Origin of the sequence: Bifidobacterium scaligerum (genome assembly GCF_002802865.1) — a bacterium.
GTDB classification, from domain to species: Bacteria; Actinomycetota; Actinomycetes; order Actinomycetales; family Bifidobacteriaceae; genus Bifidobacterium; species Bifidobacterium scaligerum.
On sequence record NZ_PGLQ01000001.1, the window covers coordinates 57,672 to 115,342 of the forward strand.

The following is a 57,671-nucleotide window of genomic DNA, read 5'->3' on the forward strand; positions in this document are numbered from 1 at the left end:
TGTATGACAGCGGTGCACTGTCCAAGGAAGCTCTGAACGCGAACTGGAACGGTGAGACCGACGCCTTCAAGCAGGGCAAGGTTATGGCCATGGCCGGCAGCCTCTACTCCGTGAACGATTTCAAGGAGAACGCTCCCGAGGTCTACAAGAACCTCATCGTGACCAAGCGTCTGGCCAACTCTTCCGCCAACATCTTCATGGAAATGCTGGTTGTCAACTCCCAGACCAAGAACAAGGCCCTGGCCATTGACTTCGCCAAGTATGTCACCAACAAGGAGAATCAGGTCAAGTTCGATAAGCTTGCGAACATCTTCCCGTCCACCAAGGACTCCATGGATGATCCGTTCTTCAAGCCTGAAGGCGATGATCTGGAATCTCAGGCCATGAGGATTTCCGCCGAGCAGATTGAGACCGGCACCCTGTGGGTTCCGCCGGAATTCTCTGAGGCTCAGGACACCACCAACCTGCGTGAACAGGTTGCTCAGGCCATTCAGGGCAAGCAGTCCGTTAAGGATGCCCTTGATTCGGCTGTGAAGTTCTCCGATGAGAGGTTGCAGCAGTAATCATGGTTGCCAGCTCGACGTCTGCGACGCGAGCGACTTCTCGGGCGGGCGAAAAGCCCGCCCGAGTTTCCTCGAAAAAGACGAAGCATTTGAATGAGGTCGACAAGTCGCGTCGAATCCCCGAAAATGGTGTACTTGCCCCGTGGCTGTTCGTGCTCCCAGCGCTTATCGTCATCGTGGTATTCTTCATCATTCCGTTCATCAACACGCTGAAGCTGTCCTTTACGGACGCCACCATGCTCAAGCCCGGTTCGTTCGTTGGCTTCGACCAATACATCAAGATGTTTGGCGATCCTCGACTGAAGACCGCGTTGCTCAATTCATCACTGTACGTGGTGTGCGTAGTGCCTTGCATGGTTATCTTCCCGTTGATCCTTTCCGCTCTGGTCTCCGGAAACGGCAGGGTACTTGCATTCTTCCGAGTGTCCTTCTATATGCCGGTTGTCATGTCGTCCGTTATCGTCGGTCTGATTTGGACTAACCTGCTTGATAGCCGTGGCCTGGTGAATTCGATATTCAAGGCGATGAAGTGGATCACCGAACCAATTCCCTTCCTCACCGATCGTTGGCTGTTGCTCTTCAGCGCCATGTTGGTTACGATCTGGACCGGTCTTGGTTATTACATGGTGATTTACCTGTCTGCTCTGGCCAATATCGATCCCTCGCTGTATGAGGCGTCCGAGCTGGACGGGTGCGGTCCGATTCGTCAGTTCCTGCACGTCACTGTGCCTGGCTGCCGCTCGACGATGATGCTTATCATGCTTTTGTCTTCCATTGCAGCGTTCCGAGTCTTCAACGAAATCTATGTGTTGACCGGTGGTACGGGCGGCACAGGTGGTGAAGACCTCACCATGTCCATGCTCATCAAGCGTGAAGGTACCGGTCTGCAGGCGCGAACCGGTTACGCGGGAGCCATCAGTATGCTGATGTTCGTTATCCTCGGCACACTGATCGTCATTGAGAACATTGTTCAGCGCAAGGCGGATCGTAATGCATAACCAACGAGGAAAAGCAGCACGCATCATCCAGTATGTCTTGCTGGTATTCATGTTCGTCATTCTTATCGGACCGATGATTTGGCAGTTGATGCTGGCGGTCAAGGGCCCGGGGGATAACATCTATTCAGTTCCGCCCTATCTGTTCCCGAAAGATTTCACTTTCGCTAACTTCACTAAGGCCCTCAATGCCATTCCGATTCTGACCTACACGCGTAATTCCGCCATCGTGGCCATTATTTCCGTGTGCGGCAACGTAATCGGTTCGACGCTCGCCGGCTATGCGCTGGCTCGACTGAAGTTCAAGGGAAAGGGATTCGTCACTGCTTTGGTGTTCGCCTGCATGATGATTCCTGTGGAGACGGTGATCATCTCCCAGTTCCTTGTGATTCGTGGCATGCACTTGCAGAACACGCTGCTTGCGGCAGCTCTGCCGGGGCTTATTCAGCCCATCAACGTCATGCTCATGACCAACGCCTTCCGTGGCGTGCCCTATGAGCTCGAAGAGGCCGCGAAGGTAGACGGTGCCAATGTCTGGCAGCGGTTCCTCCAGATCTGCGTCCCTCAGGTGATTGGCACGGCGACCGTTGTGGCGATCTTCTCCTTCGTGGGCGCATGGAACGACTTCCTCTGGCCGTTGATCGTGCTTGCCGATGATTCCACGTTCACGTTGACCGTCGGTATGAACCGTCTTCGCGGCACGTTCTTCTCCGATCCTAGACTTATCGCGGCCGGCACGGTTCTGGCTCTCATTCCAATCATCATCTTCTTCTTGGTCTTCCAGCGGTACTTCTTCCGCGGCGTTGAACAAGGTGGCGTCAAGGGCTGATCGCTCGCGAAAGGACAATACTATGAAATTCGGCGTTGACTATACGCCTTCGCATGGCTGGTTCCATTCGTGGCTGAATCCTGATTGGTCGAGCATCGACAACGATCTCAAGCAGATCGCCGATCTCGGTATGGATCATGTGCGTATCTTCCCGATCTGGCCGTATCTGCAGCCGAACCGCACCTGGATCAATATGAAGGGTGTCGACGATGTACGCCGCGTGGTGCACATGGCCGGTGAACACGGACTGGATGCTTATGTGGACGTGTTCCAAGGGCACCTGTCCAGCTTTGATTTCCTTCCTTCTTGGCTGGTTACCTGGCATAAGGGCAACATGTTCACCGATCCGGATGCTGTGACCTCCGAGCGTGAGCTGATCACGGTAATGGCCGATGAGCTCTCCAAGGAGGATGCTTTCAAGGGGCTCACACTGGGCAATGAGGTCAATCAGCTTTCTGATCGCCCTCATCCGACCAAGATGACGGCTACCAGCGAGCAGATCGACGCATGGCTGGACACGTTGCTGCCAGCCGCCAAGCGCGGTGATGCTCTTTCGCTTTACAGCGTCAACGACGGCACTTGGTTCATCGATGGTCATCCGTTTACGCCGGTGCAGTCCGCCACCAAGGGCGATCTGACCACTATCCACTCGTGGGTGTTCAACGGCATCGGTCAGGGCTATGGCGATAAAAGCGAAGAATGCTATTCATATGCGCTGTATCTGGCCGAGTTGGCGAAGGCGTTCGGTCCGGCGGACCGCCCGGTATGGCTGCAAGAGGTGGGCGCACCCGAGAACGTGCTCGCTACCGAAGATACGCCGGAATTCTGCCGTCGTGCCGTGACCAAGGCACTTGACTGCCCGAATCTGTGGGGCATCACGTGGTGGTGCTCGCATGATGTGCCGTCTACGCTGGCGGACTTCCCTCAGCTGGAATACTCGCTCGGCTTGTTCGACGAGCACGGCAATCTGAAGCCTATCGGTCGCGAATTCGGCGAACTAGCCAAGCAGTATCGCGATATGAAGCCTGCAGACGCCAAGTCCGTGGCAGTGGTCGTTGACGTGGACGACACCGGCAACCCGGTTCACCGTGGTTCGCTGGGCCCGGGAGGCTCGCTGTGCGATTTGTGGATGAAACTCGAAGTCGCCGGCAGACGCCCGACCATCGTCACCTCCGCCGTCGCCTCCGATGCGGACGAACTGCGCCGCCGTGGTATCGATGAGATCCACCGAGACACGGCTCCGTATCAGGCACGGTTCTATTCGGCGGTCTCTGACCCAGCATTCGAATCCGTCGACTGATTGAATCACCGGTTGCGGGACTTATTGCAGGCCCCGCAACCGGTTTTATCATTGGTAATTCATTTTTCTTCCCTTTCACCTCATTATCGGGGAAATCAGCACTACAGCGAGGTAGAACAATATGGCCAGCAGCCAACAGAGCATTGAACGCATCATCGCACAGATGAGTTTCACCGAAAAGGTCGGACAGCTCAATCAGCGGCTGCTCGGCTGGAAGACAGTGACCCGAGATCCGGCCGGCCGTCTTATTGCCACTGATGAACTTAAACGTGAAATCGATCGTTGGGGTGGTCTCGGGCTCCTGTATGGACTGCTGCGCGCCGACCCCTGGTCGGGCCAGCATTGGGGTAATGGCATTCGTCCTGAAGAGCGAGCGGAAGCGGTGAACCTAATCCAGCAGACCGTGCTGGAACGAGGCAGCCATGGCATCGGTGTGCTGCTCAGTGAAGAGGCTCCGCATGGCCATCAGGCGCTGGGCGGTACCGTGTTGCCGACGAATCTTGCACTTGGCGCGACTTTTGACCCGCAAGCCGTGCGGGAAGCCGAAGCGGCTGTCGCTGCGGAATTGGCAGCCAGCGGCATCCATATCGCATTGGTTTCCGGACTGGACATCGCCCGCGACCCACGATGGGGACGTTGCGAGGAATGTTTTGGCGAAGACCCGCTAATGGCATCTCGACTGTGCGAGGCCATCGTATTGGGCATGCAAGGCGACAATCGCTCCAAGGTCGGCAACGGGGGAGTGGCCGTGGTGCTCAAGCATCTCGCCGCACAGGGCGAGGCGGTCGGAGGGCGCAACGGCCAATCCGCGGTACTCGGCGAGCATGATTTGCATGAGATTCATCTGGCACCAGTTGCGGCCGGTGCCAGAGCCGGAGCTTGGGGCTTCATGGCCGCCTACAACGACATCGATTCGGTGCCTTGCTGTGCCAACCCGTGGCTGCTCAAAGACTATCTGAGAAAAACTCTTGGCTTTGATGGCATTGTGATGGCCGATGGTGTGGCCGTGGACCGTCTCGAAGGCATGACCGGCTCTATTCCAGCCGCTGGCCGTGCCGCGCTGCTCGCAGGCGTTGACGTATCGCTATGGGATGAGGGCTTCACGCATCTTGCGGAATATGCCGATGACGAAGCTGTGGCCAACGCGGTCGATGCGTCGTTGCGTCGTGTGCTCGAACTCAAATCGCGATTCGGTCTATTGCCGGAAGACGGCAAAAATCTTGCCGATATACCAGTGCCGCAGACCGGACAGATCGAATACGCATTGCAGGAGGGACGTGAACACGCCCGCAGCATCGCGCGTGAAACCGTGACATTGCTGAACGATAACCGCGAGACTGTGACGGCTGCGGCTCCGCTCGACGGTGTCACCGGCGATGTGGTCGTCGCCGGGCCTTTCGCGGATGACTTCGACTGCTTCGTGGGCGATTACACCGCACCGGTGCGTCCGGAGGAACGTTCGAGCATCTATCGAGAACTACATGATCGGCTTGGAGCGCAACGGGTGCATCTTGCCGCCTCGCCCTCGGACTTGGCACCGGAAATCTGGAATAAGGCGGCAATGGTGGTATTCGTCTGCGGCGGCACCAGCGAGCGCAGCTACGATAGCGAGTTCGACAACAACGGTGCGGCAAAGGCCGTGGCCGAATATGGCGCAACCTGTGGTGAAGGCGTTGATCTGGCCGATATCAGTCTGCCGTGGCGTCAGGATACGATGCTTGACGAGATTCGCGCGCTAACCGATGCGCCGATCATATCCGTGGCGGTATGCGGACGTGCACATGTGCTGACTCATGTCAAGGCGTTGTCCGTCATGACGATCTGGGCCGGCTATGCCGGTCAGTTCGGGCCGCAGGTGGTTGCCGACGCCCTTGTGGCGGGCGCGACGATGCCTGGCCGACTGCCGGTCACGTTGCCCGCATTCGCCGGAGCTGTTCCGGTTCGCTATAACGACCGGCAAAGCGCCGCTCACGTCTATAAGGACGCCGTCGAACCGGTATTGTGCGCTTTTGGTTACGGCAAGGGCGCGCTGGACGGTGTGACGGTCACTGATGTTCGAGCTTGGGTGCAGCACGATGCGGCTATGGTTGTTGCGGATATTCAAGCCGGTGAGCGTAAGGCGCAGGGTGCATTGAACCTGTTTGCGCATTGCACCGGTGGACATCGTATTCCGCGACTGTCGATGCTGGTCGATTCCACGTATCTCGATTTGATGCCGAACGAACGTTGCGAAGCATGCTTCACCGTACCTGTGGAGCATCTGGCCGATTTCGGTGACGGTGAGGTGCGTGTGAGCTTCTCCATGTTGGATCAGACTGACTGCGCCGCCGTGACCGTACGACGCTGAATGGAAGGAACTGAAACAGTTTAGTTGCCCTTCGGTATACTGACGATATACGGTATCTGAATTCGGCGACTTGAACAGCAGCCCTGATCTGCTGACCATGCCAGTGGAATACAGCGAGCGTGCAGCCGTAATAATAGTGGTGCGACAGGTTGGTCAGGCTGGCCCCTATCAAAGAACAGGAGTGGACGATGAAGTCTTCGAAGGAGCCCTCCGCTCAAACCCCCGGTGCAGGGTCCACGCGCGTCAGCTTGAAAGATATCGCCGATGAACTGGGTATATCGCAGACCGCCGTATCGTTCGCCATCAACGATCGACCTGGTGTTTCGGCCGAAACCAAGCGACGGGTCAAGGAGGCGGCCGCCAAACTTGGCTGGACACCGGTCTATGCTGCTCAGGCATTGGGCTCCTCGAAGACCATGACCGTAGGCTTCGCGCCGGCCCGATTCAAACAGGGTTTGAACGAGGAAGCGTTCATGCTGCATTTCATGGCCGGCGTGCAGGCTTCGCTGAGCCGTAAAGGCTACGGTCTGCTGTACCGGCCGTGCTCTTCCGCCAGAGAAGAGGCTGCGGTGTATCGTGATTGGTCTGCGCGCAAGCGTGTGGACGGCGTGATCTTGGTCGATTTGCGTACGGACGATCCCCGTCCCGAACTGCTGACGTCGATGGGTATGCCTGCGGTACTTGCCGGCGGCCCTGACCCGAACAATCTGATACCTTCGCTGTCCATCGACGATTCCAAAACGATGGACACGATTCTCGACCATTTGCGTTCCATGGGGCATCGCCGCATCGCCTATCTTTCCGGCGATCCCACGCTGGACTATTCTCGCGGCCGTGAGGCGGCCTTCCGTGAATTCGCAGTCAAGAACAATCTTGAATCCATCTACGTGGAGTATACGGATTTCGATGCGGAACGAGCCAGCGAACAGACCTTGACCCTGCTGCAGTCACCGACGCCGCCCACGGCATTTATCTACGAAAGCGAGACGTTGGCGGCGGCGAGCCTGCACTCCATCACCGAATGGTACGTGCTGGACAACTATGAGCGGACCGTCCAAGGCGTAGGTGAATTATCGGGGCTGCGTTACCCATTCAACCTGCCGGCGATCGTGAGCTTCGAGGACAGCTTCGTCTGCGAAGCCGCCTATCCTGCGATCACTTCGGTGCATCGTGACGCCAGCGAGTACGGTGCCAAAGTCGCCAAACTGTTGCTCAAGATGTTCGCGGGAGACAAGGTTTCCGGCAATCGCAAGATTCTCACGCCGAGCCTGGTGATACGCGACAGTACCTCGCGGAGCATCAACTGATGCACTGACGACACTTACGACACTTACGACACTTACGACACTTACGGCAAGAGCCGTGGCTCCAGCGATGGACAGGAGTCACGGCCCTTATCTTATGTGCGAACAGAGGCGTTCCGTACGGATCACGCAGCGTTCTTGACGGCAGTCGCGACGGAAACGGCCGGATCGAGGAACGGGATCAGCGTGGACTGGAAGGCGTGGTACAGGTCAGACTTGCCTGGCCATACCGTGCCGATCACCTTGTTGTCCTTGTCGAGCTGGTGGAACCAGGATCCGCCCTCATGGTCGATGAGATGCTCATCCACATATTCGGCGAAAGTGGCGTACCAGTTGGCGTACTCCTCCTTGCCGGTGGCCGCATACAGCGTTGCCGAAGTGTTCAGGCCCTCGGCAAGCGTCCAGTGCATGCGGTCAGTGACCACCGGCTTGCCGGACCAGTCGGTGGTGTAGGCCAAGCCCACGGTGCCATCGGCGTTCCAGCCATCGGCCACGGCGCGGGCGAACAGCAGCTCGGCGGCCTCGATGTAAGGCTCCGCGCCCTCAGCGTTGGCGAAGGAGCTCAGCGCCCACTGGGTGATCAAACGAGCCCATTCGATGCCGTGGCCGGGGGTGGCGCCGTACGGCTTGAACTGATCGTCCTTCTTGTCGGCGTTGAATTCGAGGTTGATGGACCAGTCGGAGTTGAAGTGCTCAGGGATGCGCCACTCGTTGTTCTTCGCCCAGCCGATGACATGATCGATGATGCGGCCGGCACGTACGCGGTAGGTGTTGTCTCCGGTGGCATCCGCAACGGCGAGGAAGGCCTCGGTGGTGTGCATGTTGGCGTTGAGGCCGCGATATGGATCCAGTTTGGTGAATTCGGTATTCCACGTGTCGACGGCAAGACCAGTCTCGTCATCCCAGAAACGCTCGTTGAAGGTCTTCAGAGCTTCATCCAGCAGCTCACTGGCACCGGGACGTCCAGCCAACAGCGCGGAGGATGCCGCGAGAATCACGAAGGCGTGGGTGTAGCAGATCTTGTCCGGGGCGGGGGAGCCGTCCTCGTTGACCTGCGGATACCAACCGCCATGCTCGTCATCGTGCAGGATGCCGGTCAGTCCTTTGAGCGCCTTGTCGACCAGCTCGCCGGCACCGGGGTAGCCAAGCAGCGCTCCGATGGAATACACGTGAGCCATACGGCAGGTGATCCAAGTCTGCACGCCCTGAGACGGGTCCAGCGAACCGTCACCGTTCAACCAGCCGGAGCCGCCGTTCGGGGCGGGGAATCCGGTGCCGAACTTCAACAGCTCATAGGTTTCGGAAGCCATGAAAATGCGGTTGGCTTCGGTGCCGAGAGAATACTTGGGATTGGTCATTGGTTGGATTCCTTCCTTCCTTGGGAGAGATACGTCGTGCGTGTAATTCGTTGCAGGAACGTGACCGCACGCACTCCATCCGTGGTCTAGTATTCCACGGCTTGGGTATTTTTCAAGCACGGAAAATGAGGCTGTGACGCATTGCACATCCGCTGTTCATCCGTGGATGGAAAGGTCATCAGCGTTTCACGCGAATGTCGAAATAGTCCATGACCAGCTCGCAGAACATCATGTTCGACCAGCTGAACCATTCTCGTGTGTATTTGGTCGGATCGTCCACATCGATGCCTTCGTGCATGAGATGCGTGCCGGCGTCCGTGGCTACGAGACGGTCAAGGGTTTCGGCTTCGAATTCCTTGCTTGCGCTGGTCATCGCCTCGATCGACAGTGCGATCGGCCAGACGTAACGTGGCGGCGTGTGCGGAGAGCCGATGCCCTTGAGGTATTTGCCCTCGTAATAGTACGGGTTCTCGTCGCTGAGTATCGTGCGGCGCGTGGCGAGATAAATCGGGTCGTCCGTGGCGCAGTAGCCCAAGTAAGGTGCGGCCATCAAGTCAGGGACGTTGCTGTCCGTCATGATGTTGTAGTTGCCAAGGCCGTCGGTCTCGAAGGCGTAGATCGTTTCGCCGGCACGATTCGTGGTCTTGCCGTAGGTTTCGATGCCGTTTTTCACCGAGGCGCGCAGGGCTGCGGCGCGCTCTGCGATTGCGGGGTCGTTAAGAAGGTCCGCTCCGAAGATGCGTTCGAGGTACTCCATCACCACGACGACGAACATGTTCGCCGGCACCAGATAGTGATAGGTGCAGGCGTCATCGCTGGGGCGGAATCCGGACCAGGTCATGCCGGTGACGGCGACGGGCGAACCCTTGCCATCATTGTCCAACGTTTCGGTGGGCAGGTCGGTCTGACGGATGAAGAAGTACGGTGACTTTGAGTGATCCTGTTCGGTTTCGAACACGTCGAGGATCTTGCGCACGCCGGAGACGAACTCATCGTCGAACTGATCGGTGCGTCCGGTGTTGGCGTAGAGCAGCCAGGCGAGCTGAATCGGGTAGCACAGGGAATCCACCTCATATTTGCGCTCCCACAGCCACGGGCTGGAGAAGTTGGACTGATCGTGCGGGTCCCAGGTATTGCCGTTGGGCTCCTCGTTGAAGGCGTTCGCATACGGGTCGATATTGATGTAACGGAACTGTTGGCGTACCAGTCCGCAGATCATGTCCGCCAACTCGGGATCGTGTTGCGCCAGCACCAGATACGGACGGACCTGCGCGGTCGAATCGCGCAGCCACATGGCGGGGATGTCGCCGGTGAGCAGGAACGTCGTGCCGTCGTCGTGGCGGCGGACGGTGGTGGTTAGCGTGTTGGCGAAGCAGGCATTGAAATTCTCGGCCCAACGGGCGTGCTCGGTGCCGCACAGTTCGGTGATGTGCTGCATGAAGTCCGAAACCGACTTCGGGACTGGGGCTGTGCTCATAACAGTCAACTTCTTTGTTTTTCTTTGGTTGGTGTGAAGGTGAGATCAGGGATACATCTCAGGGACGGCACCATTCTAAACCGGTTTAGTTGACCGACACGCCACAGGCGCAATGCTTAAGCTGGTCCAGGGTGAAGCAGTGCGTGGTGCAGGTAAATAGCTCAGTGACAATAAGCGGACGATGACGGTGGGAGTGGACGTGAACAATAGGGCATAACAACAGGGCATGGGCTCTCCGCACGCAATACGTATGGCGGAGAGCCCATGCCCTGTTGTTATGCCGATTCGGTTTGCTTCCTCGGCGTTGGTCGTCGAGTTGGTTGTCATGCGGCCGCATCCATGGATTTGGCCGCATGACCGGTGACTCAGTTGGCGATTTCGCCCTTCTCGGACATTTCCTTGAGCTGAGCCGGGGTGTACTTATCGCGCTTGAATTCGCTGATGAAGTAGAGACCCACAATCAGCAGCTCGATGGCCGGCAGAATGAAGGAGAACTGCATCGAGGTAGCGTCGGAGAGCGCGCCCTGAGCCATCGGCAGGATGGCGCCGCCGACCAGAGCCATCACGATGATGGCGCCGGCGGTCTCGGTGTGACGACGATCCTCGACGGTCTTCAAGGTACGCGAGTAGATCGTCGGCCAGCCCGGTCCGAGGAACAGGGAGACCAGTACGGCCAGCCAGACGGAAGCCATGCCCGGCACAAACGCCGTGCCGATAAGCACCACGCAGCCGACGACCATGTACACCGCCAGCACACGGGTCTCACGGAACTTCGAAAGCAGGTAGCTGGCGGAGATACGTCCCACGAAGAAGACGATGTAGCTCATGATCATGTAGTTGGCCGAGTCGCGGTCGGTGACCTTGATGCCGGTCTGGTCGGCGACGTTGAGCACCAGACGCATGGTGAACGACCAGATGCCGGTCTGCGCGCCGATGTAGATGAACTGGACCGCGATGCCCTGCCAGAAGCGGCCGTTGTGTGCCAGATAGGTCATGGTCTCGCCGAGCTTGGCCTTGGCCACATCGCCTTCCTTGGTCTGCGGGCGGCACTTCGGGAACCTGACGACCGCAAACAGCGCGATGAAGATAAGCATGACGATCATAACCACGATGTACGGCTGCAGTGTGCGGCCGAGCTGCTCGGAGGCGAGGTCAAGAGCGGCCTGCGGATTGGTCTTGCGCAGCTCCTCCATCTGGGTGTGCAGGTTGGAATCCTGGAATACGAAGAACTTGCCGAGCAGCACGCCGGTGATCAGACCAAGTGCGTTCATGGTCTGCGCCACATTCAGTCGCAGCGTGCTCAGACGCTTCGGGCCAAGCAGGGTGGCGTAGGTGTCGGCCGAGGTCTCCAAGAAGCTCAGGCCGATGGCCTCAACGAAGATGGCGAACAGGAAGACCTCGTACGTGATCAGACGCGAGGCCGGGAAGAAGATGAAGCAGCCGAGCGCGAAGAACGCGAGGCCGGTCATGATGCCCGCCTTGTAGCTCGTCTTCTTGATGAACAGTGAAGCGGGGATGGCGATGATGAAGTAGCCGGCGTAGAACGCGGACTGCACCAGAGCGGTCTGCATATCGGTCAGCTCAAACACCGGCTTGAACTGAGTGATCAGTACGTCGTTGAGGCTTTGAGCGATCGCCCAGAATGCGAACAGGATCGAAGTCATCGCGAACTGCAGAACGGGCGTACGGTCAAGGTAGCCGTCGGAGCTCTCTACCCACGCCTCTTTCTTGGATGTGGTCTTGTCCATGATTGTGTATCCCTTTTTCTCCATATGGACTTGAACGGTTGAATATGACTGAAACTGTTGATCTATGGGCGCCATGGTGTCGGCATATGCGTGGCACCTGCCGACACCATGGCACGCCGAACTACATGATCTGGCAGAACTCGATGACCTCGTGGTTGGGGCCGAGCACGTTGAAGTAACGGATGCCGTGCTCCCAGAAGGTGTCAATGTGCTGGATGGAGCCTTCCACGAAGTTCAGGCCGAGCTTCTGCGCTTCGGCGAACGAGGCTTCGATGTCGGTGGAGTCGAGCGCGAAGTGGTTGATCGCGCCGTTTTCCATCGGGGTGGGGTCCATGGTCCACACCTCAAGCGTCAGATTGTTCAGGCGCAGGAAGGTGCAACGATCTTCCCCGTTCGGGTAGATGCCGAGGCACTCGAAGCCGAGCTTCTCGTAGTAGGCGATAGTGCCCTCAAGATCGGTGGTGGGGATGCCGACATGCTGAACTCCGGTGACGGTATCGCGGATGGACATGATAACTCCTTTGTATATGCCGCAAATATGGCGGTATGTGTGCTGGTGCAATAACAAGGTGACTGCAATGTGCGGGAAAGCCGATGGATGCTATGCGTCTGTTGCGTGGAATCCATAAGGCTTTCGTATGCGACAATCGCAGTCGTCGCCTCCACGTGGCGTGCGCATCATTGCTGTGTGCCGTGCGGGGGAGGCGGACAGGGGAAGGGCTATGCGGGTACAGACGATGTTGGCTGTACCCGCATGAATGGCCCCATCAGTGTTGGGTTTGCTGGCTGCGGGTGTAACGGATTACTTGCCGGCTTCGGCCAGATAATCAGGCATCGTGGCCGGGTACTCGGGCCACGCGCCGGCCTGGGTGCACACGAAAGCAGCGGTGTTGACGGCCTTGCGGTGCGCTTCAGACAGCGAATCGCCCAGCAGGATGCGTGCGGTGAACGTGCCGGAGAAGGAATCGCCAGCGCCGACGGTGTCGTTCACGGTGACGTGAGGAGTGTCCACCGTGGAGGACTCGCCCTTGCGGGAGATGATGGTGGAGTAGGCGGAGCCGGCGGTCAGGATCACGTAGTCCAGGTTGAACTCCTCGATGAACCAACGGGAGGCGTCTTCGCCGGAGGTGCCGCGGATGTCGAACATGTCGCGCAGCAGAAGCAGCTCTTCGTCGTTGATCTTGAAGACGGTGGCGTAGCCGAGCAGCTCTTCGATGAGCTCCTTGGAGTAGTGGTCGCCGCGCAGGTTGATGTCGAAGAACTTCATGGCGCCGGGCTTGGCGTGCTTGAGCAGTTCGGTGATGGTGGCGTGGGTCTCGGGGGAGCGCAGAGCCAGGGTGCCGTAGCAGATGGCGTCGGCCTTGGAGACGACGTCGATGAGCTGACGGGTGTACAGGATGTGATCCCAAGCCACGTTCTTGACGATGGTGTACTCCGGGATACCGTTCTTCAGCGCCACTTCGACGGTGGAGGTCGGCCATGCGTTGCGCTGGATGACGGTGTTGATGCCAGCCTCGTTGGCCTTGGCGATCAGCTCATCACCGAGCTCGTCTTCACCGACCGCGCTGATTGCCCAGCCTTCGGTACCGTTCTTCATTGCATGGTAGGCGAAGTTAACGGGAGCGCCGCCGGCGCGCTTTCCGCTAGGCAGCATATCCCACAGCAGTTCGCCAAGGCTCAGGACGATCGGGGTGGTCATGGTTGGTTCCTTTCCTTTGATTCCTTGTTTGTTGGTTTTCGAGTGGAAATCTTTCAGTGGGGGGTGTTGCGTTCAGGACACGTCGAAGAACACGGAAGGGTGTTCCAGGAATTGGGTGACCGCAACGGCCGCCGCGCCGGAAACTGCCGCATCAGCGGATAGCGCGGACAGGGTGATGGATGTGGATTCGTTGATTTCGGGGATGGCTCGCTCGGCCACCGTGGCGCGCACCTCTTCGAGCAGCATCGGTCCGGCTTCGGACACGATGTCGCCGATGATGATGTGCTTGGGATTAAAGCCGTTGAAAATCGTTACGCAGCCGTAGCCTACATATCGTGCGATGGTGCGCACCATCGCACAGGCGCGGGCGTCGCCTTCGTTCGCCTTGGCGAACAGTGCGCGGGCGGCGTCGGTGTGCGTCATCTCGGCGGCGTCGGGAACGATTTTGCCGTCGCCGATCAGCATGGTGTGGATGGAAGGCGTAGAGCAGTAACGCTCCAGACATCCGTAGTTGCCGCAGTCGCAGGGTCTGCCGTTGACGTCGATGGAGATGTGCCCTATCTCGGTGGCGGCACCGAGGGCACCGTTGATGAGGAATCCATTGTCGATGACGCCGAGGCCGACGCCTTCGCCGACCAGATAATAGGCGAGATTGCCGTCTTCATGTACGTCAGGATCGAACAGGAAGTGGGCGAGAGCTCCGGCACGCGCGTCTTGTTCGATGAACACCGGAACGCGGAAAGCGTGGGCGAATTCATCGATGAAGTTGATTTTGCGCCAGCCCTGCATGCTGGAAACCACGGCAGTGCGGCCGACATGGCGCAGATACGGGCCGGGAACCGCCATGCCGATGGCCACGATGGCGGGATCGTCGGTGAGCAGACCATTGACTCGCTGGTGGATGATGGCGATGGTGTCGTTGATGGTGTTGTCGTAGACAGTCGGCAGATTTTCGAAGCTCAGGGCATTGCCGCACAGATCGAATACGCCGATCTGCACCAGCGAGCGGGCGAATTTGATGCCGATGATATGGAATCGAGCGGTATCGAGCTTCAAGCCGATTGAGCGACGGTTCTTCGAGCCTTCGAGATCCCCTGCCTCTTCGATCATACCGGCTTCGATAAGTCGTGCGGTGATCTTGGTGATTGCGGCCGGAGTGAGCTCCAGCGCTTTGGCGATTTGTGCCCGCGAGCTGATGCCGTAGTGGTAGAGGTGCTTGATGATACGTGAGCGGTTGGATTCGGAGACGCTGGCTTGGGATGTAGCATGATTGGCTTCGTCTGCCATATGTCCTCCTTGCCTTGCGTCGTTGCGATTAACGTCCGCTCGCCTTCGAATCTGAACTTGATTAAGATATTAACTACGTTAATTGATTCACGCAATCAACTTAGTATCGGCGTGTCGCGAGGCAGACGGGTGTGCCGGGGTGTGTGAGGTGCTACTTGGCGAGGTGATGGAGCGCGACGGCGATGGCCTGACCTTGGATCGTGATATCCGGGCCGCATTCGCATCGGCGTATCGTCGTGTGTTTGTGGAAGGCCGAGGCCGTGGCGTCGTCCATATACTGTTGTGCTGCATCGATGAATACCGGATTGACAATGTCCGGTTGACCGTACACGCAGACATCCGCTAGATCCAGCAGCCCCACTGGCATGGCAAGGGCTTGGGCGAGACGGTGCCCGGCTTGGATGAGGATGCGATGCTGTTCGTCGCGCGTGGCGGATTCCATCTGTTTGCGCAACACCGCTCCAGAGATCAGGGTTTCCAGACATCCCCGCTTGCCACAGGGGCATTGCGGCCCGTGAAGGTCGATGGAAATGTGCCCGATTTCTCCGGCGGCATGCAGTTCGCCGATAATAGGGGCGTCATTGAGCAATACCGCCGAGCCGATGCCCCGTCCAATGCGTACGAAGAGCATGTTGGTGCCGCCTTTGCCGAAGAATCGTTCGGTAAGCATGCCTGCGGTGGCGTCGTTGCCTGCGATGACGTCGATGCCGAAATGTGTTTCGATGGGTGTGCGCAGGTCGACATCGGTCCAGCCGCGCATTGTCGCGGACAGTACCACGCCATTGCTGATCACGCCGGGGGAGGCGATGCCGATGCCGATGATCGGTCCGTCGGCCATGGTCAATGTCTCTTCGATAAGCGTGATGATGTCGGCTATGGAAACGATGGCATTCGGTTCCAGGGCAATTTCCGTATGTCGTAACGGTTGGCCTAGCAGGTTGGTTACTGCACCGTGAAGCAGGAACTCCTGCGTCAGATCGATGCTGATGATGCGCAGCCGATCGGTGTCGACGCTCAGCAGGGTGCCTCTTTTGCCTTTGCCTGTACTGGGTGCCTGACCGGTTTCGCGCAACAACCCTTCTTCCAGCATCTGGCTGACGACTTCGGATACTGCTACGCGGCTCAGTCCGGTGCGCCGTCCCAACTCGGCGCGGGAGTATTGATTGGTGGGGAAGAGCAGTGAGAAGATCAGCTGCCTATTGCGTCTGCGTACATCTGCGGGAGATGCCTTGCCGCTATGCCCGTCGGATGTTGGGTTGAGGGCAAACTGCGGCATGATTCCTCCCGGTCGCTGCGCCACGTATGCAGTGAATCGACTGTGGCTGATGCGGGCGTGGCGTTCGTCTACGGTATGCGCAGACAAGTGAATAGTACTAACAAGACATAGTCTACCGATGGAAAACATAGAGAAACACCGTGGAAACTCGCGAAATTTTTAATTGTAAGTATCATTAACAATTAACGGGTCGAAGATGGCTCCGTACCACGTTCAACAGATTGCGTTGCAGATAAGAAGGAAAAACCGATGTCGGAAATCATCATTGTGAAGAATCAGTCCGAAGCGGGCGAAATCTACGGCCGCTGCGTGGCGGACCTTATCAAGGCCAAGCCGAACGCGGTGCTGGGCCTCGCTACGGGTTCCAGCCCATTGGCAGCCTATCAGGCCCTCGCCAAAATCGTGCATGAGGAGCACATCGACGTCTCCCAAGTGCGCGGCTTCGCGCTGGACGAGTACCTGGGCCTGCCGCTGACCCACCCGGAGTCCTACCACTCCACCATCCACCGCACGGTCGTCGAGCCCCTCGGCCTCGACCCGGCCAAGGTCCACGTGCCCGGCGACGTGCTGAACGGCGCGCCTCTTGAGGACGGCGACAAGATCGCCGCTGCCGGCCCGGCCTACGACGCGGCGATCGAGGCCGCGGGCGGCATCGACGTGCAGATCCTCGGCATCGGCACCGACGGCCACATCGGCTTCAACGAGCCCGGCTCCTCGCTCGCATCCGGCACGCGCGTCAAGACCCTGGCCGAGCAGACCCGCATCGACAACGCGCGTTTCTTCGACAATGACATCAATCAGGTGCCCACCCACTGCATCACGCAGGGCATCGGCACGGTCCTGAAGGCCCGCCACCTCGTGCTGCTCGCATTCGGTGCAGGCAAGGCCGAGGCCATCGAGGAGACCGTCGAGGGCGGCGTCTCCGCGTTCTGCCCGGCCTCCGCGCTGCAGCTGCACCCGCACGCCACGATCATCATCGACGAGGAGGCCGCCAGCCGTCTGCGTCACAAGGATTACTACCGTTACGCCTTTGCCCACAAGCCGGCTTGGCAGGGCATCTGATCGGACGATCCGTTTATCGTGGCGATAATCAGCCGTTGCCTCGGCGTGCTTGTTTTCTATGGGAATCAGCGGTCGGGGCGGCGGCTGTTGTCGCGCATGGGTAGCTTTTACCAAAGCTTGCAGGCAAAGGAGCATAAACATGGCGGACAGAAGTGAAATCGTCGCCCAGGTGACGGCGGCGTTGGAGGGTGAAGCCAAGCCGGTCGCGATCCGTGGCGCGCGCAAGGTGGACGCCCGCGGCGAGCAGTCGGGCTACTGGGTGGTTTCGGACGCGCGTGGCGTGATCGTGGCCACGGGCGCCGCGGCCACGGACGGCACCGGCGAGGAGGCGTTCGAGCACGCCTGCCGCACGGTCGGCATCGACCCGGCCGCTCCATCGGGTTCGGACGGTGCGGTTATTGACGCGGCCGGCCGCATCCTTACCCCCGGCTACGTGGACATCCATTCGCACGGCGCATGGGAGAAGTCGTTCGACGATGGCCCCGACGGTATCGACACGGCTCGCGCCGGCCACGCGGTCCACGGCACCACCCGCCAGGTCCTCTCGCTCATCACCAACCCGATGGACGTGATCTGCCGCAACATCCGCACCGTGCGCGAGAAGATGGCCACCCACCCCGACATCCTCGGCTGCCACCTCGAAGGCCCGTTCCTCGCCCTGAAGCGCAAGGGCGCGCACGACCCGAACTGCCTCAAGGACCCGGTGCCCGAACTCGTGGGAACCATGCTCGACGCCTCGGGCGCCGACCCCGCGGCCGGCAAGCTCGGCTGCATCCGCCAGATCACCATCGCCCCCGAACTGGAGCACGGCATCGGCGCCATCCGCCAGTTCGCTGCCGCCGGCGTGGTGCCCGCGGTCGGCCACTGCGACGCCGACTACGCCATCGCCCAGGCCGGTTTCGACGCGGGTGCCGGCATCATGACCCACATGTTCAACGCGATGAACGGCCTGCACCACCGCGAACCCGGCCCCATCCCGGCCGCCGTCGAGGACCCGCGCGTCACCATCGAGCTGATTAATGACGGCTTCCACGTGCAGAACCCGATGGTCAAGCTCGGCTTCGGACTGGCGCCCCACCGCATCGCGTTCGTCACCGACGCGATGGCCGCCACCGACTGCCCCGACGGCGCGTACAAGCTCGGCGAACTCGACGTGAACGTCATCGACGGCCACGCCCGACTCGTGTCCAACGGTGCCATCGCCGGCTCCACGCTCACCCTGGAGGTCGCGGTCCAGCGCGCGGTCAACGAACTCGGCTTCAGCCCCGTCTCCGCCGTCGAGGCCGCCACCCTCACCCCGGTCCGCGCCTTCGGATTCGACAAGGCCAACCCCGTCACCGGAGCTCCGCTTGGTTTGATCGCTCCCGGGTTTGCCGGTGATTTCAACTTGCTTGATGCGGCAAGCTGGAAGGTTGAATGCGTTTGGTGCGCCGGTCGCCGATTGCGGTAGCGTGTGCCCTATGCCATGGAGTAGCTAACATGATGGCGTATGCCGGTCGTATCGCCCCGGTATGACCAGAACGATTGAGGGAGTCACGGTTGGATGCCGTGGCTCCCTCAATCAGATTGTTTGGCGAACGAGGCAATCTGAAATGTCAGTACTGTTTGCCGTCGAAACGGAAGAACGCGTGCGCGTCTCCGTGTTGCTTATTCGTGATGTACCTTTGGAACAGCTGCAAGCGTTCCACTGTACTTTCGGCTAAAGGCTGAGGAAGATTATCTACATCAAACCAGCCGACGTTGAGGCTCTCCTCATCTCCGACAAATGGCTTGTCGTTGCCGCCGGGCTTCACCTTGCACAGGAACGAATGATCCATGTACATGGTGTTGTCGCCATTGGCATAGGTGGTGACCTTATCGGACGATGTCACGGCCACCAGATCGGTGACGATGGCGTCCACGCCGGTCTCCTCTTTGATTTCGCGTACGACGGTATCCGCAGGCTGCTCGCCGGGTTCGTTGATGCCGTAAACCATGGCCCATTCGCCGGTGTCCGAGCGGCGGCCGAGCAACAACTGGCCTTGGTCGTTCAGCACGCAGCCAGTTACGCCGTTAAGCCATAGGAGATCATGGCCGATTTTTTTACGTAGTTCGAGTACGAATTCCGGTGTTGGCATGATTATCTTTCTTCCGGCCATGATCCTTCGCGGCTGCTTGTGGTGCAGCCGCTCACTTCGCCTGCAAACAGTCCACTGGACTGTTTGCTTAACGGCTCAGCATGGCCGATTTTCTTACGTAGTTTGAGTACGAATTCCGGTGTTGGCATGCTTGATGACCTTTCTCTATATGAAAATGCTCCCCTTGCTGAGGGGAGCTGGAATTCGAGTTACTTAGCGGCGGCGGCGCGGTCGGCCATCCAAGCCTCAACGTCGTCGATTTCCTTCGGAATACCAGCGGAAATCCACTCAGGACCATTTTCGGTCATAAGCACGTCGTCCTCGATGCGGATGCCGATGCCGCGGTACTCCGGCGGAATGAGGAGATCATCCTCGCGGAAGTACAGGCCAGGCTCGATGGTGAAGATCATGCCCGGACGAATCGGGGCACCCTGATAGGCCTCGAAACGAGCCTGCGCGCAGTCATGCACATCAAGGCCCAGATGATGGGCCACGCCACAGGCCAGCCAACGACGGTGCTGCTGGCCTTCGGGGGAGAGAGATTCCTCAACGCTGACCGGCAGCAGACCCCAATCGTGTAGACGCTCGGCAATCACGCGCATGCAAGCATGGTGGATGTCGGAGTAGGTGGCGCCTGGCTTGGCAGCCTCGAATCCGGCCTGCTGGGAATCCAACACAGCCTGATACAGACGCTTCTGCAGATCGGTGAACTTGCCATTGGTCGGGAAGGTGCGTGTGATGTCGGCCGTGTAGAGGGAATCGACCTCTACACCGGCATCCACCAGCAGCATGTCGCCGGTTTTCACCACACCGGTGTTACGCATCCAATGCAGAATAGGAGCGTGAGGGCCGGAAGCCACAATAGAGTCGTAGCCCACTGCATTGCCCAGTTCGCGGGAGACCGCGTTGAACGCGCCCTCAAGAATACGTTCGGAACGCGGCTTATCTAGCGCGGACGGCAGCGAGGACAGCAGACGGTCGAAACCATGCTTGGTGGCGTCCACGGCCTTGCGCATCTCGCTCACCTCGTAGGAGTCCTTAACCATGCGCGCTTCAGACGTGAACTCGTGCAGCTTATCGTCCGAGGCGGCGTTCTTGTCTGGATCGGCAGCGCCATTGGCCTGGCGAATCGACTCGACCAAAGCGGTGATCTGCGGGTCGGTTTCACGCATCACACGGACGCGAACGGCACCGGCCTCCGCGCCGACGTCCTTGCTCAGCGCATCGGCGAGTTGAGCGATATCGTGGGTTTCGATGCCGGTCATGGCAGTCATTTCCTTCAAGCCGGCACGCGGTCCTACCCAGTATTCGCCATAATGCGGGTTCATGAAGAAGTCCGTGGTGGAATTATCGGCTCGCGGGGCTACGAACAGTTCCGGAGTGTGGGTCTGGCCGGCCTTGGCCTCTTCGGAATCCGGATCCACCGGGTTCAGCACCAGTACCGCACCGGCCTCGTAATCCACGCCCAGACCGGTGTAGTAGGCGAAGGCGGTATCCGGGCGGAACATGTAATCGCAATCGTTGTTGCGAACTTTCGGCTGCCCTGCCGGAATCACCAGACGCTCGCCGGGGAAGGCCTTGCCAAGCGCGGCAAGACGTGCAGGCGTGAACTTGGAGGATTCCAACGGCTCGATATCCGGCTCATCATCGGCCCAGCCGGATTTCATGAAGTCCTTGAACGCCTCGGAACGAGGACGCAATGAGCGGTTGTTTACGCGGTCGCTCATTGCCTGATCAGCGCCAGGAGCTGACTTACGCTCTTCGGCCTCGTATTCCTTGTCCTTCTCGGTGACTACCTCACCCATCAATACTCCTTTGAAAGAGCCTCATGTTACCGCTCCCATAGTAGTCGTCCGTCAACCTTCCCTCGTAATTGAGAAAGCCAAGGTACCGGTTTTTCAACTCGAACTCTTGTCTTGACGAGTTCCAGTAAGATGCCGCCGAGGAAATGCCGGTAATGTATAGGAGCTATGACATGCCTGTCGACGTGTCGGCTCTCTGAGGTATTCCGGCCTTCAACAGTTTCAAGTGCAGAGGAACTCGATCAATCACTTCGGGATAAGTAACGTGGAGTATCTCAGTAGCTCCGGCACGCCGTAACCCGTCATCACGTTCGCGTTCCTTGACAATCATTTCCTGGATGCTGCGATTACCGGTCATGGACGGATCTATGTATTTTTGTGTTCCGTCATATTCCGCGACTACGACACGTCCGTTGTTCAGCCGCCAGACAAAATCCACCCGGTATTCCGAACTGGTTTTTGGATCCTTGACGGAAACCTGAATGCGCGGCATGACGAATTGATCCTCATATATGGTTCCGCGCATCAAGGATTCACCTCCGTTCTCGCTACGAGGATTCGCTTGCTGCAACAGGTGAAAGACCGGGACGATGTTATGGTGCGATTTGCCGTAGGCTTCTATGATTTCTTCGACGGTGACCCCTCGTGCGAGAGCTGAATCAAAGAAAGGCAACGCGAAACGGAAATCATACTCATGGGCACATTCGATAAGTGCATGAGCAGGCGAAACCAATAGCAACCCAGTGGCGGAATCCCGTCTCGTATGTGCAAAGGCCTTTGGCATATATACACGCTTAAGCCCCTGGTGGAGCCGTTGCGTACCGTGATGCCGCGTCGCAATGGAGACCGATCCGTTATGCAAGCACCACTGATGCTCAAAACCATATGCAGTTGCGGCCGTCAGACCGCTGAATATCCAATCCGGATGTGCATGTGCCAATCCTTTGGCGATGTGCAGCGTTTGCTCGGGCGGCGTGAGCTGGTTCCAATACGATGAGTCGGAATAGAGGCTTGGGGAGCCTCGATAGGTATTGACAAGTTCCCCTGTTTGTGCGCGACGTTGCAGTGCCGATTGCTCTGAGGGAATACGTGAATATGCGCATCGGCGTTCGGTTTGTGCCTCTTGGAGCAGCTGCATTATGGCTTTGTGTGTTCTCATATCGGTAACGGTATCTGCTGATGCAGTAGAGCACGAGCCATTCCCGCTTATGTGGTTCTAGCTTCATAATCAGCTTGTTCTTGGTGCATACAACGTTGGAATGTAGCGAATTGCGGCATTGCGTGGCGAATGTGGATAACTCAGCTTGATGATGCCCTAAAGAAGGTTGATCGGGGGAGTAATCGCGGTGTAATCGCAGAGTAATCGAACATATGTATGCGCGCTGGAGACGATGCTTGCCATTATGTGGCATGATGCCTTCACTGCCGTGCTGATAGGAGGGGAGTGTGCCACGTTTTGGCATGACAGCCGCGGTATAAGCGTTTCGAGTGGGGTATTCGGGCCATTGCCTGGCACGGTGACGTCGCTACACGGTGCTTTGGCGGGCCTAGCATGCCAAAGGCTGGCTGTGAGACGTCAGAATCGCTGCCTATAGACGGTATTCTGCCAAAAGCTATTATGCTGACGTCACTTTGCCGGGGCGTTGATTGGCTCTCATCGGCTCTCATTGAATCCTATTGACTGATCGGCCCGATTGGATAAGCCAGCGCAATATGATAAGCCGTCGCAATCGGCATGATGGTCTGGTTATTGGTTCAATCGATTGGCATACAGGCTGATCTGCCAGTGCATTTATTGAGAAGGGGTAAGGCGGTAAGGACCGCTTTACCCGATGCGAGCGATGAAAGAAGAGGAAAGACTATGCCCTAAGCCGATAAACCACCCCGACGGCTAAGATGAGTGAAGTTTGTCTATAGGCATTCCACACGGCGTAATAGCCGGACCATGGGAATGGGCCCCGGCGACCGGTGAAGGGAGCGACTGTCGGAAGCTGACGCGAGTCGCACGAACGTGGCGGCAAGATCGACGGCAAATCAGGCGGCATAGGCAGAAGGCATCAGACAGAAGGCTAAGAGGAGGAACAGGCGACATGTCATTCGAGCATCCGAACAGGAACAATGAAACGATCCGAGACGTTGAGCTGGATATCATGAGCCGTCCGCCGGAGCATAACACCACCAATCTTGATCTGGATCGTATGAATCTGATGCTTGACCTGTTGGGACATCCTGAGCAGTCGTTCCGCGTCATCCACATCACCGGCACCAACGGCAAGGGGTCTACCGCCCGCATGGCCGAGGCCATTTGCCGTGCCTATGGCATGCGTACCGGCCTGTACACCTCGCCGCATCTGGAGAAGGTCAACGAGCGTATCTGCATCGACGGTCAGCAGCTCTCTGATGATGATTTCATTGATATCTGGGACCAGACCAAGGACCTTGTGGCACTTGTAGATGCCAAAATGGAAGAACAGGGCAAACCGAAGATGAGCTTCTTCGAGGTCCTGACCGCCATGGCCATCTGGAAGTTCGCCGATGCCCCGGTGGACGTGGCCATCGTAGAAGTCGGCATGGGCGGCGCATGGGACGCTACGAATGTACTCAACGCGGACGCCGCCATCATTGGCCCGGTGGACATGGACCACATGCAGTGGCTTGGGAATACGGTCGAAAAGATCGCGGGCGAGAAGGTCGGCATTATCAAACCCGGTTGCACCGCCGTAATCGGTCCCCAACCTCATGAAGAGGCAGTAATGCCGATTATCGAAGAGGCAGCCGCACGCAACCATGCCACGCTGGTACGTGACGGATACGAGATGACCGTAACCGACCGTATGGCCGCAGTCGGCGGACAGGTCGCTACGCTTACCACGCCAAACGGCACTTATGAGGGCGTACCCATCGCCAAGTTCGGTGAACATCAGGCCCATAACGCGCTCGCCGCGCTCGCCGCCGCCGAAGTGGTCATTCCGGTCAACGGTCCTCTGGATGGCGATCTGGTGGCCGAAGCATTGAGCTCGGTCAAGATTCCAGGTCGTATTGAGCAGATTCGCACCTCGCCCACCATCATCCTGGATGGCGGCCATAACGTGAATGCCGCCGAAGCCCTGCGCAAGGCCATTGAGGAGACCTACGATTTCAAGCAGCTGGTAGGCGTGGTCGCCATGATGCGTGACAAGCAGGTCGAAGAATACCTCGGTGTGTTGGAGCCGATTCTGAGCTCCGTGGTGGTGACCGAAAACTCGTGGCGTGATCGTGTGATGCCAGCCGACGAGCTGGAGAAGATCGCTGTGGAGGTATTCGGCCGCGACCGCGTGGTCAAGGAGGCGAACCTGCCGGATGCCATCCAGACCGCCGTGAACATGGTAGATGCCGAGGATGAGCTAGGTGTGGGATACGGTCATGGCGTGCTCATCTGCGGCAGCTTCGTGACCGCTGGAGATGCCCGCACAATGCTTGAAGAGCATGCCAGCCCAACTATGCAGCAGGCGATGGCGATTCATCAGCCGGTGGTCGATCCCGATGATGAACAGGCTCGGCAAGATGCCGATGACCAGGAGGCGGCCGACAATCTCGACGATCAGGTAAGTCCCGATGATTTCGATGTGTTCGACGTACTCGGCCTTGGGCATGCGTCCACGCAGCGGCATGGCGGTGATGGGACCCAGGCGACCGAATCCGATAATCAATAGCGCGAAGGTTTCGCGTCATCAGCCGGTAGCCATCATCAGGTAACGGAACAGTCCGCCATGTACCTTAAGGAACTCACCTTACGCGGATTCAAATCTTTTGCATCCGCAACCACGCTGCGCTTCGAGCCCGGTATTACCGCAGTCGTAGGGCCCAATGGTTCGGGAAAGTCGAACATCGTTGATGCTCTGACTTGGGTGATGGGTGAGCAGGGCGCGAAAAATCTGCGTGGCACGTCCATGGAGGATGTGATCTTTGCCGGCACATCCTCCAGGCCGCCGCTTGGTCGCGCTCAGGTGAGCTTGACAATCGACAACTCGGACCACACGCTGGATATCGATTACTCCGAGGTGACCATTTCGCGCACCATTTTTCGCAATGGTGGCTCGGAATATGCGATCAATGGTTCAGCTTGTCGCCTGCTCGATATTCAGGAGCTATTGTCGGATACCGGTCTCGGCCAGCAGATGCACGTCATTGTGGGGCAGGGACGGCTCGATGCGATTTTGAAGGCCGATCCCACCGGACATAGGGCTTTCATCGAAGAGGCGGCCGGCATTCTCAAACATCGCAAACGCAAGGAACGTGCGCTGCGCAAGCTGGCCAATACTGAAGCAAACCTGAATCGGCTGGATGACCTGCTGCACGAGTTGCATCGACAGTTGGGGCCATTGGGACGCCAGGCACGCATCTCCCGCAGAGCGGATGCGATTCAGGTTTCCGTGCGCGATGCTCAGGCGCGCCTATATGCCGACGATGCGCAGCAGTCGATGACTCGTCGTGCAACCGTACGCGAAGAGCTTGGACAGGTACGATCCACACTTGCCAATGCGCAGCAACAACTGGCTCGGCTCAAGGTTCGTATTGAACAGGTCGAGGCGATGGGATCTGAGGCCAGCCCCGCTGTAGCGCAAATTAACCAGCAATGGCATGATCTCGCCCAAATGCAGGAGCGATTGCAATCATTGGCGCAACTCGCCGAAGAGCGCAGCACCTCGATCGCCGGCCAGATCACGACGAATTTCGGCGAGGATCCGGATCTGCTTTCCGCCCGCGCAGCCGAACTGGAGGTCCAGGCCGAGCAGCACAACGGAGTCGTGTCTGACATGCGTCTTGCGTTTGACAAGGCCATTGAGGAACGCGCAGGCAACGAGAAGCAACTTGCCGCCATACGCCAGACGTTGACCGAACTGCGCCGAACGGTTCAGCAGCGAGATCAGCAGATCACGCGATTGCGTGAGCTCATCGCCCGAGAGGAATCGGCCGTAGAGCTGGCGGAGAACAGATTGCAGGACCATGCCGGACAGCGTGAAACGCTGATGCATCAGCGTGATGAGGCGCGCGAACAACTGATGTCGCTGCAAGCCGAAGCCTCGGCGCACGGCGATGACGATAGCACCGCGCTCGATGCGGCCCGTGCTCGACTTGCCGAATGCCGAGATGCACTGGGTGAGCTCACGAACCGTCAGCGTGACATGCAAGCCCGCATCATCTCCCTCAAGGCCAAAGCCGATGCATTGCAAGAGACGCTTGGCAGTCGCAATGCGTCCGGCGCTTTGGAACATGACGACGCCGTGGGTAGTCTGGGCCGACTCACCGATTTCATCCATGTGACTGAAGGATGGGAGGAAGCCGTCTCCCATGCACTCGATCAGTTCTCCGGCGCGATGGTGGTGCCTGGAACCGACAATATGATGCATGCGATGGCTCGCGCGCGCGAGGATAGGCTTGGCAAAGCCGCGGTGATCGCGATGAACGGCGCTGGTGATATGGCCGGCAACATGTCGGGCAATGCGGCAGACAATGCATCCGATGACGGTTTCCGCCCGCTATCAGACCTGATTGGGCCCAATCCCGACGCGCCCGATGCCGCACAGGCCATGGCGGTCGTGCGCGCGGTACGTCGGCTGCTGACCGGTATCGCGGCGGTTGATACGGCGGAGCATGCTCAGCGCGTAGTGAGCTCAGGACAGGCTGTGCGCGCAGTGACGCGACACGGAGAGATATTCGCCTATGGTGTAGCGGCTATGGGCGGCTCTTCCATGGCGCAGTCGGACCTGCTGCTCGCCTCACGACGGGACAAGGCGCTGGCGCAGATCAAGGAACTTGATGCCGCGCTCGCCGCATTGGATGCGCAGGTGGTGCCGGCTATGGCCGAATGTGACGACGCCGCACGCCTTGTGGATCATGAGTCGGCTCAGCGTACTGAAGCTCGTCTCAAAGCGCAGCAGATGAAACGTGAACTGGCTGCGGCAGACGCTCGTATCACCGCCATCACCAAGCAGCTCAAGCAGCTGGACGCATCCGAAACTGCTGTTGAAGATGACCGGGACGCGCACCGGATGAGACTGGCTGATCTTCGTGAGGCGTTACAGGGCGCGCAGCAATCAACCGCGGACCATGCTGACTTCGATACGCTTGCTGAACGGGAACACGCGCTGGAACAGGCATTGAGTCAAGCCCGAGAGCATGAGATGACGGCAAAGATCGCTTGGAATGACGCCAGCCGTAAAGCGGAATCATTGATTCGTCAGGCCGGATTGCTTCGAGACAACGCCAAGGAGGCGACCGAGAGGCGGGCGCGTCTTGAAGCGGCGAACGAACGTCGCCGTGCTGATGCGGCACGCCTTCGAGCTGTGGCTTGTGATGCGCGCGAGGTAGCCGCCATGGTTGCGCGTTCCTTGAGCGATGTGACGGCCGAACGTGACCGTTTGCAGGCGGAAGTATCGGAACATAACGAGGAATTGAAAACCTTGCGTGCCGAGCGGGATGTCCTCGAACCGAAAGTCTCCGATCTTGTCGCACGGGAACATGTTCTGGACGTCAATCGTGAACGTCTGGCTTCCGAAGCCGGGCAGCTCACCCAAAAAGTTGCCGATGAACTCGGCTTGGGACTGGAGGAACTGATACGTGACTATGGTCCCAATCAGCCGGTTCCGGTACTGGACGAGAACGGTAATCCCATACCTTTGAATGACGATAATTCAGACGACGATAATCCGCACGGTGATGAATCGGACAGTGGCGCGATCACAGACGTGGGCGTAGCAGGTCCTACGGAATCTGCAGATTCCAACATAGGACCTGACTTGCGACGCCAATATCAAACCGTGCCTTACGTTCGCGACGAACAACGCAAACGTTTGGACAAGGCGCGTCGTGATCTGGCGGCGCTAGGCAAAATCAATCCGCTGGCCACCGAGGAATATGAGGCGTTGGAGGAACGCAACAAATACCTCAACGATCAGCGCAACGATGTCGTCAAATCACGTGACGATCTGATGCAGCTGATCAAAGATCTGGATGCCACGATGGTGTCGGTGTTCCAATCGGCATTTGACGATACCGCCCAAGCCTTTGAACAGGTGTTCGCCACGTTGTTCCCCGGCGGCACCGGTCGTCTGCGGTTGGAGAATCCGGACGACCTGCTGACCACAGGCGTGCTGGTGGAGGCCAGTCCTGCGGGCAAGCGTGTCAAACAATTGAGCCTGTTGTCTGGTGGAGAGCGTTCATTGACCGCGTTGGCTCTGCTGTTTGCGATTTTCACCGCGCGGCCCAGCCCGTTCTATGTGATGGACGAGGTTGAAGCGGCGTTGGATGATGTGAACCTGACGCGACTGATCAACGCGCTTAATGAGTTGCGTGAGCATGCCCAGCTCATCATCATCACCCATCAGCAGCGCACGATGTCCATTGCCGACGCGCTATACGGTGTGACGATGCGAGCCGATGGCGTGACCGCAGTCATCAGTCAGAAACTGCGGGAATAATATCGTCGCGAGTCGTAGGTCACGAGTTGCGACTTGCGACTCGCAGATGAGCAGCATAACGAGCGATACAGTAAGGAAAACAAAAAAGGAATCGGCCGAAAACGACCGATTCCTCAAACGGCTTATGACCTTGCGTAAGACAAGCAGAGTGGCACAAGCCAGAGCAGGGAGGACTACTTTCGCAGCGACTTGCGCACGCTTTGCGCGGTTTGCAGCGCCCAGTAGAAGAGCTTCTTGATCGGCACATCGCGGGCCGGCGCCACCGGGGTGATCTCCTCGGTGAACTTGGTCTTGAACTCGTTCAGGCCCTTCAGGGATGGAGCGAAATCGGAGCCGATGCCCATGAGATCGTAGTCAGCGATGCCCTGAGCCCCCAGAATGCAGCACTCCGAGTAAAGCAGTTTGTCCGTGACGTGAAGACGCATCACCTCATTGCGCATGCCGGCGTAATAGCGCACGGCACGCGTGCCGTTTACGGTGACAATCGACCACGCCACCACACGGCCCTCGATACGGGCGGCGAACACGCGGCAATGATCGGCACCCAACGCGCGAATCATATCGGAATAGTCGCTCATCGGTGCCGGACGGAACCCGTCACGTTCGCCGGTCTCGACCATCACGTCGTAATACTCGGTGAAATCAGCCAACGCCTGCTCGGTTTCATCCGACACCTCGGCCGGGCACTCACGCAACGATTTGCGCACATCGCGACGACCACGGCGCTTCATACGGCTCAGAATCGCATCGTCGCCGCCGGTCACGTCGATGACCACGGTGAAATCGTACGGCACGGTAGAAAGCACCTTCTGCGTGCCGCCGGTGTACCACGTGTCGATGCGCAGGAATGCCACCTTGTTGTCGGTTTTCCTGACCATGGCCACGATGGCGTCGATGACCTCGCGCTCTTCAGCCTCGCCGGGCTTGACAGCCCATGCCGGGCCGTGCATCGAACGCAGGTAGTGATAGCCATGCGTCTCGAAGTCGATGAACGAGATCACAGCGATGACCTGACCGTCACGCTTGATGAGATAGTCGCCCCACGGTGTGCGTCCCTCGATATCCGCTTGGAACGCCGACCACACCTTGGTCTGCTCGATTGGCAGAGCGATGGCTGCCCTCGCCGCCTCAGCCTCTAGGGTCTGTCCGTCAACCTTCTCCAACGTAATCATTGATAGTATGCCTTTTCCTTTTCCTTCGTACTTACCTGATTACTCGAATCGTCGTTATTGCACTGTCTGAATTACACTGTCCGCATCCGACCGTCACAGGCCAAACATACGTTCGACGATGCGATCATCACCTTCGAATGGCACATGCTTGTTATGCTCCTTGATCCAACGTTCATCACCCTTGCCGATGATCAGCAGGATGTTGAAGCGGTCGGCGTGGGCGCGTGCATCGTAAATGCCGTTCGTAATGGCGGTCGGACGGTCGGAAATCACCGTGGAGGACACGTGCTTGTTCGTAATATAGCCTTGCATCTCCATGCAGATGTCGATGAACGGTTCACTGTCCGTATCCTCGGCAGTAAAGATGAAATTGTTGATGCGATCCTGCGCGGCCTCGACGATCTCCTTGCGGCGGTCGTACGCCTTGTTGCCGGCCGAACCGGTGATCAACGTGATATGCGGACGCTCGGCTCCCCAACGCTCATATACGAAATCGAGCAGCGCGGTCACGGACGCGAAGTTGTGGGCGTAGTCCACGATCGCCAGCGTATTGGACTGCGGGTCGCGGAACTGTTCCATACGGCCGGCGATCCGCACCGGCTCAATGGCACGCAACGACTCGGTCTGGTCCAGACTCACACCTGCCGCGTGAGCGATGGCGATGGCCGCCGCGGCGTTGAGATAGTTGAAATCACCGTCGATGGACAAGTGGAAGTCTCCCAGAGCAACGCCGTTCGCGGCAATGCGGAATGTGGAATGCGTGGCGTCGGCAGGATGAGCGGTGACTGTTGCCGCGGTGCCTTGGTCGCTGGCATCGTGCAAGGCGAATGTGGTGACCGGAATGCCGGCAAGCTCGGCATCCTGACGAATCAGATCCGCGTGCATGCTGTCCGCGCCCAACACCAGAGACTTCGCGTTGGCCACAATCTGGCGCTTGCAGTACAGGTAGTCCTCGAACGTGGGGTGTTCGATGGGGCTGATGTGGTCGGGGGAGATATTGAGGAAAGCCGCCACATCGAAGGTGAGCCCGTAGACGCGATCCACCTTGTACGCCTGGGAGGAGACCTCCATGACCAGATACTTCATACCGTTATCTGCGGCTTCGCGCATCATGCGGAAGGCGTCCATCGATTCGGGTGTGGTCAGATCGGATTCCACATAGGTGTGGCCGTCGAGACAGTTGTCCACGGACGAGAACAACGCGGCTTTGCCGTCGGATACGGCGTTGAGCAGCGTCTGCGTGAAGTAGGTGGTGGTGGTTTTGCCCTTGGTGCCGGTGATGCCGATTACCGTCAATTCGTCCTGCGGGCGGCCATAGAACGCCGCAGACAGCAGGCTCATCGCCTTGCGGGAGTCGTTGACAATCAAACCGGGGGCGTCGGTCACTGCGGAGTAGTCGGTTTCGGCCATGTACGCCTGAAGGCCTTTGCCGTCAATGCCGGTCAAGTATTCGGCCTTGAAGCGGCCTTTGCAACACAAAAGCGTGCCGGGGGTGACCTTGCGGGTGTCGTACGTGATTGCCGTGAATGGTTCATCGGCGGCGGTGATGAGTGTGGCGTCATCGGTCCATACGTCATGCTGAATAATCTCGCGCAGCAGATGATGTTCCCTGAGCAGCGCGGCGGCAGAAGCCAAAGTCAAAGCCATAAGTCGTTCTCCCTGTTGTTAGCCGATTAGTCATTCTACAAGGAGACTGTATCGTGACATGACTCACGCGGTATCAGCCACGATATAGGCACATGATTTGGCTAGAATGAGCAATCGTGACGACAAGCGAAACGATCGAGCAACCCGGGCAGGAACCCGCGGCACCCGTGGCGGGGGAGTCCATGGCGGCCAAACGCGCGCGATTCGAGCGTCTAGCCATGCCGGCCGTCAATGCTCTGTACCGTCAGGCCATGCGTCTGACCAACAATCCCGACGACGCTCAGGATCTGGTGCAGGACACATTCGAACGCGGATTCAAAGCATTCGATTCCTTCCAGGACGGGTCGAACTTTGAGGCATGGATGACCACCATCGAACGCAACGCCTACTTCAACCAGTACGCCAAAGCCAAGCGCCGTCCGCAACGAGCCAATGATTCGACAGGCGAGTATGACGACTGGGACATCTATGATGCCGCGGAGCATACGTCGGACGGTCTCAAATCCGCTGAGGAGGAGTATCTGGACGCCTTCGCCCCCGAGGAGATCATGAAGGCGCTCGCCAAATTGTCTCCCGAACGTCGTCAGGTGTTTATCGATGCGGCCATCGACGGTAAGTCCTATCAACAGGTGGCTGATGAGCAGGGAGTGAAAATCGGCACGGTGATGAGCCGGTTGAACCGTGCGCGTACTCAGCTGAAGCGAGAATTGGCGGCATATGCTCGTGAACGAGGGTATGTGACAGCGGATCGGAACGGACAGGCTGGCCGGCAGCCGCAATCGTCCGTCGGAACGAACGCTCCGAGGCGTGCCGGTAGTTCACCGTCCGCGAAGTCTTCAAGCGGCGTTGTTCAAACCATGCGAAACGGCGATAATGAAAATACAGGAAAGGAGATCTGATGAACGAGCGCAATATTGAAACCCGTCATATCTCCATTACCAGTGCGAGCGCCGATGGAACGGTGACCAGAACTGAAGTGCATATCACCTCGCAGCAGCGCCGCATAGACGTTGACGGCGGCTGTGGGACCGGTGGCGGTCGTTATGGTTCGGCTTGTGGCGAAGAGATGTCGTCTTTCACGAATGCTTCGGATGAGACAAGTGCCGGTGACTGTTTCGATCCCTCCACGTGTTGTGATGCGCGTGAACAGGCGCTGATCGCCGCGCTCCGCGCGTACCTGCGCCCAGATGAGGCTCCCGAATGCCTGATGGCTCGCCTGAAAGCCACATTGGACCATTGCTGTGGTGAATAGCTTGAGTGTCACGGCCGGTTCGATGTTGATTTCGATGTTGAGATGATGCCGTGATCACAAGCAAAAAGCCCGTCCGCATTGCAGATCCATGCAAAGCAGACGGGCTTTTCGTGTTCCCGAAAGGAACTCAAGAATCAGGCGTTAGGACGCTTGCCGTGGTTGGCGGCCTTCTTACGACGATCCTTACGCTTACGTCCGCGCATGCCCATGATGGACTCCTTTACTTCAAGAAAAATAAGCCTTCGGCATTATGCCACACCGTCGGGACCCGATGCAACACGGGTGTCATCGGGTCCGTATCGCGAAGGATCTTATGGGCGTGATCTTGATTATCAGTGCTGCTCGGCCTTGATGAACAGCGTGGTGGTGCTCGACTCGCCCGGCTTGATCACGATGAGATCCTTGCCGGTGTTGAATGCGTTCGCATAGGCGGTCTGCGGCTCAACGGCAGTGCCGGCCGGGTGCATGTAGGCCGGGAAGCCGGTACCGGTGCATACCTGGAAGGAGGTGATGGTCTCGTCTCCGCCGACCTTGATCACCAGTCCGTCCGGACGGGTGAACGTGGCGGTCACCGTGCCGTCGGCGTCGTGCTTCAGGTCGGTCCACGCGTCGTCGAACGGCTGCTCGGTCAGCAACGGGTTGGAGTTGAGATCGTACTTGGTGCCGGCCACCGGCTCGGTGCCGGTCGGAATCAGGTTCTCATCCACGGTGACATGGGTTTCGGCGGGCACGGTCAGACGGCACTGGGCGTTCTGTCCGTCGATTTCGTCGCCGTAGCCGTTGAAGCCGTTGTCAAGCCAAGGATGGATCGCCAGAGCCCAAGGTGCATCTACGTCGCCGTTGTTTTCGGCCGTCACTGTGATCTTCAGACCGTCCTCGGTGATTTCATGCGTGGCGTAGACCGTGATGTTGAACGGGTATCCCAGCAGGAACGGCGGACGCCAAGACTGGGTGACTGACGTTTCGCTCAGAGACTCCAGTTTCCAGAACGCGCGGTATCCATAGCCGTGGATAGCGGTGTTGCGGTCGTGCTCGTCAATCGGCAATGTGTACGTCGTGCCCTCGAACTCGTAGGTGCCTGCGGCGATGCGGTTCGGGAAGGGGACCAGCAGCTGGCCGTGGCAGCAGGTGACCGGATCGTCCGGGCCGAGCGGCACGATCACGTTTTTGCCCTGATAGGTGACCTTGCGCATGGTGGCACCCAGTTCGGTGATTACGGCCTCGTAATCACCACAGGAGATGCTGTACTGCTGGCCGGTGCGCGGCATTGTCTTCGTCATAGAATCACTCCCATAGTGAGGTGTGGATGGTCGGCAACCAATTGTTACCGCTAACGTAACAGTCTACCGTGCGTTGTCGGCATTCGTGCGGGGGCCGGCGCGTGTCTTTGCCTTAGACTTGAGAGCAGTGTTGTGACGGATGCCGTTCGCGAGGAGGAACGATGACCAAAAGTGTGGTGCTGGCCGATCCAAGAGGATTCTGCGCAGGCGTCGATCGAGCGATTCTGACCGTGCAGACGATTCTCAAGGCCGCGCAATCCGCCGGAAAACTGCACCGGGAGGACGGGTTGCCGCCGGTATATGTGCGCCGCCAGATCGTGCATAACAAGCATGTGGTCGAGGATCTGGCCAATCAGGGAGCAGTATTCGTGCAGGAGCTGGGGGAGGTTCCGGATGCTGCGGCGCAAGCCGGCATACCGGTGGTGTTTTCCGCTCATGGCGTATCTCCTGTGGTGAAGGCGGAGGCCGAGCGACGTGGCATGCACGTGGTGGATGCCACCTGCCCGCTGGTGGGTAAGGTGCATCGCGAGGTGCTGCGCTTTGTGAAGGAAGGATACGAGATTGTCTACATCGGCCACAACGGTCATGATGAGGCGGTCGGTGTGGTGGGGGAGAGCCCCGAGCATGTGCATCTGATCGAGCACGCCGACGACGTAACGTCATTGGAGTTCGCTCCGGACACCAAATTGGTGCTGCTTTCGCAGACGACATTGAGCGTGGACGAAACGGCTGACACCATCGCCGCGCTAAAGGCACGGTTCCCCTGGATAGAAGAGCCGCCGAGCTCCGACATCTGCTATGCAACCTCAAACCGTCAGGCGGCGGTCAAGCTGGTCGCCGAGCAATCCGACTGCGTGGTGATCGTCGGATCGGCCAATTCCTCGAATTCCGTGCGCCTGATGGAAGTCGCGCAGGAAGGCTTGGGACAACGCGGCAAGGCGTATCGTGTCGATGATGCCGGAGAATTGGACCCCGCATGGTTCGATGGTGTGGAATCTGTCGGCATTTCGTCCGGTGCCTCGGTGCCGGACGAACTGGTGTCCGGCGTGATTGAGGCCTTGCGCAATCTGGGTTTCACCGGTGTGAAATCCGTGGAAACCATCAAGGAAAACATGCATTTCGTGTTGCCGCCCCAGGTGCGAGCGTTGTCGAAGTAAGGCGACGATGAAATGGTTTGCACAGCCGTGCAGTGCCGAAGTATGGCCGTCGTAATGCCGGCTCAATGGCTTCGACCTAGTATGGCGAAGACATCGAATGGCGTGCGAAATCATGCCGGACGTTTGTGAGATTTGTGAGAGATCGGCAAGGAGAAGAGAGGCCAGACGATGAGGTTCTGTACCAATTGCGGTGCCCAGCTTGGAGAGAGTGACCGATTCTGCATCCAGTGTGGTCAGGAGCAGGAACCTGCACAGCCCGGAACGACTGTGCCGGCTGTCGGTGCCGGCGTGCCGGTGCCGACCGGTGTACCGAATGGGGCTGCCGTGTCCGGCGGAGTACCGGGTGCGGCAGCGATGCCGGAACCGGCATCTGATTCCGATGCCACGATGGTTGATCCTTCCGCCGCCCTGCCGACTGCGCCGGGCGTGCCGATGCCCGCACAGTATGCGGCGGCTCCCACATATCCTGCACCGCAACCCGCCCAAACGATGGGCGCGGCTCCTGTACCGCCCTCCGCCGCTGCCGGAACATATCCGTCGTCCTCCGGTAAAGCCGAAGGCAAGGGGAAGAAGGGGCGTATTGCTGCCATCATTGTGGCGGTCGTAGCGGTTCTGGCTATCGTCGGCGGGCTACTGTGGTTCTTTGTAATTCGTCCGCATATGGAAGGTTCCGCTTCTTCTCAGAACGGCTCGTCGCAGTCCGCGGGCGCTTCAGACGGCAGCAAGTCCGATGACAAGAACGCAACGAAATCAGAGAAGGGCAAGAAGGATTCCAAACAGGCGAAAGCTTGTGACAAGGCACCGGATTTCACTATTTCTTCCCATGCCGTACATGGCACTGACCTGGTGATTAAGCTGGAAGCTACGGCATCCTGCGGGGCAGACAGCACATTGAATCTGGACGGCAGCGCCGTCCGTTTGACGTTGACTGATAACGATAAGGCCACGTTCGCTGATGCCGTATATGACTTTTCCGATGACCCGGTGACTGCCGACGCCGGTGAGTCCGCCAATGTTTCGGTCGCGTTTGTGCAAGGCCAGTATTGGCTCGTGCCGGACCAAGTCAGTTGGGATGATCTGAGCGTCACTTGCGATCTCAAGGGCACGGCACAGGGCAAGGCGGCGACGCCGAGCAAGTCGGATGATTTTACCGGTGCCGATGCTTTGGACAAGGACGGCAGGGAACAGGTCGCCAAAGCCGCCATTGACCGCCAAATCGAGCATGACAAGGATGCGGTCAGTGATATTGCCAGCACGTACACTACGCAGCTTTCCAGCAAGCAGCTCAACATGCAGGTGGATGGCAAAACCTGGACCTATCAGGATATATGGCAGCAGTTCGTTGATCTCAAGAACCAGTGGCCGAGCACATTGTTCGTCTGGTCCGGAGACTGGGGCAACTACCAGCGTAGCGGAACCACTGATTACTATGTGATTCTTTCCGGCGAAAGCTTCTCCGATCGCGATGAGGGCTGGGATTGGTGCAGTGACAACGGTTTCGGTCAGAACGACTGCATGCCGGTCACTGTGGGCTGACCCGCTGAAAGGAATTGAGCTGGACGAATCCGCAGTGATGTGACTCGATGCCGGTGCTTCAGAGGTGTGCCCGGTAGGCTGATCGGCTGGGCTGACCAGCCATCCTGAAGCCAGTCGGTCGCAATCGTACAGTTTCCAAAAGCGTTTCTAGTATGAAAAGGCGGTTGTCAAACGATACCATGTCGTTCGACAACCGCCTTTTCGTGCGCCGTCGGAGCGTCACCATGTGCCGATCGGGGCGGCTATAGCGTTTAATACTGTGAGCAGATCCTGAGGATGGACGCCTACGGACAGGCCGCGTTTGCCGCCGGAGACCAGAATCTGATCAAATTGCAGGGCGCTTTCATCCAATACCGTCTTATGATGGGTTTTCTGCCCGAGTGGGGAGATGCCGCCGACGACATAGCCGGATTCACGCATGGCGACCTTCGGATCCGCCATGGCGGCCTTCTTGGCACCGACTGCTGCGGCCAGCGCCTTCAGATCCATATGTCCGCTGACTGGCACCACGCCGACCACACGTTCGGAACCGGTGTCCGCCATCAGGGTCTTAAACACTTGGTGCTCGCCGAATCCGAGTTTGGTTGCCGCCTCTACGCCGTATCCGTCGTCCATATGATCGTTCGAATGTTCGTATTCGTATACGTGGAATTCCACGCCGGCCTTCTCCAGCTGGACGGTTGCCGGCGTGGAGCCAGCACCCTTGTCATGTTTGTTTTTCTTAGCCATGGTTTCTGTTCTACACCACTGACGGTGACGGATAAAAGCGACTGAAGCTCATCGCGGTCCTTTGTATGTTCGCGCTACTTACGAAGCCGCCGCGAACATACAAAGGTTTGAAGTGGATAAATCCTTTGTATGTTCGCGCAGGTCCCGTAAAGAACGCGAACATACAAAGGATCAATACGCTTGATCGCCCGGTCGAGACCTTGCCCGGTATGAAAAATCCCGCCTCACTCAACAGCGGGCGGGATTCATGAGCTCAGTTCTCACATGAACCTATGCGGGCAGACCCGCGTGGATTCACTCGGAGATCTCAGCGAAGTACAGCAGGGTACGGATCATGTTGGAGGTGAAGCCGTACTCGTTGTCGTAGAAGGAGACGGTGCGAGCCAGGGTCACGCCGTCAACGGTGTTGACGTCGGTCTGGGTCGGATCGAACACACCACCGTGGGTGTCGCCAAGGATATCGGAGGAGACGATGCCCTCATCGTTGTAGCCGTAGTAATCGGTGTTGGAGAAGGCTTCCTTGAAGGCGGCGTTGATCTCGTCGGCGGTGGTCTCGGTGTTCAGAACGGTGGTCAGCTCGGTGACGGAGCCGTCCGGAACCTGAACGCGCTGGGCGTGACCCTGCAGCTTGCCGTTCACGGACGGAACGACCTTGCCGATGGCCTTGGCAGCGCCGGTGGAGTGGGCGATGGTGTTGATGGCAGCGGCGCGCAGGTTGCGACCGGTCTTGGTGCCACGCGGGCCATCGAGCAGCATCTGGGTGCCGGTGTAAGCGTGGATGGTGGTCATGAAGCCAGCCTTGATGCCGAACTTCTCGTCCAGCAGCTTCACCATGGCGGCCATGGAGTTGGTGGTGCAGGAGCCGGCGGAGACGATCACGTCGGAAGGCTTGAGGATGTCGTGGTTCACGCCGAACACGACGGTCGGGGTGACGTCATCCTTGGCCGGAGCGGAGATCAGGACCTTCTTGGCGCCAGCGTTGATGTGGGCCTGGGACTTCTCGGCGGAAGTGTAGAAGCCGGTGCACTCAAGCACGTACTCAACACCGTCGTTCTTGACCCACGGAATGTTGTTGGCGTCCTTCTCGGCGTAGACCTTGTATTCCTTGCCGTCCACCACGATGGAGTCCTCGGTGGCCTTCACATCGACCGGGGTGCCGTCGTCGTGACGGAAGGTGCCGTGGGTGGAATCGTACTTCAGCAGGTAAGCCAGGGTGGCCGGGGTGGTCAGATCGTTGATGGCGGCAACTTCGATGTCACCAGCCTGGCCGCCGCGAGCCTGCAGCTCGAAGATACGACGGAAGGCGAGGCGACCAATGCGACCGAAGCCGTTGATACCAATCTTAACTGTCATGTAATTCTCCCTTGTAGGGTGGCCGTGACATGCAGACGCACGTCGGACCATTGTTTACCAACGCTTGTTACTTTAATGCCTCGCCTGTACACAAATCAACGTTGCAGCATGTGTTTTGGGCAAAATCGCCCGTTTTTTTGTGAGCGTTCACACTCCGTTTGACATGCGGCCGTCCATCGGTTCTCGAAAAGGCTCAAAGCCGGTGCGCGACTACGGTCAGCGCACCAGCAGTTTGGACACTGCGGTGTCCAGTTCGCCGATGTCGCCGTCAAAGGCGTGGAGCCGATCCACCTTGGGCAGGGCCACTTCGATGGGGAAGGTGACGATCAACGTGCCTTGGTTCACGCTGATCGTCGCATCCACGTGATCGCGGAACTCGTTGCTGACCCCCTGCACCACCGTGTTGGTCAACGTGCCGTCCTTCAGTTCGTATTTGAGCCCAGGTTCGTTCACGCCAAGCGAAACATCGGAGTGGGAGAACACCGACACCATACGTCCGTCTTCAGGTACGGGATGCGCACGGAAGAAGAGACTGCCGTCGGTGATGGCCGTAACGATCAACCCGTCCCCGTACAGGTATCCGCTCGCCCCGTGGTGTGAAAGCAATGCCATGAGTTGCATGCATGAAATGGAATGGTCAATGCGTCCGCCGAGACCGCCGTAGACGCGGAACTCTCGGCAGCCTGCCGCCCAACCGACCTTGAGCGCGGACAGCATATCCGGATCGTCCTTCAGCGGCGGCAGCGCGATGGTGCGTGTGCCATCGTGCGGAAGCCGTCCCTCCAACGAATCGAAGTCACCCACGATCACATCGGGGACGATGCCCAACTGGCGCGTGTGGTCGAGTCCTCCGTCGGCCGCCACCACATACGCGCCGTCTGGCACCACAGGATCGCCGTCATAATATTCGCCGGCACCGAAAATCACGCATATCTTGCTCATGCGTCCAACTGTAGCCCGCCGTGCCGCTCGCCGCCGCATATCGCTGCTAGGCTGGGCGAAGCGGAACAACATTGGGGAAAGCAGACAGGCGAAAGGGGAGAGGCATGGCGCACATTACCGAGGCGAGCGAGAGGCCCATCCTGAAATCAAAGGTGTTCCTGTACGTCACCGAATTTTTCTCGGGGCTTTCGGTTATGGCCGCCGAACTTGGTGCCTCTCGTCTGCTGGCGCCGTATTTCTCCAGCTCGCAGATCGTATGGACCATCATCATCGGCACCATCATGATCGCCCTTGCGTTGGGTGCCGTGTTCGGCGGACGCTGGGCGGACCGCGATCCCAATCCCGACAAGCTGTACATGCGCATCATGGTGGCCGCCGTGTGGATTTCGCTGATTCCATTGGTCGGCAAATATCTGATTCTGCTGATCTCCGGCATGCTCATCGTCACCGTCTCGACGAACTTCCTGATCATCGCCGCGTTTGTCAGCTGCGCGATCATCTTCGTGCCGCCGCTGTTCCTGTTGGGTACCGTGACCGCCGGCCTCAACAAGTTCGCCACCACATCCCTGGAAGATAACGCCTCGGTGGTGGGCCGCCTGTCCGCATGTAACACGATCGGTTCCATTTTGGGCACCTTCCTGCCCACGTTCGTCACGATTCCCGCAGTCGGCACGTTCGTCAGCTTCCTCATCTTCTCCGGGGCGTTGCTGGTCATCCCGCTGATCTACTTCATCTCCATCCGAGCCCGTCGTGTGTCCTGCGCAGTCTGCGCGCTGATCTTCGCCATCACGAGCTGCTTGTCGCCGCTGACCGGCTTCGCATTCTGGGAGAACTCCTCGACTCTGGCCTACGAAGGGGAGTCCATATATAACTACCTGCAGGTCAAGAACCTGTCCGACCGAACCATATTGTCCACCAACGTGCTTTTCGGCGTCCAGTCCGTCACGATGAAGAACCAAGGACTGACCGGAATGTACTACGACACCGCGCTCGCCGCTCCCGCGCTCGCCGACCATGCCGACTCCGCGCTGATTCTCGGCATGGGCACCGGCACGTACGCCCGCCAACTCAAGCAGTACTACCCGGATATGAAGATCACCGGCGTGGAGATCGACCAGAAAATCACCGATCTGGCCGGCCGGTATTTCGACGAACCATCCTCGATTCCGGTCTCCACCTATGACGGCCGCGCCTGGCTGGCGGCATCCGACCAGACATATGACGTCATCATGGTCGATGCGTATCAGGACATCACCATACCTTTTCAGATGAGCTCCACCGAGTTCTTCACTATGGTAAAAGGCCATCTCAATCCCGGTGGCGTGATGGTGGTGAACATGAACATGATCTCGGATGGTGCGGGCTCGATTAACGAGGCGCTCACCGATACCATCGCCAGCGTGTTCGGGGAGCGCAACATGCTGACCGCCGACGTACCAAGCACTACAAATCGTGAGCTGTTCGCCAAAACCATCGGCGAAGACAAGTCCACCAAAGGCGCAAGCGATATCAAACGAGATGCCAAAGCCATTCCGCTGCGTTCGGTGACCTATATGCGCACCGGTTCTGAAGACCTCAAATGGTATATGAACGAAGTCGCCGAGCGATTCGAGGAAGTTGAGGCACCGGGCTCAGCCTCGACCATCCTCACCGACGACAAGGCCCCGGTCGAGGTGCTCGGCATGCGTGCCATTGACCAGCTCATCGCCAAGGAGGCCGGCCCGTACCGCGAGATTCTGAAAACCGAAGGCATCGGCGGGCTGCTGCGAGCCGTGCAGTGATTGTACGAACGTCGATCGGACGGTGACGCTGTCGTGACGACCAAACTGCTACAGTCATTGCGGTTGACATCGTCAACCGAGCGTTGACATCGTGCACTGTGCGTGTCGATGTCCGAGGCTGTGGTAAACTCTCCATTTGGCTTGAGAAATCAAGAAAGCGGGGCAACCCCACCTGGAAGCCTTTCAAGGCCTCGGGTCCAAGGCAAAAGCCTTTCCGATTGCGAAAACAGTACGCAACCGGTGTGATGCGCTTCTGACGCGTCCGAATTGATGACGTGCGTTGATAGACGTAGGTTTTGGCTTGCCGTGGAACTGATGTTTTGCATGACTTTCGATGGAGCCTCGCGAGGAACAGCAGAGGATTGGAGTCATCATCAGCGACGAACCACGTATTAACGACGAGATTCGCGTCCCGCAGGTACGTCTGATCGGCCCTAAGGGTGAGCAGGTCGGCGTCATCGCGACCACCGTCGCGCTGAACCTGGCCAAGGAGGCTAACCTCGATCTCGTCGAGGTGGCCCCCAACGCGAAGCCTCCGGTCGCCAAACTCATCGATTACGGCAAGTTCAAGTACAACGAGAAGATCAAGGCTCGTGAAGCTCGCCGCAACCAGAGCACCGCGGAAATCAAGGAAATCCGTTTCCGCCTGAAGATCGACGACCACGATTTCGATGTGAAGAAGGGTCATGTGACCCGCTTCCTGAACGGCGGCGATAAGGTCAAGGTCACCATCATGCTGCGTGGCCGTGAAATCTCCCGCCCGATTGGCGGTGTGGAACTACTGCAGCGTCTGGCTGACGATGTGGCGGAGTTCGGCACCATCGAGTCCAAGCCGAAGCAGGAGGGTCGCAACATCATCATGACCCTCGCTCCGAAGGGCAAGAAGGTGCATACGCAGTCCGAGCAGCGCCGTCGTGGTGCGGAGTCCCGCGCCGAGCGTCAGGCTCGTCAGGCCGCTCGCCTGGCTGCCAAGCAGGAGGCGCAGGCCCAGGCCGTGGCTGAGGCGAAGGCCTCGGTTTCCCCCGTGACTTCCGAAACGAAGAAGCAAACCAGCAAGGAGGGCAGCAATGCCGAAGATGAAAACTAATTCCGCCGCTTCCAAGCGCGTCAAGATCACCGGCACCGGCAAGGTGAAGCACGTCGGTTCCGCCATGCGTCACAACCTTGAGCACAAGTCCGCTCGCAAGCGCCGCATGCTGTCTGCCGACGACGTGCTGCGCGGTGGCAACGCCCTGAAGCTCAAGCAGCTGCTGGGCAAGTGAGCCAGAACTCTCACAAGAACGAATAAGACTTTAGAAAGCTGAGGAATAGATTATGGCACGTGTCAAGCGCGCAGTAAACGCCCACAAGAAGCGTCGCGTTGTTCTGGAGAGGGCTTCCGGCTACCGCGGCCAGCGCTCCCGCCTGTACCGCAAGGCCAAGGAACAGCTGCTGCACTCCTTTAACTACAACTTCCGCGACCGTAAGGCTCGCAAGGGTGACTTCCGCAAGCTGTGGATCCAGCGTATCAACGCTGCCGTCCGCGCTGAGGGCATCACCTACAACCGCTTCATCCAGGGTCTGCGTCTGGCCGGTATCGAGCTGGATCGTCGCGCTCTCGCCGAGATCGCCGTTTCCGATGCCGAGACCTTCAAGACCATCGTCGAGGCTGCCAAGGCCGCTCTGCCTGAGGACGTCAACGCTCCTGCTGAGGCGTGAAACAGACAGTCCGGTGGACTGTCTGTAGCCGAAGTGAGCAGCTGTGCTGCGAAGGACGCGTGAAACGCGTCGGGCGTGAAGCAGACAGTCCGGTCGGCTGCTCATAGGCTGATATCTTGATAAGACCCCGCAATATGCGGGGTCTTATCATATCCGTTGCTCTTCGGAAGATTCCGCCCACGGTTTTCGACGTATTTGCACAGCGTACACCGGCAGATGGCACGCGTATTGTTCCAAAAGGTCATACGGTCGTATGACCGTATGACCTACCATAGGACCTCATGACCAGCAGTTTCGACAGACTTACCGAACAGTTCCTCGTCCACATCGGAGTGGAACGGGGACTGGCCGATGCCACGGTAGGCGCCTACAAGTCGGATATCACCAAATACGTGAACTGGTTGCAATCCCGCAGCATCAGCAACCCGGAAGACATCGGCAGACAGGATGTGGAAGATTACGTCGCCGCGCTGGACGCTGCAGGGGAATCCGCCCGCTCAAAAGCACGGCGCCTCGCTTCATTGCATGAATTCCATCGTTTCGCCCTTGCCCAGCACATGGTCTCAGACGATGTTTCTGCTTCGATCAAGGCACCCAAGGGAATATCCACGCTGCCGGACGTATTGAGCGTTGATGAAGTGGCGCGTTTGCTTGATGCGGTTCTGCCTGACGAAACCGCAGCCGGCGTGAGCGCCGACCCTGTTCAGTTGCGCAACAAAGCGTTGCTCGAATTCATGTACGCCACCGGTTGCCGTGTTTCGGAAGCTGCCGGCGCGAATCTCGACGACATCGACTTGACAGAACATGTCGCCCGGCTCATGGGCAAGGGATCCAAACAACGGCTCGTGCCCATTGGCGGATACGCATGCGAAGCACTGGCCCGGTACCTCAATGCCGCGCGAGGTGAGCTGGAACGTCGTACCACTGCAAAAGTCCCCGAACGGCGCGCTGTCTTCCTCAATAAACGCGGCCGCCGCATCTCCCGCCAATCCATTTGGGAAGTGGTCAAGGAAGCAGGACAGAAGGCAGGTATCACCCGTCCGCTGCATCCGCACACACTGCGACACTCCTTTGCCACCCATCTCATTCAGGGCGGGGCAGACGTGCGCACGGTGCAGGAGCTGCTTGGCCATGCCAGCGTGACCACCACGCAGATATATACGCATGTGAGCCCGGAACATCTCATCGAGGCGTACCTCATGGCCCATCCGCGTGCCCGCTAAGAGGCTTGTATTCGGCAGCAGGCTCGTAGGAATCGCGTATGCAATTGTCTCTGGATCGCTGGCCGAGCCCCACGAGTAGTCTGGATGAGTGGTGAGCGGTGTGTTCGGCGAGGAGACGAGGCTGACATGGGTGATTGGCGCGACGATCGAGGAGAGGATTTCCGTCAAGGAACTTTGCCTATGGCGGGAACGTATGTCGTTGCTCCACCTCATGGCGAGGATGTTGATAAGGTAGACGGTATGCCTACCGATCAGCTTGGACGTGAATACGAAACCTTCCCTGCCCCTGCACCCCTTCAGCAGCATGGCCCGGCGCGGGTCATCGCCATGTGCAATCAGAAGGGCGGCGTAGGCAAAACCACCAGTTCCATCAACATCGCCGGCGCGTTGGCCCAATATGGCCGCCGCGTACTCATCGTGGATTTCGATCCGCAGGGTGCCGCCACCGTGGGGTTGGGCATCAATGCGAACGCCGTGGAGAATACCATCTATACGGCCCTGTTCGATATTTCCGTGGACCCGCACGATGTGATACAGCACACGGCGTTCGAGAATATCGATGTGATTCCGGCGAACATCGACCTGTCCGCCGCCGAAGTTCAACTGGTTACCGAAGTGGGGCGAGAGCAGATTCTCGCCGGTGTGCTGCGTAAGCTCAAGAACGAATACGATCTCATCATCGTTGACTGCCAGCCCTCGCTCGGTCTGCTCACCGTCAACGCGTTGACCGCCGCGGACGGCGTGATCATTCCCGTCGCCGCGGAGTTCTTCGCTTTGCGAGGCGTGGCCCTGCTGATGCAATCCATCGAAAAGGTGCAGTCCCGCATCAATCCGTCGCTAGAGGTATACGGCGTGCTGGTGACCATGTACACCAAGACGCTGCACTGCGAAGAGGTCTGTCAACGCATCTACGAGGCATTCCAAGACAAGGTCTTCCATACGGTGATCTCCCGCTCCATCAAACTACCGGATTCCACGGTGGCCGCGGCTCCCGTGGTAGTGTTCGCCCCCGAGCATAAAACCGCCAAGGAATACCGTGAGGTTGCACGAGAGCTTGTGGCCCGTGGCATTGTGGCCTGACCCTGCTGTTTGCGCTGGCAGACGGGAGGTCGAATATGCGGCTGAACCGACAAGGGCTGAAAAGAAGCGTCGATGAACGATTCTGCCATATCTGACTCGTCTGCTTCCCGATATCATGACGCGGCTAACTCACCGACCATCGGTTTCCGTGTGGATTTGCCGGTCTATTCCGGTCCGTTCGATGCGCTGCTTGGCCTGATCGCCAACAATCGGCTGGAGCTGACCGAAGTGTCGCTGTCCTCAATCACCGAGGAATTCCTGACCTATGTGCGCGCATTGGATTTCACGCGCAACATGGACGAGGCCAGCGCTTTTCTGGATGTGGCCTCGATTCTGGTGGAGGCCAAAAGCGCCGCGCTCCTGCCTTCCGGGCAGGAAGGCCAACGTGACGAGCAAAGCCTTGCAGCCTTGCGAGAGCGGGATCTGTTGTTCGCGCGATTGCTGCAATACCGTGCCTACAAACAAGCCGCCGGCGATTTCAGTGCGCGTATGGCCGCCAATGCTGGCCGGTTCCCGCATCCCGCCATAGTGGATGACACCATGGCCGCACTGCTGCCCGAACTCGTCTGGACGGTGAGCGCGGACGAGCTGGCGCGTCTTGCCGCACGCGTGATCACTAACGCGCCCGTGCAGCAAGTGTCCGTCCATCAGCTGCATGTGCCGTTGGTCGATCTACGTGCGCAGTCCTTGCTGGTACGCGAACGGCTCAAAGCCGCGCTGGAGCAGGAGAGTGCGGACCGCGGTGGGTCGGATGACAGCGATGATAATGCCGGTTCGCTGAGTTTCCGCGATCTTACCGCCGATTGCGCGACGCGTATCGAAGTGGTGGCTCGATTCATGGCCATACTGTTGTTCTTCAAACAGGGGTCGTTGCAATATCGGCAAGATGGGCCGTTCGAGGATCTTCGGTTACGCTGGGTGCCCGGCGTGCATGACGATGAGGACGGGTACGGCGCAGTCAGTGAGGAGGATTTCGCCTGATGCATCAGCAGACTTTCGCCACGAATTCTGTCGCCGGTGAATATCCCGGTGGGCTGCCCGCCTGCTTGGAAGCGATATTGATGGCCGCCGATCAGCCGCAGACCTCCGCCGATCTGGCTCGCATACTCGGTTGCGGAGAACGTACCGTGGAGTTGGCGCTGGAATCCTTACGTGAAGAATACGAAGGCAACCCGGAACAAGGCATTCGCCCGCGCGGTTTTGAACTACGTCTGACCGCCAGCGGTTGGCAGTTCGCCAGCCGTGCCGCCTATGAGCCCTTGGTTGGGGCGTTCGTCACCGATGGCCAGACCGCTCGCCTCAGCCAGGCAGCTCTTGAAGCATTGGCGATTATCGCGTATCGACAGCCTGTGACCCGTGCGCAGGTCGCCGCCATCCGCGGCGTTAACTCGGATGGCGTGATCCGCTCGCTCACCGTGCGCGGGCTGGTCAAGGAAGACGGCGTCGATCCTGACTCCCATGCCGCGTTGTTGGCGACATCCGCCCTGTTTCTGGACAAGATGGGACTGACGTCGCTTGATGATCTGCCCTCGCTGGCACCATTCCTACCGCCCGTGGACGATGTCACCGGGGATGCGCCGGTGATGTCACCGGGCCATGCAGACGATTGAGATGCGTTTTCTTGCCAAGTCTTGTCTCATATTCGACGAGTTATAGTCATAGTGACTATAACTCGTGCTATGCTATCCGAACAAGGGGGAAGGCTCGCTGGAAGGAGGTATGGCGATGGGATTCGGCAATGTATCCGAACGCCGCAGTGCGCCGCCGCAAATTGGCGTATCCGTAGTGATTCTCGCACTCGGTCCTCGCTCGCATGACGTTCACGATACTTCCGCATCGCATTGCCAGTTGTGGCTGCCGCTTGTCAGACGAGTTCGTCAGCCGTTTCTCGGTTGCTGGGCGCTGCCTGGAGGGGATTTGAGAGCGGACCGTTCTCTGGAGCAATCCGCGTATATGGCGCTGGAGTCCACCACATCCCTGCATCCTCGCTATCTGGAGCAGTTGTACACGTTCGGAGATCCGGCGCGTTCGCATGGCGGACTGCCGATGGTTTCCATCGTGTACTGGGCGTTGGTCGAGCAACGTGAGGCAGTGGATGCTGAGGACGACGACAATGTACGCTGGTTCCCGGAAGACGATCTGCCACCGTTGGCCTTCGATCATCGTGACATCATCGACTATGCGTTGGCTCGTCTTCGTTCCAAAATCGAGTATTCGGATGTGGCTACCCGTCTGCTCGGACCCACTTTCACGTTGCGCCAGCTGCATGGCGTCTATGAGGCCATCGCCGGTCAAAGCCTTGATTTGGCGAATTTCCGTCGCAAGATGCTTGCCTCCGGTGACCTTGAAGATACTGGTCGGAAAGTGCGTGAAGGGCGACAGCGTCCTGCTGCGGTCTATCGGTATGTGCCCTCGGATACTCCGGGCATCGCTTCACCATGGACGGGAAATGCTTCAACGTACTCCCGCCAAGATGTGATCGAGTCCGCCGATTCGCAGATCGATCACGAAGCAGAGCATGCCATGACTCATGCCGACGACGCCTTGTCTCCGTTGATTCCCGCCGCGCACGGGTGACTCGCTTGTGCGAACCGTGGAGCACAGGCATGCGGATGGTCGCATCCGAGGCAAACGCGAATCCAACGAGAGACAGCGTATGCGTCCTGCGTGGTCTCAATCGCAAAAACGAATCGGCAGCAATAACTCTTAGCTCAATCAACATAACCAAAACACAAGGAAAACAAGAGAAGAAGGTTCACTATGAGTGACGCCAAGGAGAAGAGCTCCGCGCTCTCCGTGGAGGAACAGGGCATCGACACCATCGCCGAGTCCGACCGTCACGGCAGTCCGAAGGATCTGTTCTGGCCATGGTTCGCCGCCAACATTTCCGTGCTTGCCATGTCGTACGGCGCATGGGCACTTGGTTTCGGCATTTCGTTCTGGCAGGCCACGCTCGCCGCCATTCTGGGTATTGTCGTCTCCTTCCTGCTGGTGGGCATCGTATCCATCGCCGGCAAGCGCGCCAATGCTCCGACGATGGTCATCACACGCGCTACCTTCGGTGTCGAGGGAGCCAAGGTCCCGTCCGTGCTGAGCTGGATTGCCACGCTCGGTTGGGAGATCTCGCTGACTACCACCGCCGTGCTGGCACTTGCCTCCACATTCCAGCGTCTCGGATGGGGAACCGGTGCCGCGCCGAAGATCATTTCCACCATCATCGTGGTGGGGCTTGTGGTGGTCGCCGGCATTTTCGGCTACGACCTCATCATGAAAGCGCAGCAGGCCATTACCGTGATCAGCGGTGTGGTAACCATTGGCTTCTTGGTCCTCGGCTGGTCCCACATTGATTTCGCCGCCGTCGGTGCTTCGCAATCCGGCTCGGTCCCATCCGTGCTTGGCGCATTCCTGTTCGTCATGACCGGCTTCGGTCTGGGCTGGGTGAACGTGGCCGCCGATTACTCGCGTTATCTGCCGCGCAAGTCCTCCAACGCCGGCATCGTATTCTGGTCCACGTTCGGTGCCTCGCTGGCCCCGGTGTTGCTCGTAATTTACGGTGGTCTGCTGGCCGTATCCAACCAGAAGCTCTCTGAAGCTGTGGGCAATGACCCGATCGGTGCCATGGCTTCCATCCTGCCGACCTGGTACCTTGTACCGTTTACTCTCGTAGCGGTGCTCGGTCTCATGTCCGGTGCCATTATGGATAACTATTCCAATGGTCTGGCTTTGCTGAGCTTCGGCATCAAGCTGCCGCGCGTGGCTGCCGCCGGTTTGACCGCGGCCCTGACTGTGCTTGGCGTGGTCTACGTCACCTTCTTCTCAGACACCTTCATCGGCCCGTTCCAAGGCTTCCTCATCACCTTGGGCGTGCCGATGGCCGTGTGGACCGGCCTGTTCATCGCCGATGTGCTGCTGCGTAACAAGGACTACAACACCGAAGACCTATACACGGCCGATGGCCGTTACGGTGCATGGAACGTGAAGTCCTTGGTGATTCTCGTGGTCGGCACGTTGATTGGTTGGGGCCTTGTGGTTAATACCTCCGCCAGCTGGCTCGAATGGCAGGGCTACTTCCTTGGACTTTTCGGAGGCAAGGAGGGGGCTTGGGCGTCCGCCAACCTTGGTGTGATCGTGGCCTTGGTGATTGGCTTTGTAGGCGCATTGCTGTTCCAGCGCGGCGATATCGCAGCTCAAGAAGCACAGGAATAGGAGAACTGACATGGCAATTCCGTCTGATGAATGGCTGGTCGTTATCGACCGTCAGAAAGTGTTCGCCGAGTCCGACTGGTCCGACTGGGCCTGCCCCGATGGCTCATTCCACACTACCGACGCTCCGTTCGCCGCGCTCGCCAGAGCTTACGGAGATCGTGTGGTCTACACCCGTTACGTGGCACCCACGCCCGCATTGGACGCATGGGTGGACTACTTCAAAGACTGGCCGCAGTTCCTGGTTCCCCCGGATGATCCGATGTATGACCTGACCGAAGATACGGCCGCGCTTGCCGCCGGGCATCCGGTGGTCAGCCGTGATACTTTCGGTAAGTGGGGCAGCGCCCTGTCCGAGGCGATTGGCGGGGCCAAGAAGATTGCGCTTGTGGGAGTCGCCACCGACTGCTGTGTGATCACTACTGCATTGGCCGCCGCGGACGCCGGCGTCGCCGTACGTGTGGTGGCTGACGCATGCGCCGGTTCCAGCCCTGAGAACCATCAACGGGCTCTCGATACGATGGCGTTGTTCGCACCATTGATCACCATCACCGATTCGGCTGCCGTACTCGGCTGATCGGTGCCTTTCTTGGCTATATGGCCTGCGCGCTTGACGTGCAGGCCATTTTTCATGCCTATCGTCACTTGGCAACCGCTGGCATGAACGGTCAGGCATGTCATATCTCATATTTCGATGGTTTATCCCCCTTATGGACACGCCAATAATTGCAATACCTGTCAAGCCCCCATACCCCCGAAAACAGAGCTGAAGGGTTACAGTGGTACTTCTCTTAACTTTTAGCCCCGATGTTGGTACGAGCGGGAACGAGTGGTGAATATCATGTGTTGTCGATATGAAATTGCTCGGGGGGGGGTCTTTTGCGGCATCCTTCCTTCCAGAAATACAAGCGCCTGTTATAAGGGCATCTACCGTCGCTCGGCAATCGGGAATCTTCGTATCTTGCTGTGCATAGGGGTTCATGATGGCTAGCGGCAGGTTCACCGACGAGGAACGCCGATATCTGCGTTCGCTCGCTGCGGTATCACGAGTTACCGAAACGCGAATCACATACACTATGGCGTTTCGCGAGGAATGTATGCGCCGATATTGGAACGGCGAATCCAGTACCAAGATTTTCCGCGAGGCTGGACTTGGCCCGGAGATTATCGGGCACAAGCGCATCGAACGGTGTATCGCCCGATGGCGCAATGATGGCGTAGCGTCCGGCGCACATAACGATTTTCGCCACCGTTCGATGACATCAGGCGTTGAAAACGAATCGCAACTGCGCCAGCGGGTGAAGGAAGATGAGCGCATCATCGTGCTGCAAGCACGCAGAATCCAGGCACTGGAGGATCAGCTCAATCAATTGCATGCGGATTTTCGCAAGTTGAGGCGTGCGGAACTATCCGGACGCGCCATCCATACGGACATGCTTGATCAAGATTCCGATGCCGGGACAGGGGCGGAGCGTGCATCATGAGCATTCAGGACATAATCTCTACGCTCCGCAGACGGTGGAGATTCGAGCTGGTGGTGCTGATCGCGGCGGTCGTCGCTATCGCCGTATACCTCTATGTGCAGGTGCCGGTGTATTCCGCGACGACGCGCGTGTACATAAGCTTCAGCGGGGAAGGTGATGCCGCCGATGGTTCGGTGGATGGCACCGGGGCCAGTGAGTCGGCAACTTCGGGCCTAATCGGAGGCTCGTCATTCCAATACACGCCAAGCGAATATGTGAACCAGCAGTTGTCGTTGATCCCCGCGCTGGTCACTACGCCGGCTGTGCTGGACGGTGCGGCTGACCAGCTCGGCTTGCCGTCATCCCAAGGACTGGAGGAGAGTCTGAGCGCAGCCGTGTCCGATGGGTATTTCGTTACGATCACCGCCATGGATGAGCATGCGCAGCACGCCGCGGACATTGCGAACGCCGTTGCATCGAGTTTGGCCAGTCAGCTGGCGTCGCCGAATCGCAGCGATACGAATCTGTACATTCCCTCCCACTTGCGGTTGTCCATCGTGAACAAGGCTGTGGCGGAAAAGACACCGTCATCTCCGAACACCAAGGCGATCATCGGCGTCGGGGGATTGGCTGCGTGCGCTTTGGCATGTTTCGCCGGCATCGTTCGTGAACTGTGCGACAACAGGATTCGCAGGGCATCCGAGGTGCAACAGTTGCTGCACGCGCCATTGCTGGGCGCGGTACCCAAGTCGTCTTCCTTCCAACCAGGTGTTCCTGTGATCATTCGGTCCTCCGACACCTTGGAGGCGGAGATGATCCGGCGCATCGCCTCCAACCTGACCTTCGTGGTTCCCGATCGCACCGAGTTGTCCAATGTGTTCGTCATCGCGTCGTATGGCCCGGGCGAAGGCAAGACGACGTTGTCGATCGAGCTGGCGGCGGCATTCGCCGAACAGGGGCGCAAGGTACTGCTCATCGGCGCGGATTTCCGTCACCCGTCCATCGCTCAGCGGCTTGGACTGGCCGATGAGGTGGGATTGAGCCACCTGCTGACCGGCCAGGTCGATATACGCTCCGCCGCAAGACAATATTGGAAACCGGGATTCCATGTGCTGCCTGCAGGCCGGCGAGTAGCCAACCCCGGAATTCTGATCAACTCCCAATCCATGCGCACCTTGCTGCACGAGGTATCTCGACAATACGAATGGGTGATCGTGGACGCCGAACCGATGACAGTGGCCAACGATGCCGCCGTATTCGCCAAAGAAGGAGCGAAACTGGTGCTGGTCGCTGGGCGAGGCCTGTCCGATCGCTCCCAGCTGCGGGACATGGACCGTGAATTTGAAATCATCAACGTACAGCCTGTGGGCGTTATCTGGAATTTCGCCGATCAGGACCGTGGAGCGGTGAAAACCCACGACAAATACTACGGAGGTACGAAACGCCGTAGCGGAAACGAGCGTGAGGCTCATCCCGAGATTGGTCCTATCCCCGAAACCCGAAACGGGCCCACGGTTGCGCCGGATGACCAATTGGCGGCCGGCGCCTTGACCGGGAGACCATGATGAACACGACGAAAAGGCATGATGGCACGGCAGCCGTTGACCGTGGAGACGCCCGGCTGCGTGTGCTGATCGTCCAAGAAGCCATGGGTGGTTGCGGACGGCACGTGGCCGATCTGATAGCCGGACTTGACCATTCACGATTCGATGTGACGTTGCTCTATGGCACAGGACGTGTGGATGCGTATTTCAGATCACGCATTGCACAACTGCAACAGTGCGCCAATCTGATCGGATGCGATGATCTATGCCGGGAAATTGATCCCGTGCGTGATCTGCGGGCGTTTATCGAAACGGTGCGTGTGATTCGTCGTGTCCGTCCGGATATCGTGCATTGCCACAGTACGAAAGGCGGGGTGATAGGGCGTGCGGCCGCGTGGCTGTGCCGCGTGCCTGCCGTGTTTTACACGCCGCACGCCTATGCGTTTCAATCGCCACAGGTGAAGTCATGGAAACGGCATCTGTATGTAGCAGTGGAGTTGATATTGGCGCGCGTGGCCACTACACGCACCTTGAATGTGTCCGCCGGGGAGCGCCGTGAAGCGTTGAAGCATCGATTGGGTCGGCCGGACCGATTCCATGTGGTGATCAACGGGCTTGCTGACGTCACGTTACCTCACAAAGCCGTGATACGGGAACGGCTTGGCCTGCCTCAGCATGTTCCTATCGTCGGGGTCGTGGCGCGTCTGGTGGACCAGAAATGCCCGATGACGGCGGTACGTATCGCCCGGCGGCTGATTGCGCATGATGCTCACGTACACGTTGCGTTTGTAGGATCCGGCCCGTTGGAATCCGAAGTACGCGCATTCTGTGCCGAAAACGGTATCGAACATAATGTGCATTTTCTCGGTGAACGAGATGACGCTGACCTGATCGTAGGTGCGTTCGATGTGTCTCTGCTGTGCTCCTTGTATGAGGGTCTACCGTATTCGCTTATCGAATCGATTCGTGCTGGTGTGCCGATTGCGGCAAGCGCTGTGACCGGTAACGAAGATGTTGTTCGGGAAGGGGTTAATGGTTGGACGTTCCCGGTGGAGGATGTCGATGCCGGAGCTGCGGCAGTGGAGCGTCTGCTTGTGGACCCACCTCAAGCGGATGACGTTCGTAAGGATTTTAGCACACGATTCCGCATCGAGAACATGTTGACGGATATTACCGAACAGTATGAGCTGGTGCAGGATAAGGCCGTGCGGCACGAATCCATGCGGTATGGATCCGCGTCGTCCTCGTTCACAACAGTCGCGACATGGAACAAGACACGTTTCGCGACGGAAACGGGGGAGCAATGACGCTGGTCAAGACATGGTATCGTCTCGTCGGCCTGCTGACCAAGCTGCTGTATCGACTGATCTATGGTCGCAAAATTCGCTGGGGCAAGGCCGTGCATATGCGTCACGGCTTCCGCGCCACCGTAGACGGTGACGGCCAGATCGTGATCGGCGATGACGTGTTCTTCAACAACGGATGCGCATTGCACGCCATGCGTGAGATTCGTATCGGAGCCGGCACGATATTCGGTGAAAATGTACTCGTCTATGATCACAATCATCGGTTTTCCGAACCCCAGATGTCGTTCAAGGATCAGGGATACAGCATTGATCCGGTACGAATCGGACGTCATTGCTGGATCGGTTCGAACGCGACCATTCTCAAAGGCGTGACCATCGGCGACAATTGCGTGATCGGGGCCGGCTGCGTCATCGATCATTCCATTCCCGACGGCTCGCTGGTCAAACTGTCGAAACAGAACGTGATCGAACGCATCGCATTTTCCACGCCCATTGCCGAAGCTGGTGAACGGACAAACGGTGCAGATGCCGCCTCCCAAGGCGCGGGTCCGGTGCGGGTGCTGGTACTGGACACGGTGATGGATCGCGGCGGCGCGGAAACCATGACAATGAACTATCTGCGTCATATGGATCGCAGCAAAGTCGTATACGACGTGCTCGTCAACCGGCCGTGGCGCGGCGCCTACGAGGATGAGTTCGAAGCGCTTGGCGGTCGAGTCTGGCGCATGTGTCCGATGTACCCGCAAAGCTTCGCCCGGTACAAGCGCGAGTTCAGAGCGTTCCTCAAACAGCATCCCGAGTATCGCATCATCCATTCCAATCTTGAGGAGCGCAGCTATTTCCCGTTGCGTATCGCGGCTGAAGAAGGAATTCCGGTGCGCATCGCCCATGCGCACAACCGTCCACGTGGTATTGATCCGAAGCTGTTGTTCCGCGAGTATTTCCGTCTGCGTCTGCGCCTAGGCAAATATGCCACGCATCAGTTCGCGTGCGGGCGTGAAGCAGGCGAGTGGCTGTTCGGCCGCGCACGGCGTTCGCAGGTGACCTTGCTGCACAACGCCATAGACACCGCGCAATATCAATATGATCCCGACGTCGCAGCCCAAGTAAGGCAAGAACTCGGCGTCGAGGATTCCGGGACACTGGTGGTGGGCCATGTTGGCCGGTTCTTCCCCCAGAAGAACCATACGTTCCTGTTGGATGTGTTCGCGGCCGTGCACCGCATGCATCCGAACAGTGTGCTGTGGCTGGTCGGTGGCGGCGAACAGGACGATCGGCTCAAGCATGAGATGGAGCGCAAGACCGAGCGTCTTGGCATCGCCGACGCGGTGCGTTTCTTAGGTGTGCGCAGCGATGTGCCACGGCTCATGCAAGGCATGGATGTATTCGTGCTGCCCAGCCTTTATGAAGGACTGCCGGTCACGATGATCGAGGCGCAGGCGGCCGGCCTGCCCTGCGTGATTTCCAGTGCTGTGCCCGCCGAATGCGATGTGACCGGTCGTGTGCGCTCGCTGGCATTGCGTGAGTCGCTTGATTGTTGGGCGCAGGCCATTCTTGACCAAGCTGGATCGAACAAGGGCACGTCATGGCGTATTGAAGGAGCTTCTCTGGTGACGCGTGCCGGCTATGACATCGTCTCCAATGCGCGCCGGATGCAGGATTTCTATCTGAAGGCGCTGGACGATGCGGAAGGCGACCGTGATGAATGATCGGCGTGCCACCCGGTCAATGCGCCCCCTGTACCGGCATGAATACGTGACGACTTCCCATGATCGGCGCGCTCATCGCATGCGTCGATCGGCCGTGGGGAAGCGAATGCGTAACCTGCTCATCATCGGTACGCCGCTGGTCATGGTTGTAGCGAAACTCATGGTTGCATTCGTGCTGCCGGCAAAATACTTCTACGACAACAACCGCATTCTTGCCATGTCCACTGGCCAATCCAGCCCGTTGGCCGCCTGGGGAGGATCGTATCGTATCGCCGCGGACCTGTTCGCCGCGATCAACGTATTCGATATCGATACGATGATCGGCTGGTCGGTGTCCATGGGCGTGATCTTCACTGCTGTGATGTTGTGGCTGATGTTACGCGCCGACGCGCCGGACGCGGCGCAGCTGGTGTTCCTGCTGGCCACGGCGGGATTGCTGAACATCTATGTGTTCACCATCGGCAAAGACATCATCCAGTTCATGGTTTTCCTGACTGTGTACCTAGTGCTGACCATGCCGATTCGGCGCACAGTCGTAAGGATTGTGCTCGCCGCGGTGATTCTGTATGTCGAAAGCCTGTTTTTCCGTGCCTATTACGTGCTGATCGCCGCACTGGTGTTGGCCGTATACGCGATATTATTCGCGTTCCGCGCCAAGAAACGACGGCTGGGGTTGGCTCATGTGGCGGCGATCATTGCACTGATGATTGCTTCCGTATGGGTGATGCTGGCCGTATCCGCCCGTATGATGCCTGCCGACTATGCACAAGTGATGACGTTGCGTGATGGCTACGATCAGGTGATGGACGGCAACGCCGATTCCTTCACCTATATACGCAATCTGGTACCTGGCAAGGGTTTGCCGGTATTCATGGTCAATTATGTGATTAACGCGTTACGCATGATGGTTCCGGTGGAACTGGCGATGCGCGGAGCATACTATCTGCCGTTCTTCATATTCCAACTCATGGTGAGCGCATATCTGGTGAATCTGTTGCGTCAGGTCAACGAGATCCGGGACCCCGCGCTGTTGCTCGCCCTATGCGTGTTCCTCGGCTATGCGCTCGCTTCGTTTATCTTCGAGCCTGACTTTGGCTCATGGACGCGTCACGAAGCCGCCACCTTCCCTGTGCTGCATCTGCTGGTGCTCAACCGGTATCAGCAGATGCCGGCCGGTGAATTGAACAGCTTCTCGACCCGGTACGGCAGAACGACGGTGCCGCTGGCGATGAAGGGCGGTGAACAATGAGGAAAGACCATTGCGGCATTCGAGAACTAGACCACCTGATTTGCTCCGACTGTTACCGTTATGCAGGATCCAGCGCCAACAAAGACCTTGTACGGACGTGGTTGATGCAATGGGGATTCCGCTACACCTGCCTGCTGCGCAAGGCACAAGCCCATCGGCGCGGTCCGGCATATTACTGGTATCGGCTGCGTCTGCTCATGGCTTCCCACAAAACCGGTTTCCAAATAGGCTATGGCGCTCGCATCGGCACAGGCCTGTTTCTCGGGCATCGCGGAACGATTATCGTCAATGAACAGGCTTCGCTGGGCAGCAACGTGAATCTCAGTCCCGGCGTCGTCATCGGGCAGGAGAACCGTGGCGCACGTCGTGGCGCTCCCGTGCTCGGCAATCGCGTGTGGGTGGGGGCTAACGCGGTGATTGTCGGTGCGGTGCATATCGGCAACGATGTGCTGATCGCACCGAATGCCTTCGTCAACCGCGATGTACCGGATCACAGCATCGCACTCGGCAATCCGGTACGTATCATCGCGCGCGAGCGGGCCACCGAGGGATATTGCCATCATCTTGTACCGCCAATGGAGTCCGACGACCAATATGCGGTAGGGGAGGAGGACTTGAGATGAACAACCGTAGTGCTGCGCGTCGCCGTACACTGCATATCGCGTTCTTCTCCGGCGACATTACCCGATCGGGCGGCACCGAGCGTGTTGCCACATGGCTCG

At 58.5% G+C, this 57,671-nt stretch carries 49 protein-coding genes (2 of these 49 cut by a window edge); 32 read left to right on the forward strand and 17 right to left on the reverse strand.

The features are described 5' to 3' along the window. The 6 genes from CUU80_RS00225 to CUU80_RS00250 form a co-directional block, all read left to right on the forward strand. Positions 1 to 563, forward strand: the end of a protein-coding gene (locus tag CUU80_RS00225) for an ABC transporter substrate-binding protein (protein ID WP_100495363.1). The gene continues 736 nt to the left of window position 1, outside the view; 563 of the gene's 1,299 nt are visible here — the last part of the coding sequence; the start codon falls outside the window, past its left edge; the stop codon is at positions 561 to 563. A 2-nt stretch (positions 564 to 565) separates the two neighbouring features. Next, the gene (locus CUU80_RS00230) at positions 566 to 1,561 is read left to right on the forward strand and encodes a carbohydrate ABC transporter permease (protein ID WP_100495364.1); all 996 of its coding nucleotides are present in this window, start codon (positions 566 to 568) and stop codon (positions 1,559 to 1,561) included. After that, the gene (locus CUU80_RS00235; protein WP_100495365.1) at positions 1,554 to 2,387 is read left to right on the forward strand and encodes a carbohydrate ABC transporter permease; all 834 of its coding nucleotides are present in this window, start codon (positions 1,554 to 1,556) and stop codon (positions 2,385 to 2,387) included. Before CUU80_RS00230 ends, CUU80_RS00235 begins: the two co-directional genes overlap by 8 nt. 22 nt (positions 2,388 to 2,409) lie before the next feature. Further along, positions 2,410 to 3,687 carry a glycoside hydrolase 5 family protein gene (locus tag CUU80_RS00240; protein ID WP_100495366.1) on the forward strand — a complete coding sequence of 426 codons (1,278 nt, stop codon included), beginning with the start codon at positions 2,410 to 2,412 and terminating at the stop codon, positions 3,685 to 3,687. A 121-nt stretch (positions 3,688 to 3,808) separates the two neighbouring features. Further along, positions 3,809 to 6,034, forward strand: coding sequence for a glycoside hydrolase family 3 protein (locus CUU80_RS00245; protein WP_100495367.1), 2,226 nt, complete (start codon positions 3,809 to 3,811; stop codon positions 6,032 to 6,034). Between the two features lie 188 nt (positions 6,035 to 6,222). Then, positions 6,223 to 7,341 (forward strand): LacI family DNA-binding transcriptional regulator, encoded by a 1,119-nt coding sequence (locus CUU80_RS00250; RefSeq protein ID WP_100495368.1) that lies wholly within the window; start codon positions 6,223 to 6,225, stop codon positions 7,339 to 7,341. A gap of 122 nt (positions 7,342 to 7,463) precedes the next feature. On the opposite strand, the gene CUU80_RS00255 is transcribed toward CUU80_RS00250, so the two are convergent. From CUU80_RS00255 to CUU80_RS00285, 7 genes are all read right to left on the reverse strand, one after another. Then, positions 7,464 to 8,696 carry an AGE family epimerase/isomerase gene (locus CUU80_RS00255; protein WP_100495369.1) on the reverse strand — a complete coding sequence of 411 codons (1,233 nt, stop codon included), beginning with the start codon at positions 8,694 to 8,696 and terminating at the stop codon, positions 7,464 to 7,466. Positions 8,697 to 8,874: 178 nt separating this feature from the next. Continuing rightward, the gene (locus tag CUU80_RS00260; RefSeq protein ID WP_100495370.1) at positions 8,875 to 10,173 is read right to left on the reverse strand and encodes a glycoside hydrolase family 125 protein; all 1,299 of its coding nucleotides are present in this window, start codon (positions 10,171 to 10,173) and stop codon (positions 8,875 to 8,877) included. A gap of 365 nt (positions 10,174 to 10,538) precedes the next feature. Continuing rightward, on the reverse strand, positions 10,539 to 11,921 hold the full coding sequence (gene fucP, locus CUU80_RS00265; RefSeq protein WP_243388573.1) for an L-fucose:H+ symporter permease: 1,383 nt from the start codon (positions 11,919 to 11,921) through the stop codon (positions 10,539 to 10,541). Between the two features lie 121 nt (positions 11,922 to 12,042). Beyond that, positions 12,043 to 12,432, reverse strand: coding sequence for a VOC family protein (locus CUU80_RS00270; protein ID WP_094729118.1), 390 nt, complete (start codon positions 12,430 to 12,432; stop codon positions 12,043 to 12,045). Between the two features lie 291 nt (positions 12,433 to 12,723). Beyond that, positions 12,724 to 13,620, reverse strand: a complete 897-nt coding sequence (locus CUU80_RS00275) for a carbohydrate kinase family protein (RefSeq protein ID WP_100495372.1) — start codon at positions 13,618 to 13,620, stop codon at positions 12,724 to 12,726. 72 nt (positions 13,621 to 13,692) lie between these two features. Next, positions 13,693 to 14,907, reverse strand: coding sequence for an ROK family transcriptional regulator (locus tag CUU80_RS00280; RefSeq protein WP_100495373.1), 1,215 nt, complete (start codon positions 14,905 to 14,907; stop codon positions 13,693 to 13,695). Positions 14,908 to 15,058: 151 nt separating this feature from the next. Beyond that, positions 15,059 to 16,183 carry an ROK family transcriptional regulator gene (locus tag CUU80_RS00285; protein WP_100495374.1) on the reverse strand — a complete coding sequence of 375 codons (1,125 nt, stop codon included), beginning with the start codon at positions 16,181 to 16,183 and terminating at the stop codon, positions 15,059 to 15,061. A gap of 249 nt (positions 16,184 to 16,432) precedes the next feature. On the opposite strand from CUU80_RS00285, the gene nagB reads away from it, so the two are divergent. Together nagB and CUU80_RS00295 are read left to right on the forward strand one after the other, a co-directional pair. Further along, positions 16,433 to 17,245, forward strand: a complete 813-nt coding sequence (nagB, locus tag CUU80_RS00290) for a glucosamine-6-phosphate deaminase (RefSeq protein WP_100495375.1) — start codon at positions 16,433 to 16,435, stop codon at positions 17,243 to 17,245. A 139-nt stretch (positions 17,246 to 17,384) separates the two neighbouring features. Then, entirely contained in the window at positions 17,385 to 18,695 is a 1,311-nt protein-coding gene (locus tag CUU80_RS00295) for an N-acetylglucosamine-6-phosphate deacetylase (RefSeq protein ID WP_100495376.1), read from the forward strand. Positions 18,696 to 18,840: 145 nt separating this feature from the next. On the opposite strand, the gene CUU80_RS00300 is transcribed toward CUU80_RS00295, so the two are convergent. From CUU80_RS00300 to CUU80_RS00310, 3 genes are all read right to left on the reverse strand, one after another. Beyond that, positions 18,841 to 19,362 (reverse strand): NUDIX hydrolase, encoded by a 522-nt coding sequence (locus CUU80_RS00300; protein WP_100495377.1) that lies wholly within the window; start codon positions 19,360 to 19,362, stop codon positions 18,841 to 18,843. A gap of 209 nt (positions 19,363 to 19,571) precedes the next feature. Further along, on the reverse strand, positions 19,572 to 21,167 hold the full coding sequence (locus CUU80_RS00305; RefSeq protein WP_100495378.1) for an aminopeptidase P family protein: 1,596 nt from the start codon (positions 21,165 to 21,167) through the stop codon (positions 19,572 to 19,574). A gap of 163 nt (positions 21,168 to 21,330) precedes the next feature. Further along, entirely contained in the window at positions 21,331 to 22,323 is a 993-nt protein-coding gene (locus CUU80_RS00310) for a hypothetical protein (RefSeq protein WP_100495379.1), read from the reverse strand. 931 nt (positions 22,324 to 23,254) lie between these two features. On the opposite strand from CUU80_RS00310, the gene CUU80_RS00315 reads away from it, so the two are divergent. Continuing rightward, entirely contained in the window at positions 23,255 to 24,856 is a 1,602-nt protein-coding gene (locus CUU80_RS00315) for a bifunctional folylpolyglutamate synthase/dihydrofolate synthase (RefSeq protein WP_165775763.1), read from the forward strand. A 57-nt stretch (positions 24,857 to 24,913) separates the two neighbouring features. Continuing rightward, entirely contained in the window at positions 24,914 to 28,624 is a 3,711-nt protein-coding gene (gene smc / locus CUU80_RS00320; protein ID WP_100495380.1) for a chromosome segregation protein SMC, read from the forward strand. Between the two features lie 173 nt (positions 28,625 to 28,797). Here the strand turns inward: smc and CUU80_RS00325 are convergent, their stop codons facing one another. Together CUU80_RS00325 and CUU80_RS00330 are read right to left on the reverse strand one after the other, a co-directional pair. Continuing rightward, entirely contained in the window at positions 28,798 to 29,796 is a 999-nt protein-coding gene (locus CUU80_RS00325; RefSeq protein WP_100495381.1) for a lipid II:glycine glycyltransferase FemX, read from the reverse strand. 93 nt (positions 29,797 to 29,889) lie between these two features. Next, on the reverse strand, positions 29,890 to 31,443 hold the full coding sequence (locus tag CUU80_RS00330; protein ID WP_100495382.1) for a UDP-N-acetylmuramoyl-L-alanyl-D-glutamate--2,6-diaminopimelate ligase: 1,554 nt from the start codon (positions 31,441 to 31,443) through the stop codon (positions 29,890 to 29,892). Positions 31,444 to 31,625: 182 nt separating this feature from the next. Between CUU80_RS00330 and CUU80_RS00335 the strand changes: the two genes are divergently transcribed. Next, on the forward strand, positions 31,626 to 32,342 hold the full coding sequence (locus tag CUU80_RS00335) for a sigma-70 family RNA polymerase sigma factor (protein WP_100495383.1): 717 nt from the start codon (positions 31,626 to 31,628) through the stop codon (positions 32,340 to 32,342). Continuing rightward, entirely contained in the window at positions 32,342 to 32,695 is a 354-nt protein-coding gene (locus CUU80_RS11200; RefSeq protein WP_100495384.1) for a hypothetical protein, read from the forward strand. Before CUU80_RS00335 ends, CUU80_RS11200 begins: the two co-directional genes overlap by 1 nt. A 134-nt stretch (positions 32,696 to 32,829) precedes the next feature. On the opposite strand, the gene CUU80_RS11205 is transcribed toward CUU80_RS11200, so the two are convergent. Continuing rightward, on the reverse strand, positions 32,830 to 32,904 hold the full coding sequence (locus CUU80_RS11205; protein ID WP_003817083.1) for a 50S ribosomal protein bL37: 75 nt from the start codon (positions 32,902 to 32,904) through the stop codon (positions 32,830 to 32,832). Positions 32,905 to 33,027: 123 nt separating this feature from the next. Continuing rightward, on the reverse strand, positions 33,028 to 33,975 hold the full coding sequence (locus CUU80_RS00345) for an aldose 1-epimerase family protein (protein WP_100495385.1): 948 nt from the start codon (positions 33,973 to 33,975) through the stop codon (positions 33,028 to 33,030). Between the two features lie 161 nt (positions 33,976 to 34,136). Between CUU80_RS00345 and CUU80_RS00350 the strand changes: the two genes are divergently transcribed. Continuing rightward, complete coding sequence (locus tag CUU80_RS00350) at positions 34,137 to 35,132, forward strand: 4-hydroxy-3-methylbut-2-enyl diphosphate reductase (protein ID WP_100495386.1); 996 nt, start codon at positions 34,137 to 34,139, stop codon at positions 35,130 to 35,132. Between the two features lie 168 nt (positions 35,133 to 35,300). Continuing rightward, positions 35,301 to 36,668 (forward strand): zinc ribbon domain-containing protein, encoded by a 1,368-nt coding sequence (locus CUU80_RS00355; RefSeq protein WP_100495387.1) that lies wholly within the window; start codon positions 35,301 to 35,303, stop codon positions 36,666 to 36,668. A 219-nt stretch (positions 36,669 to 36,887) separates the two neighbouring features. Here CUU80_RS00355 and ybaK read toward each other — a convergent pair whose 3' ends face one another. From ybaK to CUU80_RS00370, 3 genes are all read right to left on the reverse strand, one after another. Continuing rightward, positions 36,888 to 37,397, reverse strand: a complete 510-nt coding sequence (gene ybaK, locus CUU80_RS00360) for a Cys-tRNA(Pro) deacylase (protein WP_100495388.1) — start codon at positions 37,395 to 37,397, stop codon at positions 36,888 to 36,890. Between the two features lie 294 nt (positions 37,398 to 37,691). Next, positions 37,692 to 38,750, reverse strand: coding sequence for a type I glyceraldehyde-3-phosphate dehydrogenase (gene gap / locus CUU80_RS00365; protein ID WP_100495389.1), 1,059 nt, complete (start codon positions 38,748 to 38,750; stop codon positions 37,692 to 37,694). A 216-nt stretch (positions 38,751 to 38,966) separates the two neighbouring features. Further along, entirely contained in the window at positions 38,967 to 39,692 is a 726-nt protein-coding gene (locus CUU80_RS00370) for a thiamine diphosphokinase (RefSeq protein WP_100495390.1), read from the reverse strand. A 104-nt stretch (positions 39,693 to 39,796) separates the two neighbouring features. Here CUU80_RS00370 and CUU80_RS00375 point away from each other — a divergent pair, with 104 nt between their 5' ends. From CUU80_RS00375 to CUU80_RS00460, 18 genes are all read left to right on the forward strand, one after another. After that, positions 39,797 to 41,473, forward strand: a complete 1,677-nt coding sequence (locus tag CUU80_RS00375; RefSeq protein WP_165775764.1) for a spermidine synthase — start codon at positions 39,797 to 39,799, stop codon at positions 41,471 to 41,473. Between the two features lie 334 nt (positions 41,474 to 41,807). After that, positions 41,808 to 42,560: a translation initiation factor IF-3 gene (gene infC / locus CUU80_RS00380; RefSeq protein ID WP_100495391.1), complete on the forward strand. Its 753-nt coding sequence runs from the start codon at positions 41,808 to 41,810 to the stop codon at positions 42,558 to 42,560. After that, a complete protein-coding gene (gene rpmI / locus CUU80_RS00385; RefSeq protein WP_100495392.1) occupies positions 42,541 to 42,735 on the forward strand; it encodes a 50S ribosomal protein L35 in 195 nt (64 codons plus the stop codon). The genes infC and rpmI overlap by 20 nt, the downstream gene beginning before the upstream one ends. A gap of 52 nt (positions 42,736 to 42,787) precedes the next feature. Then, positions 42,788 to 43,171, forward strand: coding sequence for a 50S ribosomal protein L20 (gene rplT / locus CUU80_RS00390; RefSeq protein ID WP_100495393.1), 384 nt, complete (start codon positions 42,788 to 42,790; stop codon positions 43,169 to 43,171). Positions 43,172 to 43,452: 281 nt separating this feature from the next. After that, the gene (xerD, locus tag CUU80_RS00395) at positions 43,453 to 44,394 is read left to right on the forward strand and encodes a site-specific tyrosine recombinase XerD (RefSeq protein ID WP_100495394.1); all 942 of its coding nucleotides are present in this window, start codon (positions 43,453 to 43,455) and stop codon (positions 44,392 to 44,394) included. 240 nt (positions 44,395 to 44,634) lie between these two features. Further along, positions 44,635 to 45,474, forward strand: a complete 840-nt coding sequence (locus CUU80_RS00400) for a ParA family protein (protein ID WP_165775804.1) — start codon at positions 44,635 to 44,637, stop codon at positions 45,472 to 45,474. A gap of 72 nt (positions 45,475 to 45,546) precedes the next feature. After that, positions 45,547 to 46,455, forward strand: a complete 909-nt coding sequence (locus CUU80_RS00405; RefSeq protein ID WP_100495396.1) for a segregation and condensation protein A — start codon at positions 45,547 to 45,549, stop codon at positions 46,453 to 46,455. Beyond that, positions 46,455 to 47,084: an SMC-Scp complex subunit ScpB gene (scpB, locus tag CUU80_RS00410; protein WP_100495397.1), complete on the forward strand. Its 630-nt coding sequence runs from the start codon at positions 46,455 to 46,457 to the stop codon at positions 47,082 to 47,084. Before CUU80_RS00405 ends, scpB begins: the two co-directional genes overlap by 1 nt. Positions 47,085 to 47,199: 115 nt before the next feature. Then, positions 47,200 to 48,051, forward strand: coding sequence for an NrtR DNA-binding winged helix domain-containing protein (locus tag CUU80_RS00415; protein WP_117434573.1), 852 nt, complete (start codon positions 47,200 to 47,202; stop codon positions 48,049 to 48,051). 183 nt (positions 48,052 to 48,234) lie between these two features. After that, positions 48,235 to 49,680 (forward strand): purine-cytosine permease family protein, encoded by a 1,446-nt coding sequence (locus tag CUU80_RS00420; protein WP_100495398.1) that lies wholly within the window; start codon positions 48,235 to 48,237, stop codon positions 49,678 to 49,680. Positions 49,681 to 49,690: 10 nt separating this feature from the next. Further along, the gene (locus CUU80_RS00425; protein ID WP_100495399.1) at positions 49,691 to 50,254 is read left to right on the forward strand and encodes an isochorismatase family protein; all 564 of its coding nucleotides are present in this window, start codon (positions 49,691 to 49,693) and stop codon (positions 50,252 to 50,254) included. Between the two features lie 403 nt (positions 50,255 to 50,657). Continuing rightward, positions 50,658 to 51,161, forward strand: coding sequence for an HTH domain-containing protein (locus CUU80_RS10825; protein ID WP_207760055.1), 504 nt, complete (start codon positions 50,658 to 50,660; stop codon positions 51,159 to 51,161). Continuing rightward, the gene (locus tag CUU80_RS00435; protein ID WP_100495400.1) at positions 51,158 to 52,705 is read left to right on the forward strand and encodes a tyrosine-protein kinase domain-containing protein; all 1,548 of its coding nucleotides are present in this window, start codon (positions 51,158 to 51,160) and stop codon (positions 52,703 to 52,705) included. The genes CUU80_RS10825 and CUU80_RS00435 overlap by 4 nt, the downstream gene beginning before the upstream one ends. Then, on the forward strand, positions 52,702 to 53,991 hold the full coding sequence (locus CUU80_RS00440; RefSeq protein ID WP_100495401.1) for a glycosyltransferase: 1,290 nt from the start codon (positions 52,702 to 52,704) through the stop codon (positions 53,989 to 53,991). The genes CUU80_RS00435 and CUU80_RS00440 overlap by 4 nt, the downstream gene beginning before the upstream one ends. Next, complete coding sequence (locus tag CUU80_RS10710; RefSeq protein ID WP_243388574.1) at positions 53,988 to 55,700, forward strand: glycosyltransferase; 1,713 nt, start codon at positions 53,988 to 53,990, stop codon at positions 55,698 to 55,700. Before CUU80_RS00440 ends, CUU80_RS10710 begins: the two co-directional genes overlap by 4 nt. 106 nt (positions 55,701 to 55,806) lie before the next feature. Then, entirely contained in the window at positions 55,807 to 56,949 is a 1,143-nt protein-coding gene (locus tag CUU80_RS00450; protein WP_133119375.1) for a hypothetical protein, read from the forward strand. A 104-nt stretch (positions 56,950 to 57,053) separates the two neighbouring features. Next, a complete protein-coding gene (locus CUU80_RS00455) occupies positions 57,054 to 57,572 on the forward strand; it encodes a serine O-acetyltransferase (RefSeq protein ID WP_165775765.1) in 519 nt (172 codons plus the stop codon). Beyond that, a protein-coding gene (locus CUU80_RS00460) for a glycosyltransferase family 4 protein (RefSeq protein ID WP_243388575.1) crosses the window boundary here: on the forward strand, positions 57,569 to 57,671 show its 5' end (the start). 1,067 nt of this gene lie beyond the right edge of the window; only the first 103 of its 1,170 coding nucleotides appear in the window; its start codon is at positions 57,569 to 57,571; its stop codon lies beyond the right edge, outside the window. The genes CUU80_RS00455 and CUU80_RS00460 overlap by 4 nt, the downstream gene beginning before the upstream one ends.

Bases quoted from the DNA above. Each gene is read 5' to 3' on its own strand.
- CUU80_RS00285 (WP_100495374.1), bottom strand. From the start codon at position 16,183: ATGCCGCAGTTTGCCCTCAACCCAACATCCGACGGGCATAGCGGCAAG.
- CUU80_RS00400 (WP_165775804.1), top strand. From the start codon at position 44,635: ATGCCTACCGATCAGCTTGGACGTGAATACGAAACCTTCCCTGCCCCT.
- CUU80_RS00330 (WP_100495382.1), bottom strand. From the start codon at position 31,443: ATGGCTTTGACTTTGGCTTCTGCCGCCGCGCTGCTCAGGGAACATCAT.
- xerD (WP_100495394.1), top strand. From the start codon at position 43,453: ATGACCAGCAGTTTCGACAGACTTACCGAACAGTTCCTCGTCCACATC.
- CUU80_RS00325 (WP_100495381.1), bottom strand. From the start codon at position 29,796: ATGATTACGTTGGAGAAGGTTGACGGACAGACCCTAGAGGCTGAGGCG.
- fucP (WP_243388573.1), bottom strand. From the start codon at position 11,921: ATGGACAAGACCACATCCAAGAAAGAGGCGTGGGTAGAGAGCTCCGAC.
- CUU80_RS00405 (WP_100495396.1), top strand. From the start codon at position 45,547: ATGAACGATTCTGCCATATCTGACTCGTCTGCTTCCCGATATCATGAC.
- infC (WP_100495391.1), top strand. From the start codon at position 41,808: ATGGAGCCTCGCGAGGAACAGCAGAGGATTGGAGTCATCATCAGCGAC.
- CUU80_RS00375 (WP_165775764.1), top strand. From the start codon at position 39,797: ATGGCGCACATTACCGAGGCGAGCGAGAGGCCCATCCTGAAATCAAAG.
- nagB (WP_100495375.1), top strand. From the start codon at position 16,433: ATGTCGGAAATCATCATTGTGAAGAATCAGTCCGAAGCGGGCGAAATC.
- CUU80_RS00255 (WP_100495369.1), bottom strand. From the start codon at position 8,696: ATGACCAATCCCAAGTATTCTCTCGGCACCGAAGCCAACCGCATTTTC.
- CUU80_RS00270 (WP_094729118.1), bottom strand. From the start codon at position 12,432: ATGTCCATCCGCGATACCGTCACCGGAGTTCAGCATGTCGGCATCCCC.
- CUU80_RS00420 (WP_100495398.1), top strand. From the start codon at position 48,235: ATGAGTGACGCCAAGGAGAAGAGCTCCGCGCTCTCCGTGGAGGAACAG.
- CUU80_RS00415 (WP_117434573.1), top strand. From the start codon at position 47,200: ATGGGATTCGGCAATGTATCCGAACGCCGCAGTGCGCCGCCGCAAATT.
- CUU80_RS00370 (WP_100495390.1), bottom strand. From the start codon at position 39,692: ATGAGCAAGATATGCGTGATTTTCGGTGCCGGCGAATATTATGACGGC.
- CUU80_RS00280 (WP_100495373.1), bottom strand. From the start codon at position 14,907: ATGGCAGACGAAGCCAATCATGCTACATCCCAAGCCAGCGTCTCCGAA.
- CUU80_RS00435 (WP_100495400.1), top strand. From the start codon at position 51,158: ATGAGCATTCAGGACATAATCTCTACGCTCCGCAGACGGTGGAGATTC.
- rplT (WP_100495393.1), top strand. From the start codon at position 42,788: ATGGCACGTGTCAAGCGCGCAGTAAACGCCCACAAGAAGCGTCGCGTT.
- CUU80_RS00350 (WP_100495386.1), top strand. From the start codon at position 34,137: ATGACCAAAAGTGTGGTGCTGGCCGATCCAAGAGGATTCTGCGCAGGC.
- CUU80_RS00240 (WP_100495366.1), top strand. From the start codon at position 2,410: ATGAAATTCGGCGTTGACTATACGCCTTCGCATGGCTGGTTCCATTCG.
- CUU80_RS00230 (WP_100495364.1), top strand. From the start codon at position 566: ATGGTTGCCAGCTCGACGTCTGCGACGCGAGCGACTTCTCGGGCGGGC.
- CUU80_RS00440 (WP_100495401.1), top strand. From the start codon at position 52,702: ATGATGAACACGACGAAAAGGCATGATGGCACGGCAGCCGTTGACCGT.
- CUU80_RS10710 (WP_243388574.1), top strand. From the start codon at position 53,988: ATGACGCTGGTCAAGACATGGTATCGTCTCGTCGGCCTGCTGACCAAG.
- CUU80_RS11200 (WP_100495384.1), top strand. From the start codon at position 32,342: ATGAACGAGCGCAATATTGAAACCCGTCATATCTCCATTACCAGTGCG.
- CUU80_RS00275 (WP_100495372.1), bottom strand. From the start codon at position 13,620: ATGACCACCCCGATCGTCCTGAGCCTTGGCGAACTGCTGTGGGATATG.
- ybaK (WP_100495388.1), bottom strand. From the start codon at position 37,397: ATGGCTAAGAAAAACAAACATGACAAGGGTGCTGGCTCCACGCCGGCA.
- CUU80_RS00310 (WP_100495379.1), bottom strand. From the start codon at position 22,323: ATGAGAACACACAAAGCCATAATGCAGCTGCTCCAAGAGGCACAAACC.
- smc (WP_100495380.1), top strand. From the start codon at position 24,914: ATGTACCTTAAGGAACTCACCTTACGCGGATTCAAATCTTTTGCATCC.
- rpmI (WP_100495392.1), top strand. From the start codon at position 42,541: ATGCCGAAGATGAAAACTAATTCCGCCGCTTCCAAGCGCGTCAAGATC.
- scpB (WP_100495397.1), top strand. From the start codon at position 46,455: ATGCATCAGCAGACTTTCGCCACGAATTCTGTCGCCGGTGAATATCCC.
- CUU80_RS10825 (WP_207760055.1), top strand. From the start codon at position 50,658: ATGATGGCTAGCGGCAGGTTCACCGACGAGGAACGCCGATATCTGCGT.
- CUU80_RS00335 (WP_100495383.1), top strand. From the start codon at position 31,626: ATGGCGGCCAAACGCGCGCGATTCGAGCGTCTAGCCATGCCGGCCGTC.
- CUU80_RS00355 (WP_100495387.1), top strand. From the start codon at position 35,301: ATGAGGTTCTGTACCAATTGCGGTGCCCAGCTTGGAGAGAGTGACCGA.
- CUU80_RS00300 (WP_100495377.1), bottom strand. From the start codon at position 19,362: ATGCCAACACCGGAATTCGTACTCGAACTACGTAAAAAAATCGGCCAT.
- CUU80_RS00245 (WP_100495367.1), top strand. From the start codon at position 3,809: ATGGCCAGCAGCCAACAGAGCATTGAACGCATCATCGCACAGATGAGT.
- gap (WP_100495389.1), bottom strand. From the start codon at position 38,750: ATGACAGTTAAGATTGGTATCAACGGCTTCGGTCGCATTGGTCGCCTC.
- CUU80_RS00345 (WP_100495385.1), bottom strand. From the start codon at position 33,975: ATGACGAAGACAATGCCGCGCACCGGCCAGCAGTACAGCATCTCCTGT.
- CUU80_RS00295 (WP_100495376.1), top strand. From the start codon at position 17,385: ATGGCGGACAGAAGTGAAATCGTCGCCCAGGTGACGGCGGCGTTGGAG.
- CUU80_RS00315 (WP_165775763.1), top strand. From the start codon at position 23,255: ATGTCATTCGAGCATCCGAACAGGAACAATGAAACGATCCGAGACGTT.
- CUU80_RS00250 (WP_100495368.1), top strand. From the start codon at position 6,223: ATGAAGTCTTCGAAGGAGCCCTCCGCTCAAACCCCCGGTGCAGGGTCC.
- CUU80_RS00425 (WP_100495399.1), top strand. From the start codon at position 49,691: ATGGCAATTCCGTCTGATGAATGGCTGGTCGTTATCGACCGTCAGAAA.
- CUU80_RS00260 (WP_100495370.1), bottom strand. From the start codon at position 10,173: ATGAGCACAGCCCCAGTCCCGAAGTCGGTTTCGGACTTCATGCAGCAC.
- CUU80_RS00455 (WP_165775765.1), top strand. From the start codon at position 57,054: ATGCAATGGGGATTCCGCTACACCTGCCTGCTGCGCAAGGCACAAGCC.
- CUU80_RS00305 (WP_100495378.1), bottom strand. From the start codon at position 21,167: ATGGGTGAGGTAGTCACCGAGAAGGACAAGGAATACGAGGCCGAAGAG.
- CUU80_RS00450 (WP_133119375.1), top strand. From the start codon at position 55,807: ATGCGTAACCTGCTCATCATCGGTACGCCGCTGGTCATGGTTGTAGCG.
- CUU80_RS00235 (WP_100495365.1), top strand. From the start codon at position 1,554: ATGCATAACCAACGAGGAAAAGCAGCACGCATCATCCAGTATGTCTTG.